The following is a 54,846-nucleotide window of genomic DNA, read 5'->3' on the forward strand; positions in this document are numbered from 1 at the left end:
GCCGAGCGCGAAGTTGACGAGCGCTCCGAGCACATTGCCGGCCGTTGCCGAAAGAAAGAGTGCCGTCCGGCTCGTCTCGGCCGTAAGCGCCGCGGCGGCGACCGCCGCTTCCGACAGGCCGAACAACAGGGTCGCGGAGAGAAAGGCGGCGCCGAAGACGCCCGCAAGCATGCCGAGATCCAGTGTCAGCTCCTGTCGACGTGACCGAGATCGCGCTCGGGCTCGATGACGTCTCGGATCCGCTGCTTCAGTTCCTTCGGACCGGGAAAGCCGCCATCGCGCTTGCGCTCCCAGACGAGTTCGCTATCGACGCGGATCTCGAAATTGCCGCCGGTGCCGGGGATCAGCGCCACTTCTCCAAGCGTGTCGGCAAAGGTTGACAAGAGTTCCTGCGCCATCCAGCCGGCCCGCAGCAGCCAGTTACACTGGGTGCAATAGAGAATCGTGACGCGCGGCTTTTCACTCATACGGCATGTCCTGTTTGCGTTCTGCGGGCACAGTATAGCATCGGCCCGAAAATCGTACCGATTTTCGGAAAGCTCGATGCGCAGAGTGAAAGAGTTACAGCGACCTTTGCGCGTCTGTTAAGACGCGCGGCGCTGTAGCCCCGCGGTCGGTCCGGAACAACCGGCCCCTCACCGCCTCTTCACATAAATGTCAACTGGGGAAGTCATGATTTTGCCGGGCGCCCCTTGCTTTCGGAAGGGTGTGCGGCAAGAGACTTCTCCACTGCAACAACTGCGAGAGAGATTTGATGACCGATACCACTCATACGAACAGCCGCCCGCGCGCGATCCTGCCGGCGCTCGAAAAGCTCTACCTGCCGCTCGACACCTTCGCCGAGACGCTGTTGCGCGTGCTTGCGGGTGCGCTGCTCGTCACCCATGGCTACGGCAAGATCCTCGATCCCTTCGGCGCGGTCGGCATGGTGGAAGGCCTCGGCTTCTATCCGGGCGTCTTCTGGTCGCCGCTGCTTTCCGCCACCGAATTCTTCGGCGGCATCTTCATCGCCATCGGCTTCCTGACGCGGCCGGCCGCCTTCGCGGCCACCATCGTGCTCATCGTCACGGTCTATTTCCATGGGATCGTCCAGGGCCAGGGTCTCGGCGGCGCAGAGAAATCGATACTCTGGGCGGCGATCACCTTCTTCTTCGCGATCCGCGGCGCCAACAGCCATTCGGTCGACGCCAAGCTCGGCAAGCAGTTCTGAGCCTGCCGTTTCGGCATACGGCCCGCTTCGGCCGTATGCCGGTCCGGTTCTAAGCCGCTCTTGCAAGCCGGCGCCGCCCATGGTGATCTCGGTTGACGGAGGTGGACCATGCACGAACCGATCGAAGGCGGCTGTTTCTGCGGACGCATCCGCTACAGGCTGAAGCGCCGGCCAATGTTCGTCCATTGCTGCCACTGTACCGATTGCCAGCGGCAGGTGGGCAGCGCCTTCGCCATCAACGGCCTTGTCGAGGCGGAGAACGTCGAGCTTCTGCAAGGCGAACCCGTTTTGGTGACGCTCACGACCGAAAGCGGCCGCCCGCATGACGTCTACCGTTGCGCCGGGTGCCAGTCGCCGCTCTGGAGTGATTACGGCCGGCGCAAGTGGCTCTCATTCCTGCGCCTTGCCACGCTCGACCGGCCGTCCGAATTCACACCCGATGTGCATATCTACACCCGTTCGAAGCTCGACTGGCTGCCGCTGCCGCCGGGCGCCAGGGCTTTCGAGGCCTATTACAACCTCAAGGCGGAGTGGCCGAAGGAAAGCCTGGAACGGCTCGAAGCGGCGCGGGCCAAGGCAAAGGCAAAGGGATAGGTCCGGTCATGACGTCGAACGAGCGCGATAAGATGATGGCGGGCGAGTGTATCGCGGGGCACACCGACTGCGCAGGGGATAGACGTGAAACGGCGGCATCAGATTGCCGGTATCTGGCCACGGCAGCCGGGTCTTTCGACAAAGCCGTTCTGCATCGGCGACTGACTGGGCGTTCTTCACGCGCAAGGGCCTTTCCTGTTCGGCCCTTTTAGCTTGCGAGATTGCCCTTCAGCTGCATGTGAATGGCTGATCTTAAGATCGCGCGGCTGAGAAAACAGATCGCGCAATCACTCGTCGCCCATCTTCAGCGCCGCGATGAACGCCTCCTGCGGGATCTCCACCTTGCCGAACTGGCGCATGCGCTTCTTGCCTTCCTTCTGCTTTTCCAGAAGCTTGCGCTTGCGGGTGGCGTCGCCGCCGTAGCACTTGGCGGTAACGTCCTTGCGCAGCGCGCGCACCGTCTCGCGGGCGATGATACGGCCGCCGATCGCCGCCTGGATCGGGATCTGGAACATGTGCTGCGGGATCAGGTCCTTGAGCTTCTCGCACATGACGCGGCCGCGCTTTTCCGCCGCCGAGCGGTGGACGAGCATCGACAGCGCATCGACCGGCTCGCCATTGACGAGGATCGACATCTTGACGAGATCGCTCTCGCGATAGTCCGAGAGGTGGTAATCGAAGGAAGCGTAGCCCTTGGAGATCGACTTCAGCCGGTCGTAGAAATCGAAAACGACTTCGTTGAGCGGCAGGTCGTAGGTCAGCATCGCGCGGTTGCCGACATAGGTGAGTTCGGTCTGGATGCCGCGCCGGTCCTGGCAGAGCTTCAGGATGCCGCCGAGATATTCGTCCGGCGTCATGATCGTCGCGCGGATCCACGGCTCGCGGAATTCGGCGATCTTGACGACATCCGGCATATCGGCCGGATTGTGCAGCTCCTTCTCGGTACCGTCGGTCATGGTCAGCTGATAGACGACCGAAGGAGCGGTCGCGATCAGGTCGAGGTCGAACTCGCGCGACAGCCGCTCCTGGATGATTTCGAGATGCAGGAGTCCGAGGAACCCGCAGCGGAAACCGAAGCCGAGCGCGGCGGAGGATTCCATTTCGAAGGAGAAGGAGGCGTCGTTCAAGCGCAGCTTGCCCATGGCGCTGCGCAGCTCCTCGAAATCGGCGGCGTCGACCGGGAAGAGGCCGCAGAAAACTACCGGTTGGGCCGGCTTGAAGCCGGGAAGCGCTTCTGCCGTCGGGCGCTTGTCGTCGGTGATCGTGTCGCCGACGCGGGTGTCGGCCACTTCCTTGATCGAAGCGGTGATGAAGCCGATCTCGCCGGGGCCAAGCGAATCAAACGCCACCATCTTCGGCGTCAGCACGCCGACGCGTTCGATCGTGTACTTGGCGCCGGTGCCCATCATGCGGATGGTCTGGCCCTTGGCCAGGACGCCGTCGATGATGCGCACCAGAACCATGACGCCGAGATAGGTGTCGTACCAGCTGTCGACGAGCAGGGCCTTGAGCGGCGCCTTCTCGCCGCCGGGGCTCTTCGGCGCCGGCAGCCTGTTTACGATCGCTTCGAGCACGTCGGGAATGCCGAGACCGGTCTTGGCCGAGATCATCACGGCATCGGAGGCGTCGATGCCGATCACCTCCTCGATCTGATCCTTGATCCGCTCCGGTTCCGCCGCCGGCAGGTCGATCTTGTTGAGCACGGTCACGAGCTCGTGGTTGTTGTCGATCGCCTGGTAGACATTGGCGAGCGTCTGCGCTTCGACGCCCTGGCTGGCGTCGACGACGAGCAGCGAGCCTTCGCAGGCCGAGAGCGAGCGCGAGACCTCGTAGGCGAAGTCGACATGCCCGGGCGTGTCGATGAGGTTCAGGACATAGGTCTCGCCGTCATTGGCCTTGTAGTGCAGGCGCACGGTCTGCGCCTTGATGGTGATGCCGCGCTCCCGCTCGATATCCATGCTGTCCAGGACCTGCTCGGACATTTCGCGTTCCGCAAGCCCGCCGGTTGACTGGATCAGCCGGTCGGCCAGCGTCGACTTGCCGTGGTCGATATGGGCCACGATCGAGAAGTTGCGGATGTGCGACAGGGGCGTCTTGGAATTTGGTGTGCTCATGGGCCGCATATAGCAGCGCGTTCAGGCGGCGCAAAGCGGGAAATGAAGGCTTCGTTCACTATAAATTCGGCCGTGAGGCGGCTACTCCGGACGCGCTTCCGCCTCGCCCAATGGAGCGTCACTGGGCAACTGGGCGCTCTTCAGTTCAAAGGCCCCGCGAAGCGGCGGCGGGACGTGCTCGCGCGTGCGCAGGCGCAGGAGTACGAAGGCGGCGTAGAGCAGCGCCACCACCACCGTCGCGGGGATGAACAGGCCTGCGCCGAAGGCGGGTGTGAGTGCGGTCACCAGCAGCGGCACGACCGTCGCCGCCGCGGACCAGGCGACGAGGAGGGTGCTTGCAAGCGGCACGAAATCGTCCGGATCGGTGCGGTCGTTGGCATGGGCATTGGCAATCGAGTAGATCGTTTCGACGGCCCCGGCAAAAACCGCGAAGACCAGCATCAGCAGCCAGAGCCTGTCGAAAGAGACGGCGAGGGCTGCAAGCCCGGCCCCCATGATGAGCACCGAGGTGGCGACCAGCACGATGCGGCGATCGATGCGGTCGGAGAACGCTCCCATCGGATACTGGATGAGAAGCAGCCCGAACTGCATGACGAACATCAGAGTCGCCACCTCGCGCTGGCTCATCGCATTGGCGGCGGCATAGATCGGCGTGAAGCCCTGCACCAGCATGGAGAGGCCGCCGGAGGCGAGCACGCCGATGAAGGCAACCGGGGAACTGCGCCACGCCATGGCGATGTCGATGCGGACCCGGGCGGGCGCGGGCGGTGTCGGCAGCCGCGTCAGTCCGATCGGCAGGATCGCGATCGCCGTGAAGAAGATGGTGGCGACCGGCGCGAGATTGCCCTCGAGTGGGACCTGCCCGAAGAGCGAGGCGCCGGTCCCTAGCCCGATCACATAGGCCATGTAGAAGAGCGCCATGGCCTTGCCGCGCCAGTGATTGTCGCTGGCATGGTTCAGCCAGCTCTGGGCGATGATGAAGTTGGTGTTGGCGGCGGCGCCGTAAAGGCCGCGAGCAAGAATCCAGAGTGCGGGGTTGACGCCGAGGCTGATCAATACCGCGGCAAGGATGACGACCGCCATCGAGCACGAAAAGGCTCGGGCATGGCCGACGCGGCGGATCAGCGGACCCGCCAGCACGCAACCGACGAGACCGCCAAAGGCGATCGCCGTCACTGCGGCCCCCGGAACCCAGTCCGCCGCCATGGAGCGGGTCAGGACAAACGGGACATAGGCGAGCATCATGCCGTTGCCGATGGCGACCGCCGTCATCGACGTAACGATGCTGGCGATCGACAAGAGCGCTGAAGGGGACCTGCTCAAGCTGCTCTCCTCACGAAGCCGCCTCAACGCAAGACTAGCGCGGCCGCGGCCGTCGCAGTGTCGTCCGAGCGGCATCGGCAAAGTTTATTTTTCACGGTCCTTGACTCCATTATAGGAGAAATCCATTCTCAAATAATGGATGCAACGACCACTCTCGAACGGACGATCGGCAAGCGGGTGCGCGAACTGCGTGCGGCGGGCTCGCTGACGCTCGATGAACTGGCCATGCGCTCCGGCGTCAGCCGCGCGATGATTTCGCGCATCGAGCGCGGCGAGGCGAGCCCGACGGCCCAACTCCTGGCAAAACTTTGCAGCGCACTCGGCACAACGCTGTCGACCCTTTTTGCTACCGCAGGCAACGACGCCTCGCCAATTGCGCGGCGGGCGGAGCAGCGGCTGTGGCGTGATCCGGAAAGTGGCTATCTCCGCCGCTCGGTTTCGCCGGAAGGTCTCGGTTCACCGGTCGATATCGTCGAGGTCGAATTTCCGCCGGGGGCGCGTGTCGTCTTCGAGCGTCAGCCGGCCGACCGCGGCATCACCCAGCACCTCTGGCTCTTCTCCGGGCGCCTGGAACTGACGATGGAGAACGGCCCGCTGGTGCTCGAGGCGGGCGACTGCCTCTTCATGGGGCTCGAAGAGGCCCATGTCTTTCACAATCCCTATGACGAGACGGCGCATTACGCCGTCATCCTCTGCCGCACCAAGGTGTAACCATGCCCGATGCAATCATCCGCGTCCTGACCGAAGAAGAAACCCGTGCCGCACTGCCGGCGCTTGCCGAGGTGCTTTCCGATTGCGTCGAGGGCGGCGCATCGGTCGGCTTCATGCAGCCCTTTGCCCCGCAGGACGCACGACCCTTCTGGGAAAGCGTTGCGGCCGCAGTTGCCCGGAGCGAAACCGTGCTGATCGTCGCCGAGGTCGATGGCCGGGCGCTCGGCACCGTGCAGATCGGCCTTGCGACGATGCCGAACCAGCCGCACCGCGCCGACATCAAGAAGCTGCTGGTGCATCGGCAGGCGCGCGGGCTCGGCATTGCGCGCCGGCTGATGGAGCAAGCGGAGGCCGAAGCGGTGAAACGGGGAAGGCGGGTACTGGTGCTTGATACCGCCACCGGCGAACCGGCCGAGGCCATTTACGAGCGCTTCGGCTGGCAACGGGTGGGCGTCGTTCCCGATTATGCGCTGATGCCGGACGGCCGCTATTGCGCGACCACACTGTTCTACAAGCATCTTTCCGCCTAAGCAGGTCCCGCAAAAGTGTCGCACGCTTTGCGTGTCGCTTGGCTCAGCACTCCACCAGTCAGGACCCCGAGATGCGCGTAATCTATTCCGAAGACCACAAACTCAGAGACGCCCGCACCGAACTGCATGGCGGCGAACTCGTTGCGCCCTTCGAGGCGCCGTTTCGGGCCGAGTGGATCCTCGCCGCCGTCAAAGAAGCGGGCTTTTCCGATGTCGTCGCGCCGGGGCGTCACGGCATGGAAACGGCACTGAAGCTCCATGCGGCGGACTATCTCGAATTCCTCGAGACAGCCTGGGACCGCTGGGTGGCCGACGGTTATCGGGGCGAGGCCATTCCCGCCTGCTTCCCGGCGCGGCGCATGCGCCAGCATCCGCCGAAGGATATCGACGGCGCGCTCGGCTATTACGCCTTCGCCGCCGAAACGGCGATCACCGATGGCACCTTCGCCGCCGCACGCGCCGCAATGGACTGCGCGCTTTCGGCGGCGGAGCATGTCGCGGCCGGCAATCCTGCCGCCTTCGCGCTTTGCCGCCCGCCGGGCCACCATGCCGCGATCGACCTTTTCGGCGGCTATTCCTTCATCAACAACGCCGCCTGCGCGGCCCAGCGCCTGCGCGATCTCGGCGCGACGAAGGTCGCCGTCCTCGACGTCGATTTTCACCACGGCAATGGCACACAGGACATCTTCTACGAGCGCGGCGACGTCTTCTTCGCCTCGCTGCATGGCGACCCCGCCGATGCCTTTCCGCATTTTCTCGGCTTCGCCGACGAGGAAGGGGCCGGCGTCGGCCGAGGCTCGACGAAGAACTATCCGCTGCCGCGCGGCACGACCTTCGAGACCTGGAGCGCGGCGATGGACGACGCGTTGTCGCGCATCGCCGATTTCGGTGCCGAGGCCCTCGTTCTCTCGCTGGGGGTCGATACGTTCGAGCGCGATCCGATCAGCTTCTTCAAGCTGAAGTCGGAGGATTATCTCCGCATGGGGGAACGCTTGAAGAGTATGGGCTTGCCGACCGTGGTCTGCATGGAGGGCGGCTATGGTGTCCCGGAGATTGGCCTGAACGTCGCCAATGTGCTCATGGGCATCGCCCGCTGATTTTTCTCCATCCGGCTATTGACCTCAACTTTGGTTGAGGTCGTACCAATGACCGCGTTTGTCAGGCCGCGATCGAGCGGCCGGGCTTTTAGCTAAAGGAGAAGTCGATGAGTGAGATTGAGCAGGCCGCGTCGCAGCCCCTGTACCGCGTGAACAAATTCGCTGTGCCGCCGGAAGCGCGAGACGAGTTCCTCGACCTCGTGGCAAAGACCTTTGCCGTCGTCCGCAGCCAGGAGGGTTATGTACGCGATTGGATCCTGGAGCAGAATGCCGGTCCGGGCGTGTTCAATTTCGTCACGATGATCGAGTTTGCGAGCGAGGAGGTCGCGCCCCGGATCGTCTCCGCCCTGGCGGCACTGGACAGGGAACTGCGCCTCGACCGGGAAGCGATGATGGGGCGGCTTAATATCCGCACCGATTTCGGCAGCTACAAGCGCCTGGAGTCGCTTGTCTGACGCCTCAGGAGATGAAGAAGTTCGAAAGGCCCTGACCTGCGGCGAAGGCGGCATAGCCGAGCATGGTGAAATAGATTGTGGTCGCGACGAGAAAGAAATAGCCCGCGGCCACCGTCAGCCCGTCCCGCTGGATAATGCCGAGCGACAGGAGCAGGATGGCGATGGCCGGGAGCGTATTCGACAGCGGTACCAGCCCGAGGGGGAACATCAGCAGTACGCCACCGGCCATGATCATTAGGCCGTTGAAGCGGTTCATAACGGCGCCTTGGGTAAGGCCGTGAAGCCGCGGTCGCACGAACCGGTCGAGTTTCGCCACGAATGCCGCTCCCTTCCTGAGGGTCGGCACCAGCTTCTCGGTGTCGATCTGCCGGTCGAGAATGCGCCGGGGCAACCAGGGGAGACGGTTCAGGGTGATCGCCAGAGAGATGAGGATGATGGCTGCACCGAACACGGTGCTCACCCCGGGGATCGATACCGGAATCAGGAACGGCAGCGTCAGCAGCGCGCAAAGAAGCAGGAATCCCTGCTCGCCGATTTCGACCATCAACTCGCGCAGCGTGATCGTATCGCCGCGGATCGAAGCGATCATTCCGGTGAGCGTGTCGCTGAGACTGCGTTCCGTATCGCCGAACTCGATCGTCATGTCTGGCCCTTCTCCAATCGCTCCGGTCCGCCGGCAATACCCGCTTTGCGAGGGATGCCGGGGGCTCATTTACCTTCAGTAATACAACCTCGTGCCGAATGCGACTCCGCGCGTCGGAGCCGCCTATCCAGAAGAGAAACGCAGGACCGCGGTTGTGCGAGGCTCGGTTAGCGGGCGCTCTGGACAGCAATGTGGCGGAGGTGCGCCGCCACTACAGCGCCGCGCGTCTTATTGAACGCGCAGAGGTCGCTGTAGCACTTTAAATTGCTGCATATCTTTGTCCTTGAATCGAGGTCGATGAAAGGAGACATGCAGGTAGTCCTCGTGCCGGCCGTGGCGCAATCTGCCTCTGTGGAAAGCCGCCGCCGCTCCATCTTCCTGCCGCAATCCATGGTATGAAGCAGCTTCAGCACCAATGGGGATTACTGATTCGATGATCAAGAAATGCGCCATCCTTGCAGTTGCCGCCGTCTATCTCTCCGGATGCACGACCACCGATCCCTATACGGGAGAGCAGAAGATGTCGAACACGGCCGGCGGCGCGCTGATCGGCGCGGGCCTCGGCGCGGCGACCGGTCTCTTGGTCGGCGGCAGCGCTGCCGGGCGCCGTGACGCCGCACTCGTTGGAGCCGGCATCGGCGCACTCGGCGGCGGCCTCGTCGGCAACTACATGGATCAGCAGGAGGCGGAGCTGCGCGCCCAGCTCCAGGGCACCGGTGTCTCTGTGACGCGTGCCGGCGACCGCATCATCCTCAATATGCCGTCGAACATCACCTTTGCGACCGACCGCGACCAGGTGATTCCGGACTTCTATTCGACGCTCGATTCCGTTGCGATCGTGCTGCGCAAGTTCAACAAGACGCTGATCGACGTCGACGGCCATACTGATTCGACCGGCAGCGCCTCCTATAACCAGGGCCTCTCCGAGCGTCGCGCCGCCTCCGTCGCCAACTATCTTGGCAGCCGCGGCATCGATCAGCGGCGCATCTCCACGATGGGCTACGGCCTGCAGCGCCCGATTGCCTCGAATGCCACGGAAGCCGGCCGCGCCCAAAACCGCCGCGTCGAGATTTCGATCGCGCCGATCAAACAGGGCTGAGTCTCGCATCCGCATTCGCAGGGGCCGCCGGGAAACCGTGCGGCCTTTCGCGCTAGAATCGGTAGCGCAGGATCTGGCCCATACGGCAGTGGAGGAAGCCGAGCTGCAGGAACTGCACGGCGATGCGGGTCGACGGTGACAGGCGCGCCAGTTGTGCGCCATTCCACTCGCAATGATCCTCGATGAGTGCGAGACCCGGCACTTGCCGCTCAAGCTCGGTCGCGTCGTCGACGGCCCAGCGGAGCACGGCGCCGGTGGCTCGGATGGCAGGATTGTAGCAGAGCAATCGGGTCGCTATCGCGCTATAGGCGTCGAAGGCAATTTCGCCGCTGGGGAAATAGCCAACAAGACGTCGCAACAATGCAGGCACCTGATCCGGTTCCAGGTAGGGCAGCACGCCCTCGGCAAGGATCATGGCGGGGCCGTCGCTGGGGAGCTTCTCCATCCATTTCTTCCCGACGATGGATCCGGAGATCATCGTGTAGCCTTCGGGGCAAGGATAGACCTTCCGCCTGAGGGCGATGACGTCCGCAAAATCGATGTCGAACCAGCGCACCTGCCGGGGAGGGCAGACGCGAAAGACCCGGCTGTCGAGCCCGCAGCCAAGATGGACGACGATTGCATCGGGATTCCGGTCGATGAAGGCGGCGGTCCAGCGGTCGAGCAGGTGGGCGCGGATTGCAATGCCGACGGCCATGTCGTGGCCGACCCTCAGCCGCTCGAAGTCCTGGCCGATCCGCCGGAGCACTGCGGCGGCGCGGCGATCATTGAGGAGAGAGTCCGGCATGCGGCTTTCATCGGCCTTCGCCTGCAGTGTGATGAGCAGGGTTTCCCTCACTCCCGTGAAGCGGATCTCCGGTTCCATCGCGTTCTCCGGGGCCATACGAAACGGGATGGGGAGTGCCGCAGTCGTGCACCCGCATGCCGCGTTTCAGCCTTTTGGATCGATTTCGAAGATGCTCCCTTGTGCTCGATTTGCTGGAGCCTTGGACAGGTATCGCGGGTTATCAAAGCATCGGCCCGAAAATCGTAACCGAGTTCCGGAAGACCGATGCACAGTTTCAAGGTGTTTCAGCGCATGTTAATTTTATCAGCTTGTCGCGCCGATGATGACCACCCTGCAGTGGAACCTTACTCCTTCGGGGGATAGCTATGCGGGTTTCCCCGGAAATCCGTGATCGTGTAGCTGCCGCCGCCCTCGGATGAAATCGCATTTGCGCTGACGACCGCCTTTCCGTGGCCGCCGGGGATATCGAGGACATAGGCTGGCTGACAGAGGCCGGAAACGCGGCCGCGAAGAGACGCCGCAAGGGCCTGGCCCTCCTCAATCGACAGCCGGAAGTGGCCGGTACCCGGAGCGAGGTCCGGGTGGTGCAGGTAATAGGGCTTTATCCGTGTTTCGACGAAGCCGCGCATGAGGTCGGCGAGCACTTCCGGGTGGTCGTTGACGCCCTTCAAAAGCACGGTCTGGCTGACCATGACGATGCCGGCATCGATCAGCCGGGCGGCGGCGGCGCGCGCTGCGGCCGAGAGTTCCCGAGGGTGATTGGCATGAAGCGCGACATAGGTCGCCTTGCCGCTTGCCTTCAGCGCCGCAGTGAGATCCGCATCGATCCGCTCCGGCTCCACGACCGGCACGCGCGTGTGGAAACGGACGACCTTCACATGTTCGATCGCGCGGAGGCGCTCCAAGATCTCCTGAAGCCGGCGGGGCGACAGCACGAGGGGGTCGCCGCCGGTGAGGATCACCTCCCAGATTTGCCGATGCCCCGCTATATAGTTGATCGCCGCGTCGAGCTCGGCGGCCGTCAATGTGCCCAGCCCCTGTGGGCCGACCATCTCGCGCCGGAAACAGAAGCGGCAATAGACCGGGCAGACATGCACGGCCTTGAGCAGCACCCGGTCCGGGTAGCGATGAACGATGCCGGTCACCGGGCTATGGGGCCCGTCGCCGATCGGGTCGGCCCGCTCTTCGGGTGAAAGCGTCAATTCGGTCGGATCCGGCACGAACTGCCTGGCGATCGGATCGTTCGGATCGTCGCGGTCGATGAGGCCTGCGACCGCCGGGGTGATCGCCACGGCATAGCGAGAGGCAACGCGGGAGATCGCTTCCTCAGCCTTGGCGTCGATGAGACCGGCTCCGGCCAGCTCGCGCGCTGTCCTGATCGGGCGGTCGATGGTCATGCGCTTGCCTCTGCGACCGGCGCCCATAGAACCTGCTCGATGCGGGAGGCTCCCGTCACCAGCATGACCAGCCGGTCGAAGCCGAGCGCGATGCCGCTTGCCTCCGGCATCTTGGCAAGCGCCGCCAGGAAGTCTTCGTCGAGCGGGTAGGTTTCGCCGTAGACCCGCGCCTTCTCGGCCATTTCCAACTCGAAGCGCCGGCGCTGTTCGGCGGCGTCGGTGAGTTCGCCGAAGGCATTGGCCAGTTCGACGCCGCAGGCATAAAGCTCGAAGCGCTCGGCGACGCGGGGGTCGTGGGAGGCAGGTCGGGCGAGCGCCGCCTCGGCGACCGGATAGTGATCGAGGATCGTCGGCCGGCCGAAGCCGAGATGTGGCTCGACCTTCTCGACGAGCACGCGGCTGAACAGATCCGTCCAGTTGTCGTCATGGGCGACGCGCAGGCCAGCCGCGCGCATGGCGGCGGCCAGCCTCTCCCGATCGGTCGAACCGTCCTTCTCGATCGAGTCGATGAGATCGATGCCGGCAAAGCGCTCGAAAGCCTCGGCCAGCGACAGCCGCTCCGGCTCCAGGAAGGGGTCGCAGACACGACCCTGATAGCTGAAGGCCCGTGCGCCGGCCGTCCCGGCGGCGATCGCAAGGATTTCGCCGCAGTCGCGCATCAAGATCTCGTAGCTCTCCCCGGCTCGATACCATTCGAGCATAGTGAATTCCGGATGGTGCAGCGGCCCGCGCTCGCGGTTGCGGTAGACATGGGCGAAGCAGGCGATGCGCCTCTCGCCCGCGGCAAGCAGTTTCTTGCAGGCGAATTCCGGCGAGGTGTGAAGATAGAGCGGCTGGACCGAGCCGTCATGGCCGATCGCTTCAGTTGCAAAGGCGTGCAGATGCGCCTCATTACCGGGCGACACCTGCAGCGTCGCGGTGTCGACTTCAATGAAATCGCGCTCCTCGAAGTACCGGCGCAAGGCTGACTGGATGCGGTTGCGTCCGATCAGGAAAGGGCGCCGGTCGGCATGGACATCCGGGGTCCACCAGGGAGAGGCATGCGGCATGGTCGGTCTGATCCAAGCTTTCTTGCGCGCGGCGTGCCGGCTTAGGCTGGCATTTCGCGCAAATTTGCGGTACTGGCGGCGCGAAACTCCATTCTCGCGTCCTCATGGCCCACCGGGGCGCTCGTGTCGCGTACCTCTGTTACAAGGAAGACTAATGGTCAAGGTCATCGCTTCTTCTGTCCGCAAGGGCAACGTCCTCGATGTCGACGGCAAGCTCTATGTCGTGCTCACCGCGCAGAACTTCCACCCGGGCAAGGGCACGCCGGTCACGCAGGTCGACATGCGCCGCATTTCCGACGGCGTGAAGGTCTCCGAGCGCTACCGCACGACCGAGCAGGTCGAGCGCGCCTTCGTCGAGGACCGCGAGCACACCTTCCTCTACGAGGATGCCGAAGGCTTCCACTTCATGAACCCGGAAACCTACGACCAGCTCGTCATGTCGGCCGAGGATATCGGCGACCAGAAGTCCTACCTCCAGGAAGGCATGGCGGTGATGCTGTCGATCCATGAAGGGATTGCGATCGCCATCGACCTGCCGCGCCACGTGGTCCTCGAGATCACCGAGACCGAACCGGTGGTCAAGGGCCAGACTGCCTCTTCCTCCTACAAGCCGGCCGTACTTTCGAACGGCGTTCGCACCAGCGTGCCGCCGCACATTCAGGCCGGGACCCGCGTCGTCATCGCGACGGAAGACGGCTCCTACGTCGAGCGCGCCAAGGACTGAGGCTTTACCTGCATCGGCACGGGATTGCCCGCGCATCATTCAAAATGCTTCGATGGGGACGGCCTGCTGTCCCCATTGTCGTTCGGCCCGAGCGCAGCCACAACCCGTGGTGCAGCGGCAAAAATCCAGCGTGCATTTTGCCTGGTCGGTGCTAGGGTCACATCCCGCCGCCATTAGAGCGGTACGAGAGCGAGGCACCGCATGTTTCCATTGTCGCATATGATGAAGGCCTTCATCCGCACGGGTTGCCTGACGGTGATCGATGCCGATGGCAAGAGGCACGTCTTTTCCGGCGAGCCCGGCCCGCGCGTGACGATGCGGCTGACGGACAAACGGCTCTATCGCAGCCTCGTCTTCAATGCGGAGCTTGCCGCCGGCGAGGCCTATATGGACGGCACCCTGCGCTTCGAGGAGGGGTCGACGCTGAGGGATTTCCTCACCCTCTTTTCGATCAATCGCCTTTCGCTTGGCTCCTATCCGATCCAGAAGCTCCTGCGGGCGATCAAGATGCGCTTCCGTAAGCGTCAGCAGGCAAACCCGAAGGGCAAGGCTCAGCAGAACGTCGCCCATCACTACGATCTCGGCAATGACTTCTACAGGCTCTTCCTCGACGAGAATATGCTCTATTCCTGCGCCTATTTCCGCGAGCCGGGCGAGACTTTGGAGGCGGCGCAGCGCAACAAGCTGCGGCTGCTCGCCGCCAAGCTCTGTCTGAAGCCCGGCATGAAGGTGCTCGACATCGGCTGCGGCTGGGGCGATCTCGCCCTCTACCTGGCGGCACTGGAAAACGTCGAGGTCTTCGGCGTCACCCTCTCCAAGGAGCAGCAGGCGCTCGCTACCGAGCGGGCCCGCGCGGCGGGACTTGCCGACCGGGTGCGGTTCGAGCTCAAGGACTATCGCGATGTCGAGGGCCCCTTCGACCGCATCGTTTCCGTCGGCATGTTCGAGCATGTCGGTGTTCACCACTATGACGAATTCTTCAAGAAGCTGAACGCGCTGATGCCGGATGACGGGCTTGCCGTCCTGCACTCGATCGGCCATATGAGCCCGCCCGGAATGGCCAGCCCTTGGCTTCGCAAATACATTTTCCCCGGCGCCTATTCGCCGGCCCTCTCGGAAGTCTTCGAGGTCGTCGAGCAGAACAGCCTCTGGGTGACGGATCTCGAATTCCTGCGCCTTCATTATGCGACGACGCTCGCCCACTGGTGCGAACGGTTCGAGAAAAACCGCGACAAGGTGATCGCCATGTATGACGAGCGCTTCGCCCGCATGTGGGAATTCTACCTGATCAGCGCGGAAATGATGTTCCGCACCGGCAGCCAGCTCGTGTTCCACATGCAATTGTCGCGTTCGCGCGACGCGACGCCGATCGTGCGCGATTACATCACCGACCGCCAGCGCACCTATATGGAGCAGGAAAAGGCGCTCGATCTCTCGATCTGAGCCGGGCGCCAAGAGGATTCGCCTTGACGGCCCGGCGGACGGCATCTATCTCTCTTTAGAATTATTCTAAAGATGGATTCTTGCGATGCTTGCCCGCCTTTTCTCCCGCTCCAAGCGGCGGTTTCTCTCGCTCAGCGAACAGGAAGTGCTTGCGCTTGCGATTTCGTCGGAAGAGGACGACGGCCGCATCTATCTCGCCTATGCGGATGCGCTTCGCGACAAATATCCGCACTCGGCAAAGGTCTTCGAGGAAATGGCGGAGGAGGAAAGCCGGCACCGCCAGGCTTTGATCGACCTGCATGTCGCCCGCTTCGGCGACCGCATTCCGCTCATTCGCCGCGAGCATGTGCGCGATTTTCCCGAGCGCAAGCCCGATTGGCTGATCGCCGAAATGCCAATCGAAAAGGCGCGCGAGGAGGCGGAGGCGATGGAGGCGGCGGCGCACCGCTTCTACGTCGAGGCGGCGGCGCGCAGCCGGGACGCGGCGACGCGCAAGCTTCTGGGGGATCTCGCAATTGCCGAGAAGTCGCATGAATCGCTCGCCCGCCGACTTGGAGAAGAGCATACGCCCGAGGACATACGCGACGCGGAGGACCAGACGTCACGCCGGCAGTTCATTCTGACCTATGTGCAGCCGGGACTTGCCGGACTGATGGACGGCTCCGTTTCGACGCTCGCGCCGATCTTCGCCGCCGCCTTCGCCACGCAGGACACATGGCAGACCTTCCTGGTCGGGTTGTCGGCCTCGGTCGGCGCCGGCATTTCCATGGGCTTCACCGAAGCCGCGCATGACGACGGCAGGCTTTCGGGCCGCGGCTCACCGGTCAGGCGCGGCCTGGCTTCCGGTATCATGACGGCTTTGGGCGGCCTCGGCCATGCGCTGCCCTATCTCATTCCGCATTTTTGGACGGCCACGGTCACCGCCATCGTCATTGTCTTCTTCGAACTCTGGGCGATTGCCTTCATTCAGAACCGCTATATGGAGACGCCGTTCCTCAGGGCCGCTTTCCAGGTCGTGCTCGGCGGCGGCCTGGTGCTCGCGGCCGGCGTCGTCATCGGCAACGCCTGACGGATGGCTGGCGCATCGGTCCGAGAATCGGACCCGATTTTCGGATGGTACGATGCTTAGATTCAGTTCAAAGAGTGCAGGGTATGAAAAAGGGCCGGCTAACCGGCCCTTTTTCGACATCCCCCTCGATAATTGTTGCTACTGGCCAACCGAGCCGACGAGCACCTCCGCGCTGTTGTCGATCGTGACCCAATGGCCGCTATTGCGCGTGGCCTGACGCTTGAGAAAACGATAGGGAGTCTGAGTCCAGAGCTTCACGCCATTATCGAGATTGTCGAGAATGAAGTCGCCCTGGGCGGTGCGCACCGTCAAAACGGCGTGTCCTTCGCCATCCGGCTTGCGCACAACGGTCAACAGCAGGTCGCCGGCGGAAAAGCCTTTCTGCATCAGGCGCCTGCGCTTTTCGAGCGCGAAATCCTCACAGTCGCCGCGTCCATTCGGATAAGACCAGACTTCCTCCCTGCCGTAGAGTTCCTGATCGGTGATCGCTGCGACCTCGCGATTGACCGAGGCGTTCACCTGCCGGATGACGGCCCAGCCGCTGGCGGTGACGCGCGGTGCCGCGCCTGTCCTCGAACGGACGCTGCATTCGCCCTTGTGACTCTGGCAGAATTCGTAATGCCCGATCGGCTGCGAGGTCGCCGAACCGGTCTGCATCCAGGGAGAAGCACCCGCCTGCGCGGGAATTGCCATGTTTGCCGAAAGGAAAATTGCGCAGAGTCCAGCTACGCTTCCCTTAACCCCATTCCAAATTGCCATACAAATCCCCTGCAACGCGACCTGCTGTTCCCGCCTTGTCGCGCAATCCTGAGTTGATGACAGCTTTTTTAGGATTTCCCCTGACGCTGTTCTAATCGTTAACAAAGAGTTAATATTGTCTGATCCTCAGAGTCAATCGGCTGAATGGCGGATTAGCCTTTATGGTTAAGCGCCCCAACCAAAAGCGCGCAGGACCCTGCGCCCGCGGGTTTCGCGGGGGTTTTCAACAGCAGGGGAAATTCCTATAGCGGCGTCCGGCGGCTGATCAGGCCTTGGCGATGAGCGCGTCGATCGCCTGTTTCAACCTGGCAATGTCTTCCTCTCGCGACAACCGATGGTCGCCATCGCGAATGAGGGTCATCACCACGTCGTCCGACGGCATATGCTCGATCAGCCTGAGCGCATGCGTGTAGGGGACGTCCGGATCGCACATGCCCTGGAGAATATGCACGGGGCAGCCGGTCTCGATCGGACCCGTCATCACCCGGTTGTCACGGCCGTCCTCGATGAGGGCGCGGGTGAAGATGTTGGGCTCGGGGCTATAGTCCGACGGCTCCTCGAAATAGCCTTGCTCGGCAAGGGACGCCTTTTCGGCTTCGGTGAGATTGGGCTCGATCAGTTCGGCGGTGAAATCCGGCGCAGGGGCGATCAGCACGAGGCCAGCAACCCGCTCGCCCTCGCCGCGGCGCCTGAGTTCCTCGACGAGCCGGAGTGCGATCCAGGCGCCCATGGACGAGCCGATGAGGATCACCCGTCCGCTCGCTGCATGGTCGACGACTGCGAGGCTTTCCTCCAGCCAGCGCGAGATCGTGCCGTCCCTGAACGCGCCGCCGGAGGCGCCGTGGCCGGAATAGTCGAAGCGGATGCAATCGGTTCCGACGGCGCGGGCATGGCGCTCGACTTCGACCGCCTTGGTCCCGGTCATGTCGGAGCGATAGCCGCCGAGCCAGACGAGGGCGGGCAGCATCGAGGCCGGTTTGGCGCGAAAGATACGCAGGGCGATCATCCGCGCCGAGGCGTCCTTGCCCACCTCGATCCGCGAAATTTCGGTTTCGGCCGGCGTCGCTGACATTGCATGTCTCCCTTTGGACCGCGATTCGCCGGGTCGGTCGAGCCCGGCGACGAACCGGAGCGGGACGAAGGCGAAAAATCGCGCTCCCTTCGCTCCATCTCGCCCGAACGCATCCGTTTCGAGCGGATTTTCTTCTAAAACAGATTCGCCAGCGCTTCGACAGGTGGTGATTTTCCCTGCGCACCATGCTATTGACTCTGGAGCCGCAATTCACACATTGCCGTACAGTGACTATTTCAAGCGCATCGTTTGAAATCGCGCTGACCGTTTTTGCACAATTAGTACGCAAACAGCTCGAGGAGAGTACGACCATTCGCAGACCGTTCAAAGCGGACGCCCCGGTAAAAGAAGGGCCTCGCGCAAACAAGGAAATCCGGGTTCCCCGGGTCCAGCTCATCGATGCCGAAGGCCAGAACCTGGGCGACGTGCCGATCGACCAGGCGCTCCGCATGGCGGACGAGGCCGGTCTTGATCTGGTGGAGATCGCACCGAACTCAGACCCGCCGGTGTGCAAGATTCTCGATCTTGGCAAGCTGAAATACGCCAACCAGAAGAAGGCGGCCGAGGCGCGCAAGAAGCAGAAGATCGTCGAGATCAAGGAAATCAAGATGCGCCCGAACATCGACACCCATGACTATGAGGTGAAGATGAAGGCCATGAACCGTTTCTTCGAGGAAGGCGACAAGGTGAAGGTGACGCTGAAGTTCCGCGGGCGCGAAATGGCCCACCAGGAACTCGGTATGAAGCTTCTGATGCAAGTCAAGGACGATACCCAGGCGATCGCCAAGGTCGAGGCCGAGCCGAAGCTCGAAGGCCGGCAGATGATGATGGTGCTGGCGCCGAAGTGATCGCCGCCGCTGCACGTCGCGCGTCTCATCCGACTGCGATCCTTGAACCGAGGTCGATTCAAGGAGACTTGCAGGAGAAGTGATATGATGAAAATGCCGCCTCCGGGCGGCTTTTTCATGGGCTTCGCCACAGCATGTCCTTGTCCTTGAAATCGCGGTCGATTTGCGAGGCGTGCGGTCGCCGGCTTCTTCTGCAGCCGGGTTGCGTTTTTCCGGAGGGGCGGTTATAAGCCCCCGTCCGAACGGTCCGGCAGGGCATGCCGTGGCCGTTCTTAACGCTGGAGATGGGCCACGTCTGCCCGTTTCGACAACGAAGAACAATGGAGTAGCAAAATGCCCAAGATGAAGACGAAATCGTCTGCCAAGAAGCGGTTCAAGATCACCGCCTCGGGCAAGGTGAAGGCGCAGGCTGCCGGCAAGCGCCACGGCATGATCAAACGTACCAACAAGTTCATTCGCGACGCGCGCGGAACCATGGTTCTCGCCGAAGCAGATGGCAAGAAGGTCATCAAGAACTACCTGCCGAACGGTCTCTAAGACGTCAGGCATATTGGATACTAAGGAGATCATGACATGGCACGTGTAAAACGCGGCGTAACCGCCCACGCCAAGCACAAGAAGACGCTGAAGGCTGCCAAAGGATTCTACGGTCGCCGTAAGAACACCATCCGCGCCGCCAAGGCAGCGGTGGACCGTTCCAAGCAGTACGCCTACCGCGACCGCAAGGTCAACAAGCGCAATTTCCGCGCACTCTGGATCCAGCGCATCAACGCTGCCGTACGCGAACACGGGCTGACATATGGCCGCTTCATCGACGGCCTGAACAAGGCCGGCATCGAGATCGACCGCAAGGTTCTCTCCGACATGGCGATCCATGAGTCGGCTGCATTCACGGCGCTCGTCGAAGCTGCCAAGAAGGCGCTTGCCTATCTCAAGGAAGCCGGTACGGCAAACGAGTTTGAAAGCGCTGTCCGTTAAGCCAGCGTTTTCCCAAGACCGTTTCTGAAATTGTTGGGAAACCCGCGCTGGCAGGGCTGGCGCGGGTTTTTCTTATTCGGCGCATCGTCCGCGATCGATGCGATCACATTGCCGAAGAATTGAACCGATACACCGACCATTCCCGCATTGAGGCAGGACAGAATGAGCGAACTGGAAACATTGGAACGGACATTGCTGGCGGAGATCGATGCCGCCGGCGACGAAGGGGCGATCGAGGCGGTGCGCGTCGGCGCGCTCGGCAAGAAAGGCTCGATTTCCGAACTCCTGAAGACGCTCGGCACGATGAGCCCGGAAGAACGCCAGACGCGCGGCGCCCGGATCAATGCGCTGAAGACCACGGTGACTGAGGCGATCTCCGCCCGCAAATCGGCGTTGAAGGATGCCGCGATCGCCGAGCGGCTGGCGCGCGAGACGGTCGATATCACCCTGCCGGTGCGCTCCTCGCCGGCCGAGCGCGGCCGCATCCATCCGATTAGCCATATCGTCGACGAGATCACTGCGATCTTCGGCGACATGGGCTTCTCGATCGCCGAAGGGCCGGACATCGAGACGGATTACTACAATTTCACCGCCTTGAACTTCCCGGAGGGACATCCCGCCCGCGAGATGCACGATACCTTCTTCTTCGATCCGGACGAGAAGGGCGAGCGCAAGGTGCTGCGCACGCACACCTCGCCGGTACAGATACGCACGATGGAGGCTGCGGCGCCGCCGATCCGCATCATCATCCCGGGCAAGACCTACCGGCAGGATTCCGATGCCACGCATTCGCCGATGTTTCATCAGGTCGAGGGGCTCGTGATCGACAAGACCGCCAACGTTGCCAATATGCGCTGGGTGCTGGAAGAATTCTGCAAGGCCTTCTTCGAGGTGGACCAGGTGACGATGCGCTTCCGCCCGTCCTTCTTCCCCTTCACCGAGCCGTCCTTCGAGGTCGACATCCAATGCGACCGTTCCGGCCCGATCGTCAAGTTCGGCGAAGGCAAGGACTGGATGGAGATTCTCGGCTGCGGCATGGTGCATCCGAACGTGCTGAAGGCCGGCGGGCTCGATCCGGACGAGTATCAGGGCTTTGCCTGGGGCATGGGCCTCGACCGCATCGCCATGCTGAAATACGGCATGCCGGACCTGCGCGATTTCTTCAACGCCGATGTCCGCTGGATGTCCCACTACGGCTTTCGCCCGCTCGACGTGCCGACGCTCTTCGGCGGCTTGTCGTCGTGATCGCCCGCGCAAATTCAAAAAGACACAGGTGAAATCATGAAATTCACGCTTTCCTGGCTGAAGGACCATCTGGAAACCGACGCCTCGCTCGAGGAAATCTGCGCGCGCCTGACGATGATCGGTCTCGAAGTGGAGGATGTCGACGACAAGGCCGCCTTCAAGCCTTTCGTCATCGCCAGGGTCATCTCGGCCGAGCAGCACCCGAACGCCGACAAGTTGAAGGTGCTGAAGGTCGACACCGGCTCGGGCGAGCCGGTGCAGGTCGTCTGCGGCGCTCCCAACGCGCGCAAGGGCCTCGTCGGCGCCTTTGCCGCCCCCGGCACCTATGTGCCCGGCATCGACGTGACGCTCTCGGTCGGCAATATCCGCGGCGTCGAAAGCCGCGGGATGATGTGCTCGGAAAAGGAACTCGAGATATCCGAGGATCATACCGGCATCATCGACTTGCCCGAAGACGCGCCGGTCGGCACAAGCTACGCGACCTATGCGGGCCTCGACGATCCGGTGATCGAGATCAACCTGACGCCGAACCGGCCGGATTGCACCAGCGTTCACGGCATCGCCCGTGATCTTGCAGCATCCGGCCTCGGCACCTTGAAGACCAGGCCGGCACCGTCCTTTCCGCTCGAAGGCGAAACGCCGCTCAAGGTCCGGCTCGACCTGGGCGAGGACAGGCATCTCTGCCCCGGCTTCGCGCTTCGCCTCGTGCGCGGCGTCAAGAACGGCCCGAGCCCGGCCTGGATGCGTCGGCGGCTGAGCGCGATCGGGCTCCGGCCGATCAACGCGCTGGTCGACATCACCAATTACCTGACCTTCGACCAGGGTCGCCCGCTGCACGTCTTCGATGCGGCGAAGGTCGCCGGTCACCTGACGGTTCGCCGGGCGAAGGAGGGCGAGAAGATCCTGGCACTCGACGGCCGCGAATACGCGCTCACGCCGGCCAATGTGGTGATCGCCGACGAGAAGGGCGTCGAATCGATCGGCGGCATCATGGGCGGCGAACATTCCGGCTGCGACGAGGCGACCACCGACGTATTGATCGAATCGGCGCTCTGGGACCCGATGAACATCGCCAAGACCGGCCGCACACTCGGCATCATCACCGATGCACGCTATCGCTTCGAGCGCGGCGTCGATCCGGAATACATGGTGCCGGGCCTTGAAAGGGCGACCGAGCTCGTGCTGGAGCTCTGCGGCGGCGCGGCGACGAGCCTGGATGTCGTCGGCTTTGAGGGCCACGCGCCGATGGTCATCGATTTCCCGGTCTCGGAAGTCAAGCGCCTGACCGGTCTCGGAGTGTCCTCCGAGGAGAGCATTTCGATTCTCAAGAAGCTCGGCTTCGGCGTCGAGGGCTCCGGTGAGCGTCTGAGCGTCACCGTCCCCTCCTGGCGGCCGGATATCGACGGCAAGGCGGACCTGGTCGAGGAGGTGATGCGCATCCACGGCGTCGACTACATCGTCGCGGCACCGCTTCCGAGCCACAATGCCGTAAACGGCAGGATCCTGACGCCGCTGCAGATCCGCACCCGCCAGGCCAGGCGCGCGCTGGCAAGCCGCGGCATGCTGGAAGCCGTAACCTGGTCCTTCATCTCGGAAGAGCAGGCGAAGCTCTTCGGCGGCGGCCAGCCGGCGCTCAGGCTTGCCAATCCCATCGCCGCCGACATGTCCGACATGCGGCCGTCGCTGCTGCCGGGACTGTTGACTGCCGCGCAACGCAACGCCGACAAAGGCTATGGTGACGTCGCGATCTTCGAGGTTTCCGGCACCTACGAGGGCGATACGCCCGAGGCGCAGCGCCGCGTCGCGGGCGGCATCCGCCGCGGTACCGCCTCACTCAACGGCGCCGGACGGCTTTGGTCGAATGCGGCGAGGGGCGGCGGCAAGCCGGTCGACGTCTTCGATGCGAAGGCCGATGCCATTGCCGTGCTCGAGGCCTGCGGTGTGCCGATGGCCAATGTCCAGTTCGACGCCGGCGGCCCGTCCTGGTACCATCCGGGCCGTTCCGGCACGATCAAGCTCGGCCCGAAGATCGTGCTCGGCGCCTTCGGCGAGTTCCACCCGAAGACGCTTGACGCCCTTGACGTCTCCGGCCCGCTCTGCGGCTTCGAGATCTATGTCGATGCCATGCCGGAGGCGAAAAGGAAGGCGACGCGTACGAAGCCGGCACTGGAGCTTTCGCCGTTCCAGGCGGTCAAGCGGGACTTCGCCTTCGTCGTCGACAAGGCGGTGGAGGCGGCGGCGATCATCCGCGCCGCATCCGCGGCGGACCGCAAGCTGGTGACAGGTGTCAACGTCTTCGATGTCTTCGAAGGGGCATCGGTCGGTGAAGGCAAGAAGTCGGTGGCGATTGAAGTGACGATCCAGCCGGTCGAGCGGACGCTGACGGATGAGGATTTCGAGTCGCTGACGTCCCGGATCGTCGCCAATGTCGCCAAATCCACCGGCGGCGTGCTCCGCGCGTAAGACAACAAAAGGAGGGGCGGATCCTGTATTCGCCTTCTCCACCTGCCGCGATCTTTCCTGGAATATGGCGGCTAGCTCATGGCAGCACGTGGGCGCCTGTCTTCGGGCTGTCGAGCAGAATGGTCGAGCGAAAGGTCTTGATCTCCGCCACATCCTCGAACTTGCTCCAGAGCAGGCGCTTGTAATCGGCGACGTCGCGAACGGCGATCTTCAGCAGGAAATCGAAATCGCCTGCGACCGTATGGCACTCGACCACCTCCGGCATGCGGGAGACAAGTTCGATGAAGCGTTGACCGACCTTGCTGGCGGTGCGCTCCAGGGTCACTTCGACAAAGGCCTGAAATCCGATCCCGAGCGCCTTCTGGTCGACCACGACCGTCTGGCGGATCACCCCGGACGCATAGAGACGCGCCAGCCGCCGCGAGAGGGGTGCGGGCGAAAGCCCCACCTTTTCCGCCAGCTCGTTATTGCTTCGCGATGCATCCTCGACCAATAGGGCGATGATCCGCCGGTCGGTGGCATCCAGTTCCGTTCGTCCGCGCTCCATCGAAAAGCACTCCGGTCCGTTTGAGCAAATTGCATCAAGTGGAAGTGTCATAATCCGCAAAAACCTTTAAATCCATGCGACATCAGAGGCAATTTCATTGTCGAATTTGCGCCCGGTCGGATCTAGAGAAGGCGGGCAGGCGGCTGGCACCGCTTGCCTTTGCGTCGCCCCGAGAGGACTATTCCATCAAGTCCTTGAGTTTGGAGGGAATACCAACATGTTCGATACACTCGCTCGCCAACCGGACGATCCGTTGCTGGCCCTGATCGGCCTCTTTCGAATGGACGAGCGCCCCGGCAAAGCGGACCTCGGCGTCGGAGTCTATCGGGACGAAACCGGGCGCACGCCGATCTTCCGCGCCGTCAAGGCGGCGGAGAAGCGGCTCTTGGAGACCCAGGATACGAAGGCCTATGTCGGCCCGGAAGGCGACCTCGTCTTTCTCGATCATCTCTGGACGCTCGTCGGCGGCGATGTCGTCGAGCGGAGCCATGTGGCGGGCGTGCAGACCCCCGGCGGCTCGGGAGCGCTTCGGCTGGCGGCGGATCTCATCAAGCGCATGGGGGGCGCAAGGATCTGGCTCGGCCTGCCGAGCTGGCCGAACCACGCGCCGATCTTCAAGGCGGCCGGGCTCGAAATCGCAACCTATGAATTTTTCGACATTCCTTCGCAATCGGTCCTTTTCGACAATGTCGTCCAGACGTTCGAGGGCGCGAGGGCCGGCGACGCGGTGCTCTTGCACGCGAGCTGCCACAACCCGACCGGCGGCGTGCTGAGCCAGCCGCAATGGCTGGAGATTGCCGCCCTGGCCGCCGAGCGCGGCCTGTTGCCGCTCGTCGATCTCGCCTATCAAGGGTTCGGCCGCGGCCTCGATCCGGACGTCGCCGGTCTCAGGCACCTCTTGACCGTCGTTCCCGAAGCGCTCGTCGCCGTCTCCTGCTCGAAATCCTTCGGGCTTTACCGCGAGCGCACCGGCGCGATCTTCGCGCCGACCACCTCGCCGGTGGCCGCCGACGTCGTACGCTCCAATCTTGCCGGCCTTGCCCGCACCAGCTATTCGATGCCGCCGGACCACGGCGCCGCCGTCGTGCGCACGATCCTCTCCGACCCGGCGCTCGCCCGCGACTGGGCAGAGGAATTGGAAGGCATGCGCCAGCGCATGACCGGCATTCGCCGGGCGCTCGCCGAGGGGCTCAGGACCCGCTGGCAAAGCCTGGGCGCGATTGCCGACCAGGAGGGCATGTTCTCCATGCTGCCCTTGACCCAAGCGGAGGTGCTGCGTCTCCGGACGGAACACGGCATCTACATGCCTGGCTCGGGCCGCATCAACATTGCCGGGTTGAAGACGACGGAAGTTGCCGATGTCGTCGGCAAGTTCATGAGCCTCTGAGCGGTGGCGCCGGCATGAGATCCCTGAACATGAGATCCCTGGATAAGACAGCTATCGAGGCCCCGCCGGTGGACCGCCACCGGTTTTACGAGGATGTGCTCGCCATCGTGACCGGGGCGCTCGTCGTGTCGCTCGGGGTGGTGATCTACAGCAAGGCGGTGTTGCTGACCGGCAGCACCGCCGGGCTGGCGCTGCTCCTGCAATACGCCACCGGATCGAGTTTTTGGCTGATGTTCTCGCTCGTCAATCTGCCCTTCTACTTGCTGGCGATCAAGCGGCTCGGCTGGGTCTTCGCCCTCAGAACCTTTGCCGCCGTCAGTCTCGTCTCGCTTTTTTCCCGCCTGACCGCCGGATGGGTGGAGTTCGCCCGGGTCGATCCGGTCTACGCCACCATCGCCGGCGGCGCCCTGATGGGAATGGGCCTGCTCATCCTCTTCCGCCACCGCACCGGTCTCGGCGGCATCAACATCGTGGCGATCTACCTGCAGGAAAGATGCGGCATCCGCGCCGGCTATTTCCAGCTCGGCGTCGACCTGGCGATCCTCACGGCCGCCGCCTTCGTGCTGCCGCCGGCAAATCTCGCGCTCTCGATCATCGGCGCTACCGTGGTGAACCTCATGCTGGCGATCAACCACAAGCCCGGCCGCTATGTCGGCGTGACCTGAGAACGTGATGGCCTTTTCTCTTCGAGCGAGCGCGGCTATGTGTACGGCGCGCTGACACGGGGTTTTGACAATGACGGTTACGATTTTCGGCATTAAGAACTGCGATACGATGAAAAAAGCGCGAAGCTGGCTAGACGGCCGCGGGACTGCCTACCGGTTCCATGACTACAAGGCCGAGAGTATCGACCGCGCCCGCCTGGAACGCTGGTGTGCCGAGCTTGGCTGGGAAGCGGTGCTGAACCGCGCCGGCACGACCTTTCGCAAGCTCGACGACGCCGAGAAGCAGGAACTGACGGCGGAAAAGGCGATCGCGCTGATGCTGAAGCAGCCGTCGATGATCAAGCGGCCGGTGCTAGAGAACGGGAGCAAACTGGTCGTCGGCTTCAAGCCCGAACTCTACGAAGCCGAGTTCGGGGCGTAAGAGGCCATGTCGAAGACGACCCGGGCAACCCAAGCGCTCGCAAAGGCCGGCATCGCCTTCACCACGCACAGCTATGACTACCACCCTGGCGCCGAACGGGTCGGGCTGCAGGCGGCGGAAGCGCTCGGCGAGGATCCGTCGCGCGTCTTGAAGACGCTGATGGCGGAGGTGGACGGGAAGGCGGTCTGCTGTATCGTGCCCTCCGACGAGGAGGTCAGCATGAAGAAGCTCGCGGCCGCCTTCAGGGGCAAATCGGCAAACATGATGAAGCCCGCCGATGCCGAACGCCTCACCGGCTATCACGTTGGCGGCATCAGCCCCTTCGGTCAGCGGAAGATGGTTCCGACTGCGATCGAGGAAGCGGCGCTCGCCGAGCTGCTCGTCTACATCAATGGCGGTCAAAGGGGGTTGCAGGTGAGGCTTTCCCCGAAGGATGCGCAGGCCGTGCTGAAGGCGATTGCCGCTCCGCTGATCGCTTGATCGGCTCATTTGAAGCGCGATAGCAAGGCCGTCAGTTCGCGCGCCTCGTCCTCGCTCAGTCTGGCGCCGACATGTCGTTCGATCGACGGCGCATAGATCTGCCACATGCGCGCCCGCATCGCCCGGCCGTCTTCCGTGATCACGACCCACTGGCCGCGGCCGTCCTGGTCGAATGCTTCGCGACGCACCAATCCCTCTCTCTCCAGCCGGTCGATCAGCCGCGACAGATTGTACTGGGCCAGCAGCGTTCGGGTTTCGATCTCGAAAGGGCGCAAGCGGCCGTCGTCCGCCTTTACCAATTCCCAAAGCACGTCGTACCAGCCAAGCGGCGGCAGGCCGGCCCTCTTGAAATCCTTCTCGATCGCCGTGAGGAGGCGCTGCTGCGCCCGCATGAGGCCGATCCAGGCTTCTGTCGTGGCCATGGTCGGCATGGAAGTTTCTTCGTCCTGCATAGATGCATTTACATACATATTGACGGATCTTACAAGTCGGTTTAGATATATGCAATCGCATGTAAATCGGGAGACCGTTGATGACCGCACAATTGACCCTCATCAGTCACCATCTCTGCCCCTATGTGCAGCGGGCCGCGATCGCGCTGTCGGAGAAGGGCGTGGCTTTCGAGCGCGTCCATATCGATCTTGCCGACAAGCCCGACTGGTTCGTGGCGATCTCGCCACTCGCCAAGGTGCCGCTGCTGCGCGTGTCGCTGGAAAAGGGGGAGGCAGTCCTCTTCGAAAGCTCGGTGATCTGCGAATATCTGGAAGAGACCGCACCCGGAGCGAAACTGCATCCGTCGGACCCTTTGACGAGGGCACGCCATCGGGGCTGGATGGAGTTCGGCTCGTCCATTCTTTCCGATCTCTGGCTCTTTGAGACAACGCACGATACCGCTACGCTCGAAACCAAGCGTAAGGCGCTTCGATCCAAATTCGCGACCGTCGAGGCGGCACTCGGCGACGGGCCCTTTTTTTCTGGCGCCGATTTCAGTCTGGTCGACGCCGTCTTCGCTCCGGTTTTCCGCTACTTCGACGTGTTCGACCGCATCTCGGAGCATGGCATCTTCGACGGGCTGTCGCGCGTGCACTGCTGGCGTCGGGCGTTGTCCGCCCGGCCGAGCGTGGTAGCGGCGGTCACCGAGGATTACCCCGAACGACTGATGGCATTCCTGAAAAGGCACGATGCAGCCTTGCTCAAGACAGGAAAGATCGCCGCCTGAGTTCATGGGTGAAGGCAAAAGCTTCTGTTTTACGCGGAAGCGGTCTGATACCAAGTCTCGACGATAGGAACCGATAGGACCGGCTCGATCGGGCTGTCTGCCACTGCATGTCTTTGTCCTTAAATCGACCTCGATTAGAGGACAAAGACTTGCAGCAATTCAAAGTGCTACAGCCACCTTCGCGCGTCTTATAGCGTCTTATAAGACGCGCTGCGCTGTAGGAGAGGCTCGCAGGACGATGCTTCTGCATCCTCGGGTTAACCCGTGGATCAAGGGGTCTCGACGACGCCAGACAGCCCGGGAAGCCGGCCGCAGGTGGCCTATCGATTCCTATCACCGAGACTTGGTACAAGCGGCGGCAGGCGCCTCTTGACCGGCGTCGACTTGACAATCGAAGTATTGGTCTGCGCCTTTTCGGCGATGCGGTCGAGGATGGTGTCGAGGTCCCTCATATCGCGCACGAAGAGCTTGGCAATGAAGCAATCGTCCCCGGTGATCTTGTCGCATTCGACGATTTCCGGGGTTTCCTGGATCAGCCGCTCGACGATATGCAGCATGCCCGGCATCGGACGCACCCGCACGACCGCCTGCAAGGGATAGCCGAGGCGGGACGGATTCACGTTGACGGTAAAACCGTTGATCACGCCCCGCTCCTCGAGCTTGCGAAGCCTCTCGGCCGCGCTTGGCGATGAAAGCCCCGCATCCTGCGCGAGTTCCTTCAGTGAGACGCGGGCATTTTCGGCAAGAATCTCGAGAATGCGGCGGTCCAGATCGTCGAGCATGTTCACACCATTAGGAAGAGATACAGATTAACCTTACATTGTAAGGGGTTGTCGCATGTTCTCCTTCCATATTCCATATAGAATTCCCCAAGAGCTCATTATGCTCTCCCTCAATTCTGAAAAGGAGCCGGCATGATGGACAGGGACACGAGGCGCGGAAGCGTGGAAATGACGGCGGCGATGCTGATTTCGGGAACGATCGGTTGGTTCGTGCTGATGTCGGGTCAGCCGGTGGCTGGCGTCGTCTTCTGGCGCTGCGTCTTCGGGACAGCGACGCTCGCGGGGCTTGCGGTCGCGTTCGGCCTCGTCGACCTCCGCTATTTGCGGCTGCGGGTGATCGCCCTCTCCGTTGCCGGCGGCGTGGCGATCGTGGTGAACTGGTTGCTGCTCTTTGCGGCCTACCCCCGCGCTTCGATCTCGATCGCGACGATGGTCTACAACACGCAGCCTTTCATGCTGCTCGGGCTCGGCGCCCTCTTTCTTGGTGAAAGAATCACCGCGATGAAGCTTTTCTGGCTTTCAGTGTCCTTCGCCGGGATGATGGCGATCGTCTCCGCCAAGCCGGCGGGTTATTTCGAGCCCGCCAGCTATCTCGCCGGCATCGGACTCGCGCTTGCAGCCGCCTTTTTCTATGCCATTGCGGCGGTCGTCACCAAACTCCTCAAGGGCACACCGCCACAACTGATCGCATTGATCCAGGTGATCACGGGCGCCGTGATGCTGGCGCCCTTCGCGCTTGCCAACCCGCTGCCGCAAGACGCAATGCAGTGGACGCTGCTGATCGCCATCGGCGTCGTCCACACCGGCCTCATGTACATCCTGCTTTACGGGGCCATCCAGAAACTGCCGACGCATATGACCGGCGCCCTCTCCTTCATCTACCCGATCGCGGCGATTCTGGTCGATCGAGTGGCGTTCGGGCACGCATTGCAGCCCGTCCAGTTTGCTGGATCGGCGGCGATTCTCGTTGCTGCCGCGGGTACAAATCTCGGATGGAATTTCCGGTCCATCCCGCCTATCAGACTCGTACGCAAACGGAGCACTTCATGATCACCTGCTACCTGAAATACATCATCGATCCCTACAAGCTTGCCGACTTCGAACATTACGCCAAGCTCTGGATTCCACTGGTCAATCGGCTCGGCGGCACCCATCACGGCTACTTCCTCCCGCATGAGGGCGCGAACAACATCGCCCTTGCGCTCTTCAGCTTTCCCTCGCTTGCCGCATACGAGGCCTATCGCGAGAAGATGGCGGCGGATCCGGAATGCCAGGCGGCCTTCGTCTATGCCGAAGAGACCCGCTGCATCGTGCGCTACGAGCGCAGCTTCATGCGCCCTGTTTTCGCGTAGGCGTCGTTCTATCGACGAGCCTCGGCGGCCATGCTGACGGCCAAACCCGCAAGCACGGTGCTCATCAGCCAACGCTGCGCCAGCAGAAAGGAGGGGCGCCCGGCGAGGAAGGTGGCAATCGACCCGACCGCCACCGCGATCAAGGCGTTGACGGTGACGCTGATCACGATCTGCAGGCTGCCGAAGACGAGAGATTGCATGAGCACGTTGCCCGCGTCCGGGTGAATGAATTGCGGCAGCAGCGAAAGATAAAGCACTGCCACCTTCGGGTTGAGCAGGTTGGTGACGAACCCCATCACGAAAAGCCTGAGCGGCCCGTCCTCCGGCAGGTAGCGCAGTTGAAATGGCGAGCGGCCACCAGGCCTGACGACCTGCCATGCGAGATAGAGAAGATAGAGGGCGCCCGCGAAGCGCAGGGCATCATAGGCGAAAGGCACCGCCAGCAGCAGGGCGGTGATGCCGAGCGCGGCGAAGACCATGTAGAAGACGAAGCCAAGCGCGACGCCACCAAGCGAGACGAGGCCCGCCGCAGCTCCCTGGCAGATCGAACGAGAGATCAAGTAGATCATGTTCGGCCCTGGCGTCAGCACCATAACGAACGCGATCAAGGCAAAACCGACAAGGTTCTGGATTTCAGGCATGAGGCGGCCCTTCCACAATTTCCCGGAAGGTGTACGCCTGCCCAGGTCCGGGCAAGCTTGTTCTTGTCACCCGATCAATTAATTGCGAGAACGCTGCCCCCGCATTCAACCCGGATTTTCCTTCTCACTGCCTTGCGCTAGAAAGGCTGCCTGTCCGAAGAAACGCATATGACGCTCGCGACCCTTCTCGCCTACAGCGGCGCTCTCTTTTTCGCTGCGGCCATTCCCGGGCCCGGTGTGACGGCCATCGTGGCGCGGGCGCTCGGATCCGGTATTCGCGAAACATTTTTCATCGGCCTCGGCCTGATCCCCTGCGACATGTTCTACCTTACGGCCGTGGTACTCGGGCTCGCCTTCATCGCCCCGACCTTCACAACCGCTTTCCTCGTCGTCAAGATCGCCGGCGCGCGCTATCTCGTTCATATCGCCTGGAAACTCTTGACCGCCGGTCTTCTGCCCCGGAGGCAGAGGCGCGCAAATCGGCGAAAGCGGTCACATACTTTCTGTCGAGCCTGATGGTCACGCTCACCTGCGCCACCTGAAAAAAGATTTCTCAACCAGCGGCTCTATAACCGTTTTTTCCTTCGGCGGCGCGCATCCGAGGCGTTCCCGCTCTCGCATGACGCGCCCATTGTTCCTATTCTCGCATCAACCAATTTTTAACCCATGGGAGAACCGAAATGCCCGAACCGCGCAAGCCCGGCCGCGGCCGCATCTATTCCTCGATCACCGAAACGATCGGCGACACGCCGATCGTGCGGTTGGACAAGCTTGCTAGGGAGAAGGGGGTCAAGGCGAACCTGCTCGCAAAGCTTGAATTCTTCAACCCGATCGCCTCGGTCAAGGACCGGATCGGCGTCGCCATGGTGGAATCGCTGGAAGCCCAGGGCAAGATCGCGCCCGGCCGCACGACGCTCGTGGAGCCGACCTCAGGTAATACAGGCATCGCGCTTGCCTTCGTCGCCGCTGCCAAGGGCTACAGACTGATCCTGACCATGCCGGAGACGATGTCCATCGAGCGGCGCAAGATGTTGTCGCTGCTCGGCGCCGAGCTGGTGCTGACGGAAGGCGCCAAGGGCATGAAGGGCGCGATTGCGAAGGCACAGGAACTAGTCGAGACGCTGCCCGATGCCATCATACCGCAGCAGTTCGAGAACCCAGCCAATCCGGATATTCACCGCAAGACGACGGCCGAGGAAATCTGGAACGACACCGAGGGCGCGGTCGATATCCTGGTCTCCGGCATCGGCACCGGCGGCACCATCACCGGCGCCGGTCAGGTGTTGAAAGCACGCAAACCTTCAGTCCAGGTGATCGCGGTCGAGCCCGAAGAATCGCCGGTCCTTTCCGGCGGCGCGCCCGGACCGCACAAGATCCAGGGCATCGGCGCCGGCTTCGCGCCGGCGATCCTCGACACATCAATCTATGACGAGGTGATCACCGTCAACGCGGGCGAAGCCGTCGATGCCGCGCGCCTCGTCGCGAGTCTCGAAGGCGTGCCCGTCGGCATCTCCGCCGGTGCGGCGCTGCAGGCGGCGATCGAAGTCGGGCGGCGCGAAGGGAACGCCGGCAAGACAATCGTCGTCATCATCCCGTCCTTCGCCGAACGTTATCTCTCGACGGTGCTGTTCGACGGGTTAGGGGCGTAGGTCGAGCCCGCTTTCCATTGTTTTGTTTCCGATGACTTGAAAGGGCGCCGCCCGGCGCCCTTCTTACATCCGCCGCAACCATCAATCGCAATCTCGCCGGGCAATGGTCATTCGATGAAGGCCGCGGTTTGCGAGCGGTCAATTTAGGCTTTTTACGCACTCGTGGCTGTCGAAGCACCAAGCGTCGCTGCACCGCAGACTTGCTTGGCTTCTGCCCAAGCTTTCCTGCTTGTTTGCCGCAGATGCTCATCGGAAGCCGTGCGGCACCTTCTTCGAAACTTGCTTAGGCCGCGACCGGCAACCGCTCGCCGACAACGCGGTAGGAGATCGCCTCGGCGAGGTGGATGCGGCCTACCCTTGGCGCCCCGTCGAGATCGGCAAGCGTGCGTGCGACCTTCAGGACGCGATGGTAGCCGCGCGCCGAAAACTTCATCTTTTCCGCCGCATCCCGCAGGAGCTGCAAGCCCCCCGCATCCGGCTCGGCGATCTTCTCGATCATCGCCGTCGATGCACGGGCATTGCTCGTCAGCTGCGGATGGCCGAGGGCCATGAAGCGGTCCCTCTGCAGTTCACGGGCGCGGGCAACGCGCCTGGCGACGTCCGCGCTCGCCTCGGCCGTCACCGGGCGGATGAGGTCGGCAGCGCTGACGGCGGGCACGTCGATGCGGATGTCGATGCGGTCCATCAGCGGTCCGGATATCCGTGCCTGGTAATCGGCCATGCAGCGCGGACCGCGGGCGCAACTATGTCCGGACTCGCCGGCCATGCCGCAGCGGCAGGGATTCATGGCGGCGACAAGCTGGATCGCCGCCGGATAGCTGACGCGGTGGTTGGCGCGGGCGATCACGCATTCGGCCGTTTCGAGCGGCTGGCGTAGCGCGTCGAGCACCTGCGGTGGAAACTCCGGAAATTCGTCGAGGAAGAGCACGCCGTGATGGGCGAGCGACGCCTCGCCGGGCTTTGCCTTGATCCCGCCGCCGATCAACGCCGCCATGGTGGCCGAATGGTGCGGCGCGCGGAACGGCCTCCGGTCGGAGAGCTTTCCGCCCGCCAGTTGCCCGGCGATCGAGTGAACCATCGAGACTTCGAGCAGTTCGGCCGGCGACAGCGGCGGCAGGATGGAGGGAAGGCGTGCCGCCAGCATCGACTTGCCGGAGCCGGGCGGGCCGACCATCAGGAGATTATGGTTGCCGGCGGCCGCCACCTCCAGCGCCCGCTTCGCGCTTTCCTGGCCTTTGATGTCGGCGAGGTCCGGCAGGTTGGCGGCGGTCGCCCGCACAGAGGGTTCCGGACGGGAGATAACCTGCGTGCCCCGGAAATGGTTGGCGATGGCGATCAGGCTGCGCGGCGCGAGGATGTCGATCTCCGATCCCGCCCAGGCGGCCTCCGGTCCACTTTCGGCGGGGCAGATCAGCCCCTTGCCGAGCGCATTGGCCCCGATCGCCGCCGGCAGCGCTCCCGCTACGGGCGCGATCGTGCCGTCGAGGTTGAGTTCGCCGATGACGACATAGCCGGAAAGCGCATCCGCCGGGACCGCTCCGAGCGCCGCCATCAGCCCGAGCGCGATGGCGAGGTCGAAGTGACTGCCCTCCTTCGGCAGGTCGGCCGGCGCCAGATTCACCGTGACCCGCTTGGCCGGCAGCGCCAGGCCGGATGCGTGAAGCGCCGCCTGCACGCGCTCGCGGCTTTCGGCAACGGCCTTGTCAGGCAGGCCGACGATCTGCATGCCGACCTTGCCCGGCGCGACCATCACCTGAACGTCGACCGGAACGCCCTCGATTCCTTGAAATGCCACCGTGCTGACGCGCGCGACCATGATGCCCCCTTCGCCCGGCGCGCTTCCACCGCTACAACCGGCGCCGGTACCAGCATCAATCTTGCACGGCACGCGCTCAAAAACAAGAACAATAATAGAACATATCTATGGAGAGCCCTCCTGCATGTCTCCTTTAATCGACCGCGATTAGAGGCAAGACATGCAGCAATTCAAAGTGCTACAGCGACCCTTTGAGCGTCTAAGACGCGCGGCGCTGTAGGAGCAGGCCCGAGCGACACGCCCCGCTCGGCGGAGCGATCAGCGGCGCTTCTTCTCGATCGCGTCCCAGAGCAGGCTTGCGACGTCGGCCCCTCCGAAGCGCTTGACCTCACGGATCCCCGTCGGCGACGTGACGTTGATCTCGGTCATGTAGTCGCCGATCACGTCGATGCCGACGAAGAGGAAGCCGCGCTGTTTGAGCGCCGGTCCGATACGGGCGCAGATTTCCCGCTCGCGTGCCGTAAGCTCCGTCGCCTCGGCGCGGCCGCCGACATGCATGTTCGAACGGGCATCGTGCTCGGCCGGGACGCGGTTGATGGCACCGACCGGTTCGCCATCGACGAGCAGGATGCGCTTGTCGCCCTTTCTTACGGACGGCAGGTATTCCTGGGCGATGAAGGGCTCACGGAACATCTGCCCGAACATTTCGAGCAGCGAGGAGAGATTGCGATCGTCGCGCGCGGAATGGAAGACGCCGGCACCACCATTGCCGTAGAGGGGCTTCAGGATGATGTCGCCCATTTCCTGGCGAAAGCGGGCGATCTCTCCCGGGTCGCGGGTGATCAGCGTCTTCGGCATCAGATCGGGAAATTCGGTAACGAAGATCTTCTCCGGCGAATTGCGCACCCAGGCCGGATCGTTGACGACGAGCGTCTTCGGATGCAGCCGTTCGAGCAGATGCGTCGAGGTGATATAGGCCATGTCGAAGGGCGGATCCTGGCGAAGCAGGATGACGTCCATGTCCGAAAGATCGATCCGCTCCGGCTCGCCGAGCGTGAAGTGATCGCCCTTCACGTCGCGCAGCGTCATCTGCTGCGCCGTCGCATAGACTTCGCCGTCGCGCAGCGACAGCCGGTCGGGCGTATAGTGGAACAGTCGATAGCCGCGGGCCTGCGCCTCGAGGCTCATGGCAAAGGTCGAATCGCCCGCAATGGTGATGCCCGAAACATGGTCCATCTGGACCCCGACATTGACGATTCTTGCCATCTTACCGTTCCTGGTTGGACCTGACCGCATCGATCCCACTACGAGATCGCTGCGGGCGAAATCATTCAGCGATTCAAAGTGCTGCGGCGACCTTGCTCCCCGTGCGCCACAGAGCCCGCAACATGTAGAATGCGCAAGGCGCCCAGGCAAGGAGGCGAAAGATTATTCGAACCCCTCGACGACGCAGGTGATGAGGTCGTGGTCGGACAGCGGACGACCGGATGCATCCAGCGAGGGAATGATGCGGCTTTCGCCGATCCTCAGACCCCGGGCAAGAAACCAATCGAGCTTCATGGCGCGCTTCGGCCAGCGCGTGATCAGGCTCCGCCGCGTCGTCATCTGGTCGATAGGGCCGCCATGGCGGCTGAAGCCGCGCGCGGCGCTCATTGCGAAAAGCCCTTCGGCCTCGAAATCGCCGCCGATATGATTGCCGGTGTTGAGGTCGCCGCCGATCAGGACGGGGAGCGCCGGAAAGGCCGCATCCAGCTGATCGATCAGGTCCTTCACCTGCCGCTCGCGGTAGGCGGCGGTCGTCGCGCTTTCGAGATGGGTGGAGACGGCGACGAAGAGGCCTGCCTCGGTCTCGATGACGGCGCCGACGGCCATACGCTCGCCGAGGCGCGGCTGCTCGCCGCCATCCATGTACCAGAGGCGCTCACCCCAGAGTCGAATCATGAAGGGCCGGCGAAGCTGAATCGACGTCAGCAGCGCGTTGCCGTGAAAACCCTTCTCATTGAAATCGTCCTGGCAGAATTCGCGCTCGCTGTCGGCCCCGAGGTCAAGTTCGACGAACTCGACCCCATAGGCATATTGCATGCCGAGCGTCGCCGCGACCTCGGCCGTCGTGTGGCACTGGCCCGTGCGGGCCATACCGTTGTCCATTTCGGAAAGCATCACCAGCGATGCGCCGGTCGCGCCAAGCTGTTCGGCGCTTTCTTGCGGAAAGAGACAGCGCTCGAGGTTCCAGGCCGCGACGGAGAAGGGAAAGGCCAGCCGCCCGTCCAACGCAGCGCCGCTGATTTCGATCCTGTTCATCGCTTCGATGCCCGCCATGGCCGCATCATGGGCGGCTATGCTGTGCTCCATGCGGAGAACATCGTCGCGGCTCTGCTGCGATGGGATGGCGAGCGTCGATACGGTCTCTTCGATCACAATGCGGGCTCCAGATTGACGGTTTCCTGGCGAGCGGGCGCAACACCCGTGACCGGCTGGCGAGGGAGCCGCTTGCCGGTCTCCGCCGAGAAAAAATGCAGGCGTTCGCTGGATATGGTGATTGTGAGCTCATCTGCAAGCGGCGCTTCCGGCGCGAGTGCCGCGGTCAGTGCCTGCGCCCCGATCTTGCCGTGGACAAGCCGCTGCGCTCCCAGTTCCTCGACATAGTCGACGCGGAAGACAAACGCCTGCTCGCCGAGCGCTGCCGGGCGCAGATCCTCGGCCCTGAGGCCGACGGTGACCGCACCCTCGGCCGGCGCCGCATGGCCGAGTTCGAGCACATGCGTGCCGAGACGTAATCGGCCGCCCTCCAGCACAGCCTGGACGAGGTTCATGGCAGGCGAGCCGATGAAGCTCGCGACGAAGGTGGAGGCGGGCGCGTGATAGACGTCGAGCGGCCGGCCGATCTGCTCGATCCGGCCGCCGTTCAGCACGACCAGCCGGTCGGCGAGCGTCATCGCCTCCAGTTGATCATGGGTGACGTAGAGCGAGGTCGTGCCGAGCCGCTTCTGCAGCCGCTTGATCTCGCCGCGCATGGAGACGCGCAGTTTGGCGTCGAGATTCGACAGCGGCTCGTCGAAAAGGAAGGCGGCGGGCTTGCGGACGATCGCCCGGCCCATAGCGACGCGCTGGCGCTGGCCGCCGGAAAGGGCGCGCGGCTTGCGGTCAAGATAGGGCTCGATTTCCAGCATGCGCGCTGCCTCTGCGACACGCGCATCGATCTCCGCCCTCGGCGTCTTGCGGTTCCTCAGGCCGTAGGCAAGGTTCTCGTAGACGGTCATGTGCGGATAAAGCGCATAGTTCTGAAAGACCATGGCAATGTCCCGCTCGGCGGGATCTATGTCGTTGACGACCCGCGCGCCGATTTTCACCGCGCCCTTCGAGATCGTCTCCAGCCCCGCGACCATGCGCAGAAGCGTGGACTTGCCGCAGCCCGATGGACCAACGAAGACGATGAACTCACCGTCCTCGATGTCGATCGAAACGGACTTCACGGCTTCGACGCCGCCCGCGTAGATTTTCGAGACCTCTGCGATGTCGATCGCCGCCATAGGCTGCCTCCGTTGATGCGTTTGGGAATGCGGAGCGCGCCCGCGCCCCGCTTCGTTTGCTATTTGTCGCTCTCGGTCAGCCCCTTTACGAACCAGCGCTGGAAGATCACCACGACCATCACCGGCGGCAGCATGGCGAGGATCGCCAGCGCAAGAGCCTCGTTATAGTCGGGGATCTGGGAGCCGACCCAGACGAGCAGGATCTGCTTGATGCCCCGCACCAGCGTGAAGAAGCCCTCGTCCGTCGTCATCAGTGTCGGCCAGAGATACTGGTTCCAGCCATAGACGAACATGATGATGAAGATCGCCGCCATCATGGTGCGAGAGAGCGGCACCAGCACGTCGATGAAGAATTTAAACGGTCCGGCGCCGTCGATGCGCGCCGCCTCGAGGAGTTCGTCCGGCACCGACTTGAAGAACTGGCGGAAATAGAAGGTGCCTGTCGCGGATGCCAGGAGCGGCACGACCAGCCCCGTATAGGTGTTGGTCAGCTTCAGCATGTTCATCACCTCGTAGGAGGGCAGGATTCGAACCTCGAGCGGCAGAAGCAATGTCGTGAAGATCACCCAGAAGAAAAACGTCGCAAGCGGGAAACGAAAATAGACGATCGCGTAGGCAGCGAGCATCGAGAGCACGATCTTGCCGACCGCGAAGCCGAGACCGAGGATCATCGAGTTCATCACCATGTTGAAGCCGGTGATCTTGCCGGTGAAGCCGCCTTGGCGGGTCAGCACCGTCCCGTAGGTCTCGGCGAAATGGCCGCCCCAGTTGAGGCTCAGCCCGTTGCGATGGATCTCCGCCGCCTCGTGGGTCGAGGTCATGAAGGCGACCACGACAGGAGCCACCATGATGAAGACGCCGATCAGCAGAATGACGTGGTCGAGAATCCGGGTGCGATGCATCGGCGCCACCTCAATTGTAATGCACGCGCCGCTCGATGAAGCGGAACTGGAAAATGGTGAGTACGAAGACGATCACCATGAGGATCACCGACTGTGCCGACGAGCCGCCGAGGTCGTTGCCGCGGAAACCGTCCATATAGACCTTATAGACGAGGGTGATCGGGTTGTTGGCGGCCTTGTCCTTCACCATGACGTCGATGACGCCGAAGGTGTCGAAGAGCGCATAGGTGATGTTGATGATCAGCAGGAAGAAGGCGGTCGGCGCCAAAAGCGGCAGGATGATCGTCCAGAACCGGCGCAGCCCCGAACGGCAATCGATCGCCGCCGCCTCGCGCACGGAAACCGGAATCCCCTGCAGACCTGAGAGAAAGAAGATGAAGTTGTAGGGAATCTGCTTCCAGACCGAGACGACGATCATCGCAAAGGCGGTATCGCCGAAGTCGAGCCCGACCTTGATATCCCAGCCGAACCAGCAGGCGATTTCGACGATGGGGCCTATATGCTGGTCGAAGAACATCATGCCGATCAGGCCTGCGACCGGCGGCGCGATCGCATAGACCCAGATCAGCAGCGTCTTGTAGGCGGCATTGCCGCGGATGACGCCATCGGCCTTGACGGCGAGCAAGAGCCCGACCGATAGCGCAAAGAAGGTGACGAGCGCGGTGAAGATGGCGGTGAACCGCGCGATCCCGCGGTATTCGACGGACTTCAGCACGTCCGTGTAATTCGAGAGGCCGACGAAGGTGGAGCTGAAGCCGAAGGGATCCTCGAGGTAGAAGGACGATTGAATCGCCTGCACCGAAGGCCAATAGAAGAAGATGAAGATGATCGCGAGCTGCGGCGCCAGGAAGAGATAGGGCAGGCAGCGCGATGTGAATCGTACGCGCTTGGCGGACGTCTCGCCCCTTTCCGCCTTGCCGCCAAAGAGCCGGAGGGCACCGAAACGATGCCCTCCAATGCCGGCCCCTCCGCGCGACGCGGAGAGGCCTTCGGTTTCAGCCGCCATCGAAATCAGCCTGCCGTCTTGGCGAAACGGGCGAGCAGTTCGTTGCCTTCGCGCTCGATCGTCTCAAGCGCATCCTTGACGGTCGTTTCGCCCGCGAAGATGCGACCATATTCGCGCTCCATGATCTCGCGGATCTGCGGGTAGAAGCCGAGGCGGTAGCCCTTGGACCATTCGCCGGCCGGCAGCAGGAGCTGCTTGATGCCGACTTCGGCGACCGGCGTCTGCTGATAGTAGCCGTCCTTTTCGGCAAGCTCGTACGCAGCCTTGGTGATGGCGACGTAGCCGGTAGACTTGTGATAGAAATACTGGATCTCCGGCGAAGTCAGGAACTGGAAGAAATCCGCCACGCACTTGTTCTCTTCATCCGACTTGCCGGACATGGCAAAGAGTGCCGCGCCGCCAATGAAGGAGTTGGTGCCGGCGCCCTCGATCGAACCCCAATAGGGCAGGAAGGTCGCGGAGAAGGGCGTGGTGGCCGTCTTCTGCAGACCGCCGAAGGAACCGGAAGAGCCGATCCAGAAGGCGGCCTTGCCCTCTTCGAAGACCTTCTGGTTGTCGGCCCAACCGGCGCCGTAGAAGGCGAAGTAGCCCTCATCCTTCCAGGCCTTCAGTTTCTCGAACATCATCTGGAGCTTTGGGTCCGTCACCTTCAGCTTGGTATCGACGACGCTGTCATAGCCATTGTGGTTGCTGGCGAACTGGATGTTATTGCGCGAGAAGAAGTTCTCGGTGAACTGCCAGGTAAGCTGCGACTGGATGAGGGGGATGTAGCCGGCTTCCTTCAGCTTCGGAGCGATGGCCTCGAATTCTTCCCAGGTCTTCGGCGCTTCGACGCCGGCCTTCTTCAGGGCCTCATCGTTGATATACATGATCGGGGCCGAGGAGTTGAACGGCATGCCCACGAACTTGCCGTCGCTGTCGGCGTAGAAATAGCGAACGCCGTCGATGAAGGCGTCGCGGTCGAAGCCGTAGCCGGCCTTGGTGATCAGATCTTCCGCCGGGATGATGGCGCCCTTGGCGTTGATGATGGTCGCGGCACCCGCATCGAAGACCTGCAGGATGTTCGGCTGCTCGCCGGAACGGAACGCCGCGATGCCGGAAGCGAGCGCCTCTTCATAGGTGCCCTTGCTGACCGGGGTCAGCATGCAGGCGCTCTGGGACGCGTTGAACTTCTGGGCGACTTCGTTGATCACCTCGCCATTGCGTCCGGCCATGCCGTGCCACCAGGTGATGTTGGTCGCGGCCAGCGACGTCGTTGCGGAAAATGTGAAGGTTACGGCTGCAAGCAAAGCTTTCCTGATCATGTCCCCTGTCCTCTCCACCGTGGTTGTGGTTTGCAGTGGACTAGTGGCCTTCTATGACAGGCCGGTAATGCTTCTGTGACGGAACGATTACATTTTCCCAATCGGTCAAAAACGTCCGTCAAAAGGCATCGGGCAGATGCCGCGGCCAGCGCCATGGCAAGACGGCGATGATATCGTAGCGTACCGACAGGCGGTGGAAATCGGGCTGGCTCGAAAGCCAGAGATCGCTTGCAGCCCTGATGCGCCGTTGAGACGAAGCGGAGACGGCGAAGACCGCGCCGTCGAACGTCGTCCTCGCCTTCACCTCGACAATAGCCACGAGTTCGCCGCGCCGGGCGATGATGTCGATCTCGCCGAGCCTGGTGCGGTGACGCATGGCCACGATGCGGTAGCCCTTCAGCATCAGGCAGAGCGCGGCGCGATATTCGGCAAGAAGCCCACGCTTCAGCGCCTTCAACTTCCGGGCGTCCGGCCGCTCAGCCTTCATTGCTTTCCTTGAGGCTCAGGAGCCGGTCGTAGAGCCCCTTGCGCGGCAGGCCCGTTCGGCGGGCGGCTTCCGTCGCGGCCTTGCCCATCGGCATGGCACGGGCGAGTTCGCGCAAGAGTGCATCGACGTCCGGCTCTTGCGGAGCAGGCTTGTCATCGGGCGGTCCGATGACCAGCACGATCTCGCCCTTCACCCCCGCCGTCTGGTCATAGAAGACCTTGAGTTCGCCGAGGGTGCCGCGGCGAAACTCCTCGAAGACCTTGGTCAGTTCGCGGCAGACCGCCGCCTTTCTCTCCGCCCCAAGCACTTCGGCAGCCGCGGCGACCGTCGCGGCGATACGGTGCGGCGATTCGAAGAAGATGAGCGTCGCCGGTGCTTCGCCAAGTTCCGCCAGCCGCTCGCGGCGGGCCTTGTCTTTCACGGGCAGGAACCCGGCGAAGAGAAAGGCGGCGCTTGGTAGGCCGGAGCCGACTAGCGCGGCGAGAGGTGCGGAGGGTCCCGGGATCGGAACGACACGGTGACCGGCTTCGATCGCAAGCTGCGCCAGCCGGTAGCCGGGATCGGAAACGAGCGGCGTGCCGGCATCGGAGACGAGCGCCACCGACTTGCCTGCGGCGAGCGCCGAAAGGAGCCGCGGCCCGGCCTCTGCTGCGTTGTGCTCATGGTACGGCATCGGCCGGTTGACGATGCCGTAGCGGTCGAGCAGCACCCGCGTAACCCGCGTATCCTCGCAGGCGAGCAGGTCAGCCCCGGCGATCGTCTCCAGCGCCCGAACCGTGATGTCGGCGAGATTGCCGATCGGCGTCGCCACCAGATAAAGCGCCGGTTCCAGCGGGCGCGCCGGAACGGTCGCGTTCATCAGGCGAAAGCTGCGCTGCCTCTCCCTCTCCGCCGTCTCGTCTGCTTGCTGCTTTTCCAATGGCCGCTTCCCGATCCTGCCGGCCCGATTATTCCCGATCGCCGGTTCGCACCCTTTATGAGTGAGCGCAATGCACAGGGCAAGGCCGCAGGGTGGCGGCGGTCGCATGCACTGGGATGCACTGGGGAAACTGCCCGCGAAACCCCTTGCTTTCGTGGTTCTTTTTCTGCCATTTTGCCCCTCCACATCATTCCGGCCGGCCGGCCGGGGCACGCAGTTGACGCCGCGGCGGGCGCCTCGTCCGTCCGGCAATGGTTGAAAGCGGTAGCATCCATGCGCATTACTCTCGAGCGGTCCAATCTTCTGAAATCGCTGAACCATGTCCACCGCGTGGTCGAACGGCGAAACACGATCCCGATCCTCTCGAACGTCCTGTTGCGCTCGGATGGTGCGAGCCTCGAAATGAAGGCCACCGACCTCGACCTGGAAATCACCGAGGCGACGCCTGCCCAGGTGGAGCAGCCGGGCGCCACCACGGTTCCGGCCCACCTGCTCTACGATATCGTCCGCAAGCTGCCGGATGGATCGGAAGTGCTCTTGGCAACCAACGCCGAGGGTACGGCGATGACGGTCGCCTCCGGCCGCTCGAAGTTCTCGCTGCAATGCCTGCCGCAATCGGACTTTCCGGACCTGACCGCCGGCAGCTTCTCGCATTCCTTCCGCCTGAAGGCGACCGACCTCAAGATGCTGATCGACCGGACGCAGTTCGCGATCTCGACCGAGGAGACCCGTTATTACTTGAACGGCATCTTCATTCACACGGTCGAGAACAAAGGCGAGCTGAAGCTGCGCGCGGTTGCCACCGACGGGCATCGCCTCGCCCGCGCCGACGTTGAAGCGCCGGCGGGCTCGGAGGGCATGCCCGGTATCATCATTCCGCGCAAGACGGTCAGCGAATTGCAGAAGCTGCTCGACAATCCCGACGTGGTGGTGACGGTCGAAGTCTCTGATGCGAAAATCCGGCTGACGATCGCCTCGATCATCATGACGTCGAAGCTGATCGATGGGACCTTCCCCGACTATCAGCGCGTCATCCCGGCGAACAACGACAAGGAGCTGCGTGTCGATTGCCAGTCCTTCGCCCAGGCCGTCGACCGCGTGTCGACGATCTCCTCGGAGCGCGGCCGCGCCGTGAAACTGGCGCTCAATGATGGCCAGATGACGCTGACCGTCAACAATCCAGACTCGGGCAGCGCCACAGAAGAATTGCCTGTCGGCTATGAAGGCGATCCTCTCGAGATCGGATTCAACGCAAAATATCTGCTCGACATTACGTCCCAGCTCACCGGCAACGACGCGGTGTTCATGCTGGCAGATCCTGGTTCGCCGACGCTGGTGCGCGATCTTGCCGGCGACGACGCACTCTATGTGCTGATGCCAATGCGAGTTTGAAAACTAAGGAAGCCCCGCAATGGAGCCCGCCCTGCTTTCGCACGGCGGGTTTTTTCATGTCCCTTCGTCGCGCTGCTGCCGATTCTCATGCATTACGGCGCTGCGCGTCATTTTAGACGCGTGAAGGTCGCAAGCAGCACTTCGAAGCGTCGCGTCTTTCCTCCCTAAATGGAAAGGATCTGGGGAAACATGCAGCAGGCGCAGACAGACTTGTTTTCGCCGCATATAGGAGCACATTATGAACGAACACGCACTCACGCTCGGCGAATCAGCCAGCAGGGGGAGAGCTGACATCGAGGAGGTCGAGGGAATTCTATGAGCTTGCGCTTGAAGGTTAAGGAACGGTTCGGCCGGAAGTTCGACGAGGAAATCCGCTTCTTCAAGGGCTGGATGAGCAATAGCCGCGCTGTCGGCGCGATCCTGCCCACGTCTTCGTTCACCGCGCGCCGCATGGCGAGCGTCGTCAACCCGCGTTCGGGCCTGCCGGTTCTCGAGCTCGGCCCGGGGACGGGTGTCATCACCAAGGCGATTCTGGAGCGCGGCGTGGCGCCTGAAAAACTGGTTTCGGTGGAATATTCCACCGACTTCTTCAATCAGTTGAGGGCGGAATTCCCCGATGTCAACTTCATCAACGGCGATGCCTTCGATCTCTCGCACACGCTGGGAGCCTTCACGGACCAGCAGTTCGACAGCGTCATCTCAGCCGTGCCGCTGCTGAATTTTCCGATGCACCGCCGTGTGACGCTGATCGAGGATCTGCTTTCACGCATTCCCGTGGGGCGGCCGGTGGTGCAGATCTCCTATGGACCGCTCTCGCCGGTCGTCGCCGTGCCGGATCGCTATCGCATCCAGCATTTCGACTTCGTCGTCCGAAATATTCCGCCGGCGCAACTCTGGGTCTATAGCCGCACCCATTGACCCGGCGCGCAGCCGATGTTCGGCGTCTATCTCACCCATCCGCAGGTCCGGATCGATCCTGAAGTTCCCGTGCCGCAATGGGGTCTTTCCGATCTCGGGCGGGAGCGCACGCGCATGACGGCCGGGCAGCCCTGGGTCCGGCTGCTCGGCCGCATCGTCTCCAGCACGGAAAGGAAGGCGCTCCAAACCGCGGCAATATTGGCGGACGCCGCGGGCATTCCCGTCGAAACCGATGAGGAGACGGGCGAAAACGATCGTTCCTCTACCGGCTTTCTTCCGCCGGACGAGTTCGAGAAGGCGGCGGACCGCTTCTTTGCCCATCCCGAAGAGAGCTTCAGGGGCTGGGAGCGGGCACTCGACGCCCAGACGCGCATTTCGAGGGCCGTCTTCTACATCCTCGAGCGGCACGACCCGACAGTGCCGATCGCCTTTGTCGGCCACGGCGGCGTCGGCACCCTCCTGAAATGCCGGATGACGGGCACTGCGATCGCGCGCAGCGCCGATCAGCTGCCGGGCGGCGGCAATCTCTTTGCTTTCCGCCTTGCGGATCGCGCCGTCACGTGCGACTGGACCGCGATGGAATTCTGGCAGGGGTAGTCTCGACATGAGCATGAATGCGCGTGACCGATTGATTGTCGGCCTTGACCTTCCGACCGTGGCGGAAGCGGAGAAGATCGTCGCGACCCTCGGCGAGGAGGTCGTCTTCTACAAGATCGGCTATCAACTCGTCTTTGCCGGCGGGCTAGAATTCGCGCGCGATCTCGCTGCCGCCGGCAAGAGGGTCTTCCTCGACATGAAGCTGCTCGACATCGACAATACGGTGGCGAAGGGCGTGGAGAACATCGTCAAAATGGGCATGTCGATGCTGACGCTCCATGCCTATCCGAAGGCGATGAAGGCGGCCGTGGAGGCGGCCAGGGGATCCGATCTCTGCCTTCTCGGCGTCACTGTGCTCACCTCGATGGACGAGCAGGATGTGATCGACGCCGGATATGAATACGACCCGCACACGCTGGTGCTGCGCCGCGCCGAGCAGGCCCGTTCCGCCGGCATGGGCGGCATCGTCTGTTCGGCGGAAGAGGCCGGCGCCGTCCGCCGGATCATCGGCCCTGACATGGCGCTCGTGACACCCGGTATCCGCCCCGCCGGTGCGGAGAAAGGCGACCAGAAGCGAGTGATGACACCGGGCGACGCCATCCGGGCCGGATCCAGTCATCTCGTGGTCGGACGGCCGATAGTCAAGGCGCCCGATCCGCTTGCCGCGAGCCGCGCAATCCTCGCCGAGATGGCGGTCGCGCTTCCCGGTTGAGCCGCACCGAAAAAACAACAGTTCAGCGAAGCCGGCGCTTGACGTTGTCCCCAATTTGCCGAAAGTAGCCACCTCCTGCATGTTCACTTTGCCGGGCCCAGGCAAAAAACATGCAGCAATTCAAGGTGCTGCAGCGGCCATCGCGCGCTTCAAAAGACGCGCGCGCCGTCATGCGCTTCGCAGAGCGACGAGGAGTTCGCAATGGCCAAGGGATACTGGATTGCTCGGGTCGATGTACGAGACCGCGACCGTTACAAGGACTACGTAGCAGCAGCGAAACCCGCCTTCGAGAAATACGGCGCGACCTTTCTCGCCCGCGGCGGTCAGTTCCATCGCCTCGAGGGTGCTGTGCGAAACCGCAACGTGGTGATCGAGTTTCCTTCGTTTCAGGCCGCCATCGACTGCTACAACTCGCCGGAATACCAGCTCGCCGCAGCCATCCGCCAGGAGGTCGCCGATGCGGAAATGGTGGTCGTGGAGGGCGTCTGAGGCACGCTACTCCGGCCTTGCTAGGGCGTGAAAATGGACGGGCAGGTGTGTGCGGATTGGCCTTCACCTCGCCCGCCGCTTGCGATATGTAGCAAGCAATCTTGCCCATGAAATCAGGAGTGCGTTTCCCATGACCTTGTCCAACCTTCCGCCGCTGGTGACGATTTTCGGCGGATCCGGATTTGTCGGCCGTCATGTGGTGCGCGCGCTCGCCCGCCGGGGCTACCGCATCCGCGTTGCGGTTCGTAGGCCCGATCTCGCCGGCCATCTCCAGCCGCTCGGCAATGTCGGTCAGATCGTCTGCGTCCAGGCCAATCTGCGCTACCGCAAATCGGTGGACCGTGCCGTCGAGGGCGCCGACCACGTGATCAATTGCGTCGGCGTCCTTTTTGAAAGCGGGCGCAACAGCTTCGACGCCGTGCAGGAATTCGGTGCCCGTGCGGTCGCCGAAGCGGCTCGTGCGGCCGGCGCGACGCTGACCCATATATCGGCGATCGGTGCCGATCCGAAATCCCAATCCGACTACGCCCGCACCAAGGGCCGCGCCGAACTGGCGGTCCTCGATACCGTGCCCGAGGCGATTATCCTCCGCCCGTCTATCATCTTCGGCCCGGAGGACGGTTTCTTCAACAAGTTCGCAGAGATGGCGCGCTTCTCGCCTGTCCTGCCGCTGATCGGCGGCGGTCGCACCAGGTTCCAGCCGGTCTATGTAGGCGACGTGGCCGAGGCTGTCGCCCGCGCCGTAGAAGGGAAGCTTTCGGGCGGCACGATCTACGAGCTCGGCGGGCCGCAAGTGCTGTCCTTCCGCGACTGTCTCGAATTGATGCTGAAGACGATCGACCGAAAGCGCTCCTTCCTGTCTCTCCCCTTCGGCGTCGCCTCGCTTCTTGGACGCATCGCCTCGCTGGTGCCCTTCATCGCGCCGCCGATCACCGCCGACCAGGTGGTGTTGCTGAAATCCGACAATGTGGTCTCCGACAAGGCGGAGGTTGAAGGACGGACGCTCGACGGCATCGGCATCGCACCCACGATGCTCGAAGCGATCCTGCCCACCTATCTGGTTCGCTATCGTCCGCAGGGACAGTATACGCGCGGCGGCCGTGCCGCCTGATCGAACCGCAGCAACAGGTGAACGCATCGAAGCCGCCGAAGATGTGTCGGCGGCTTTTCTGTTGCCGGACAGCAACACCGTTGCAGTTCTGCCGCAGTCGCAAGCGCGTATGTCATTTACCCTGGATTCAGCACGTCCTGATATTGATCATGACACGGCCGGCGAATAAACAGCGCTCGCATCACGCGGCCCGGCAAACACAGCCGGCGCCAACATCACACTCGAAAGGCATACCGTCCCATGGGCAAGTCGATCGCAATCTTTTTTGCGTCTGCGGCAATGATCATTCTGGCTGGCTCGTTCATGGCACCGAGTACCGTTGCAAGCAGCAGGCAGGGCTGCACGCCCGCTTACGGCGTAGACCCGTGCACGACGGCGTCGGTTGCCTCTTCCGGCAATTGAGCCGACGTTGTCCCGACCCGCTACAGCAGGGGCGACTGAGGACAGAGACATTTCTTTTTTGGCGGGGGCCAGGGGCCGCATGCGTTTCGAAAGGGACGCATGCGGCTTTATTTTTGCGCGATCATCCAAACACCCACAGGCCGATCAGCCCGGCAATACCGACGAGAATGCGCCAGATGGCGAACGGCGTGAAGCCGCGATGCGAGACGAAATCGAGCAGCGAGCGCACGACGAATATCCCGGCAACGAACGCTGCAACGAAGCCGACAGCAATCAGGCCGATATCGTCGAAGGAAAGCGCGTCGCGGTTCGTGTAGAGATCGAGGGTGAAGGCGCCGAGCATTGTCGGCATGGCGAGAAAGAAGGAAAATTCCGCCGCCGAGCGCTTGTCCGTTCCCATCAACAGGGCGCCGGCGATCGTCGCACCGGAGCGCGAGGTTCCCGGGATCATAGCCAGGCACTGGAAAAGGCCGATCTTGAAGGCGAGTGACGGCGGATAGAGGAAGATGTCGGTGTAGCGCGGCCTCAGCGGAAGATGATCGATGACGTAGAGAATGATGCCGCCGATGATCAGCACGACGCAAATCAGCATCGGCGTCTCGAACAGGACCGATTTGATGAAGCCATGCGCTGCCGCACCGATGACGGCCGCCGGCAGGAAGGCCAGCAGAACCGAGAGAACGAAACGGCGCGCTTGCGCACTTGCTGGCAGTGCACGCACGATCGACAGGAGTTTCTGGAAATAGACGAGCAGGATCGCGAGAATCGCGCCGAGCTGAATGAGAACAGCAAATGTATTCCCGGGCGACTTGAAACCGAGAAAATGGCCGGCAAGCAGGACATGCGCGGTGGACGAGACGGGAATGAACTCCGTGAGCCCCTCGATGAGCCCGAGAACAAGCGCGCTGATGATGGATTGATCCGCCATGTATGAGATATTCCTGATGTAGTGGGATTTGGGAAGAGAATTGCGATTCTCTTGTGTTTGCCACCTGAACTACCTATAGCTCCTTACAACGAGCCGTGGCCAGATGCATATGCCGCGATGCTGACATTCCCAAGACAGCTCACTCAAGACAGCTCAAAATCTTTGAACGATGCCGACACTTTATCATCACCCCATGTCTTCCGCCTCGCGGTTCGTACGCCTTATTCTCTCTGAATATGGCTATCAGACGGAACTTTGCGAAGAGCAGCCCTGGGAGAACCGTCGGGACTTCCTTGTGCTCAACCCGGCCGGCACGCTGCCGGTCTATGTCGACAACAGCATGCGCGCGCTGTGTGGCGCGACGATCATTTCGGAATATCTGGACGAAACCAGCGGGATCATGAAGCGGGACCGCCGGTTGCTGGCTGAGGATCCGTTCCAGAGGGCGGAAATCCGGCGTCTCACGGAGTGGTTCCTGCAGAAGATGGAAGCGGACGTGACGCGACCGCTCGTGCGCGAGCGCATTTTCAAGCTGCAGATGAGGCCGGACCAGGGCGGCGGCGCACCGGATTCGAAGATCCTCCGAACCTCGCGCAACAACATCCGCCAGCACATGAAGTATCTTTCCTGGCTTGCCGGGTCGCGCCCCTGGCTGGGCGGCGACCGCATCTCCTACGCCGATCTTGCGGCGGCTGCCGCCACTTCGGTGCTCGACTATCTCGGCGAAATCGACTGGTCCGATTCGCCGTCCGCCAAGGAATGGTACCAGAGGCTCAAATCGCGGCCTTCCTTCCGGCCGCTGCTTGGCGAAAGGGTGCGCGGCGTCACCCCCGTCTCGCATTATGCGGATCTCGATTTTTAAGGGCTTATGACCATGCCTGGCAACGCTCAAAGGGCGGAAAACCAGGACAGGAAGCGACGGACGCTCACCGCCTTCCTGAAGGAGGAAGCTGCGGCCAAGGGTTTCGACATCTGCCGCATCACGCGGCCGGATGCCATACCGCGTGCGCCGGAGCGACTGAAGGCCTTCCTTTCCGCCGGCCGTCACGGGACCATGGAATGGCTGGCAGAGACGGCGGAACGGCGCTCCGATCCGCGTGTACTCTGGGGCGAGGTCCGGTCGATCGCCCTTCTTGGCATGAACTATGGGCCCAACGCCGATCCGCGCGACATTCTTGGAAAGCGCGACCGCGGCGCCATCTCCGTCTATGCACAGAACCGCGACTACCACGACGTCGTGAAGGGGCGGCTCAAGGAGATCGCGACGCGCTTTGCCGCCCGCTGCAGCGAGGACGTGAAGGTTTTCGTCGACACGGCCCCGGTCATGGAAAAACCTCTGGCGGAAAAGGCCGGCCTCGGCTGGCAGGGCAAGCACACCAATCTCGTTAGCCGCGACTTCGGCTCCTGGCTCTTCCTCGGCAGCCTGTTCACGACCGCCGATCTCGAGATCGACGCGCCCGAACACGACCATTGCGGTTCCTGCCGCGCCTGCCTCGACGCCTGCCCGACCGGTGCCTTTCCGGCCCCCTACCAGATCGATGCGCGACGCTGCATCTCCTACTTGACGATCGAGTACAAGGGTCGGATCGAACCGGAGCTGCGTCCGCTGATCGGCAACCGCATCTATGGCTGCGACGATTGTCTTGCCGCCTGTCCATGGAACAAGTTCGCCCGCGAGGCCTGCGAGATGAAGCTCAAGGCACGCGAAGATCTCAAGCAGCCGGAGCTCGCCTTCCTGCTGACTCTAGACGATGCCGCCTTTCGCGCCTTCTTTTCAGGCTCTCCGGTCAAACGCATCGGGCGCGACCGCTTCGTCAGGAATGTCTTGATCGCCGCCGGCAATTCCGGCGAAGAAGACCTGGTTTCCGCCTGCAAGGGCCTGGCAAGCGACGCCTCGCCGACAGTCCGGGCCATGGCGGTCTGGGCGCTTTCCCGGCTGATGCCGAAAGGAGAATTCATCGCTTTCGCGGGCAAATGTCCGCCGGAGACGGACGAAGAGGTTGTTTCGGAATGGAAAATGGCAGGAGTGAGCCGATGCATGTCCTGATCCTTGGTGCCGGCTATTCCGGCACGGCGATCGCCAAAGCCATTGCACCCGAAGCGCAATCGGTGACCGGGACGACCCGCTCGCCAGACAAGCTGCAGCCTCTGCGGGCCGACGGCATCGATCCGCTCCTCTTCGACGGAAACGCAATCTCCGCCGCGCTGGCGCAAGCGATGAAAAGGGCGACGCACCTCGTCCAGTCCATCGCGCCGGGGCAGGACGGCGACCCGATGTTCCGCGCCAAAACACCACCGCTTGCCGGGCTCCTGCCGAATCTTCGCTGGGCCGGTTATCTCTCCACTGTCGGGGTCTATGGCGATCATGGCGGCGCCTGGGTTGCGGAAGACACGGTGATCAGGCCGGTCTCGCTACGCTCGATGGAGCGCGTCGAGGCGGAGAACGCCTGGCTCGACTTCGGTGCCCGGCAGGAAATCCCTGTCGCCGTGCTCAGGCTTGCCGGCATCTACGGTCCGGGCCGCAACGCTTTCCGCAACCTTGCCGCAGGGACCGCCCACCGGATCATAAAGCCGAACCAGGTCTTCAATCGCATCCGCGTCGAGGATATCGGCGCGGCGACAGTCTTCCTTGCCGCGCACGGCCTTGGCGGGATCTACAACATCGCCGACGACGAACCGGCGCCGCCACAGGATGTCGTATTGGAGGCCGCCCGGCTGATGGGCGTCGACCCGCCGCCGGAAATTCCCTTCGAAACCGCCGATCTCTCCCCGATGGCGCGCTCCTTCTACGGCGAAAACAAGCGTGTTTCCAATGCAAGGCTGCGAGAGGCCGGCTTCGAGCCCGCTTTCCCCAACTATCGCGTTTCACTTGCACAGTTGTGGGCATCCGGGACCTGGCGGGGATAGTCGTTTCCCGCCGGCGCATCCCTGCGACAGTATATCCCACCTGACATAGGCGCGGCCTATCAGTTCATCCGAAAGTATAGGATTCCACCCTCGCAACTTGACTGACCTACACTGCCAACTTTCCGCCTATACTTGGGCAGCGACCACAACCATAGCGGTAGCTGGTCAAATACAACCTTCGCCGCCTGCAGCATCTCCTCGGAATCGAAATTTTAAATTAAACGTTTTCATCGAAACAGCGGCTGACGCCGACTCAAGGCCGTCAAAGACGTTTAGGCGTTGATTTCCAAGACCTTCTCCAATTCAACTAAAACAATTCAAACGATCTTCGATTTTTAATTTTTGCCGCTTCGCAATAATTCCTAATGGAAAGTTAAAGGTTGAAGCACGGTTTTGCCATTTTTTGCCCCAATTAGCTCGAACTGCAAGGGAAACAAATTCAGCATTCAAACCGAAGGGGGCGTCGCTTGAAGCCGGCGAACATCAGAACTGCTGCCGCTGCAGCGTTATTCACCGTCGGGATGGGATTGATCCCGACATCCGAAACTCAGGCGGCGGGAGCGGGCTGCGGCGGCGCATCGTGGTACGCCCTCACCTCGAAAACGGCCTCCGGCGAGAGAATGAACCCCTCACGTCTGACGGCCGCCCATCGCAGCCTCAAGTTCGGCACAAAGGTCCAGGTCACCAACAAACGCAACGGCAAGTCGGTGGTCGTCCGGATCAACGACCGCGGTCCCTTCATTCGTGGCCGCGTGATCGACCTCTCCAAGGCGGCGGCATCGCAGATCGGCATGGTCCGCTCCGGTACGGCCAGCGTCTGTTATCAGGTCATCAACTCCTAACGGCCTGACTGCCGGCGTGCCCACGTGTATTCTGCGGCTTCCGTCTTGCTCTTCGATGCCTTCGCCGCTACCACGGCGAAAAAGGAGTTGATCGAAGATGCGATTGGGCGGGCGGCTCTCGGGAGCCATTGAAGTTCTTGACGACATAGAGAGGCGCAAGCGCCCCGTCGCCGACGCGCTCAAGGATTGGGGCCTCTCTCATCGCTTTGCCGGCTCCGGCGACCGCGCAGCCGTCGGCAACATCGTTTATGATGCCCTGCGCATGAAACTCTCACATGCCCATCTTATGGACAGCGACAGCGCCGTCGCACTTGCCCATGCGGTCATGTACCGCCAATGGGGCTTTAACCCGGAGAGCCTCGCGGCAGCACTTGCCGACGACAAGTTCGCGCCGGAAGCGCCGTCTTCGGAAATGATGAAGGCCTTCGCAGAGCGCCGAATCGAAAACGCGCCGCTCAATGTGCAGGGCGACATTCCGGAATGGACGCAAGCCTCGTTCGAAGAGAACTTCTCCGACGACTGGCTCGAGGAAGCCAGGGCGCTCGCGGGCCGGCCGACCCTCGACCTGCGCGTCAACACGCTCAAGGCGACGCGCGCCAAAGTGCTGAAGGCGCTGGAGCGCAGCGGCGCCGATTCGGCGGCGATCGCCCGCCATGGTATTCGCATCACCGCCGGCGAGGGCGCATCGCGCCTGCCGAACGTGACGGCCGAGATCGCCTTTCAAAAGGGTTGGTTCGAGGTGCAGGACGAAGGATCGCAGATCGTCGCCGACCTCGCCTTTCCGCAGGAGGGCGAGCAGGTGCTCGACTATTGTGCCGGCGGCGGCGGCAAGACGCTCGCCATGGCGGCGGCGATGAACAACAAGGGCCAGGTCCACGCCTATGATACCGACCGCAAGAGGCTGGCGCCGATCATCGAGCGGCTGAAGCGGGCAGGGACCCGCAATGTGCAGGTCCATGAAACCGCCGACTCCCTGGCATCGCTTGCCGGGCGTTGCGATCGCGTGCTCGTCGATGCCCCCTGCACCGGCACCGGCACTTGGCGCCGCAGGCCGGACACCAAATGGCGGCTGACACAGAAGAATCTCGAGGAGAGGCTTGCGCAGCAGGAGGAGGCGCTTGCCAGCGCTGCACAGTTTGTCCGCCCCGGCGGATGCCTGATCTACGTCACCTGCTCCGTCCTGCCGGAGGAAAACGAATCGCAGGTCTACGGCTTCTGCGAGGACAATCCGGAATTCGAGATCCTCTCGGCCGCCGATACCTGGGCGACGCTCTTCGGTACCGACAAGCCGCAGCCCTGGTCCGCCGACATGAAGACGGTGACACTGACGCCGGCGTCGACCGGCACCGACGGCTTCTTCTTCTGCCTGATGGGTAGAAAGGCCTGAGGGAACCCTATTGCATGTCTCCTTTAATCGACCTCGATTTAAGGACAAAGACATGCAGCAATTCAAAGTGCTACAGCGACCTTTGCGCGTCCAACGCGTCCAACAAGACGCGTGGCGCTGTAGAGTCGCAAGTTCCGCGCGACCACATGCCAAGGTCGCAAATTGAAAGGCTTCTAAACTATACGCTTTGACACAAGTTTGCTTTTGGTCCATGACACCCGGGCTTTTGCCGGGGCTCAAGCCGTCTTGCGGCCGTCCCGCGACAAGTGAAGGAGAGGTCATGACCAAGAAATTCATCCGTTGCGCCGCGCTGGCGCTCCTGGCGGCCGCGTCCGGCCTGGCGCTGCAGCCGGCCCTGGCAGCGACCGACGCCGCAGCCGTCGTCAAGCATTATGCGACGATCGCCCATGCCAAGTACGAGGACGCGCTGACGACGGCCGAAACGCTCGAGAAGGCGGTCGACGCGCTGATTGCACATCCGAGCGAGGAAACGCTGAAGGCAGC

59 protein-coding genes and 1 pseudogene (2 of these 60 only partly in view) are annotated in these 54,846 nt (G+C 62.7%); 36 read left to right on the forward strand and 24 right to left on the reverse strand.

The window, feature by feature from the left end:
• Positions 1–171: the 5' end (the start) of a YqaA family protein gene (locus tag EKH55_RS17080; protein WP_083265384.1), read on the reverse strand. It extends 243 nt beyond the left edge of the window; only the first 171 of its 414 coding nucleotides appear in the window; it begins with the start codon at positions 169–171; its stop codon lies off the left edge, out of view.
• A gap of 14 nt (positions 172–185) precedes the next feature.
• Positions 186–467 (reverse strand): Rdx family protein, encoded by a 282-nt coding sequence (locus EKH55_RS17085; protein WP_069459847.1) that lies wholly within the window; start codon positions 465–467, stop codon positions 186–188.
• Between the two features lie 287 nt (positions 468–754).
• Here EKH55_RS17085 and EKH55_RS17090 point away from each other — a divergent pair, with 287 nt between their 5' ends.
• The gene (locus tag EKH55_RS17090) at positions 755–1,210 is read left to right on the forward strand and encodes a DoxX family protein (RefSeq protein ID WP_069459846.1); all 456 of its coding nucleotides are present in this window, start codon (positions 755–757) and stop codon (positions 1,208–1,210) included.
• Between the two features lie 108 nt (positions 1,211–1,318).
• Positions 1,319–1,804, forward strand: a complete 486-nt coding sequence (locus EKH55_RS17095) for a GFA family protein (protein WP_151611887.1) — start codon at positions 1,319–1,321, stop codon at positions 1,802–1,804.
• A 287-nt stretch (positions 1,805–2,091) separates the two neighbouring features.
• On the opposite strand, the gene lepA is transcribed toward EKH55_RS17095, so the two are convergent.
• Positions 2,092–3,927 (reverse strand): translation elongation factor 4, encoded by a 1,836-nt coding sequence (gene lepA / locus EKH55_RS17105; protein ID WP_069459844.1) that lies wholly within the window; start codon positions 3,925–3,927, stop codon positions 2,092–2,094.
• Between the two features lie 72 nt (positions 3,928–3,999).
• Positions 4,000–5,241: an MFS transporter gene (locus EKH55_RS17110; protein WP_151611888.1), complete on the reverse strand. Its 1,242-nt coding sequence runs from the start codon at positions 5,239–5,241 to the stop codon at positions 4,000–4,002.
• A gap of 135 nt (positions 5,242–5,376) precedes the next feature.
• Here EKH55_RS17110 and EKH55_RS17115 point away from each other — a divergent pair, with 135 nt between their 5' ends.
• The 4 genes from EKH55_RS17115 (at position 5,377) to EKH55_RS17130 (ending at position 8,034) form a co-directional block, all read left to right on the forward strand.
• A complete protein-coding gene (locus tag EKH55_RS17115) occupies positions 5,377–5,952 on the forward strand; it encodes a helix-turn-helix domain-containing protein (RefSeq protein ID WP_192803728.1) in 576 nt (191 codons plus the stop codon).
• Between the two features lie 2 nt (positions 5,953–5,954).
• Positions 5,955–6,482, forward strand: a complete 528-nt coding sequence (locus EKH55_RS17120) for a GNAT family N-acetyltransferase (RefSeq protein ID WP_151611889.1) — start codon at positions 5,955–5,957, stop codon at positions 6,480–6,482.
• Between the two features lie 71 nt (positions 6,483–6,553).
• Positions 6,554–7,579, forward strand: coding sequence for a histone deacetylase family protein (locus tag EKH55_RS17125; protein WP_151611890.1), 1,026 nt, complete (start codon positions 6,554–6,556; stop codon positions 7,577–7,579).
• A 107-nt stretch (positions 7,580–7,686) separates the two neighbouring features.
• Positions 7,687–8,034, forward strand: a complete 348-nt coding sequence (locus EKH55_RS17130; protein ID WP_151611891.1) for an antibiotic biosynthesis monooxygenase family protein — start codon at positions 7,687–7,689, stop codon at positions 8,032–8,034.
• Between the two features lie 4 nt (positions 8,035–8,038).
• On the opposite strand, the gene EKH55_RS17135 is transcribed toward EKH55_RS17130, so the two are convergent.
• On the reverse strand, positions 8,039–8,677 hold the full coding sequence (locus tag EKH55_RS17135; RefSeq protein WP_069459838.1) for an exopolysaccharide biosynthesis protein: 639 nt from the start codon (positions 8,675–8,677) through the stop codon (positions 8,039–8,041).
• 433 nt (positions 8,678–9,110) lie between these two features.
• On the opposite strand from EKH55_RS17135, the gene EKH55_RS17140 reads away from it, so the two are divergent.
• A complete protein-coding gene (locus EKH55_RS17140) occupies positions 9,111–9,776 on the forward strand; it encodes a YiaD family glycine zipper/OmpA-like lipoprotein (protein ID WP_069460028.1) in 666 nt (221 codons plus the stop codon).
• A gap of 52 nt (positions 9,777–9,828) precedes the next feature.
• On the opposite strand, the gene EKH55_RS17145 is transcribed toward EKH55_RS17140, so the two are convergent.
• From EKH55_RS17145 to epmA, 3 genes are all read right to left on the reverse strand, one after another.
• Complete coding sequence (locus EKH55_RS17145; RefSeq protein WP_069459836.1) at positions 9,829–10,641, reverse strand: class I SAM-dependent methyltransferase; 813 nt, start codon at positions 10,639–10,641, stop codon at positions 9,829–9,831.
• Between the two features lie 266 nt (positions 10,642–10,907).
• The gene (locus tag EKH55_RS17150; protein ID WP_151611892.1) at positions 10,908–11,960 is read right to left on the reverse strand and encodes a lysine-2,3-aminomutase-like protein; all 1,053 of its coding nucleotides are present in this window, start codon (positions 11,958–11,960) and stop codon (positions 10,908–10,910) included.
• Positions 11,957–13,009, reverse strand: a complete 1,053-nt coding sequence (gene epmA, locus EKH55_RS17155; RefSeq protein WP_151611893.1) for an EF-P lysine aminoacylase EpmA — start codon at positions 13,007–13,009, stop codon at positions 11,957–11,959. Before epmA ends, EKH55_RS17150 begins: the two co-directional genes overlap by 4 nt.
• A gap of 154 nt (positions 13,010–13,163) precedes the next feature.
• Between epmA and efp the strand changes: the two genes are divergently transcribed.
• The 3 genes from efp to mbfA all read left to right on the forward strand — a co-directional run bounded on the left by efp (position 13,164) and on the right by mbfA (position 16,245).
• Positions 13,164–13,733 (forward strand): elongation factor P, encoded by a 570-nt coding sequence (gene efp / locus EKH55_RS17160; protein WP_069459834.1) that lies wholly within the window; start codon positions 13,164–13,166, stop codon positions 13,731–13,733.
• Positions 13,734–13,934: 201 nt separating this feature from the next.
• Positions 13,935–15,176 carry an SAM-dependent methyltransferase gene (locus EKH55_RS17165; protein WP_151611894.1) on the forward strand — a complete coding sequence of 414 codons (1,242 nt, stop codon included), beginning with the start codon at positions 13,935–13,937 and terminating at the stop codon, positions 15,174–15,176.
• A gap of 85 nt (positions 15,177–15,261) precedes the next feature.
• Positions 15,262–16,245, forward strand: coding sequence for an iron exporter MbfA (mbfA, locus tag EKH55_RS17170; protein ID WP_069459832.1), 984 nt, complete (start codon positions 15,262–15,264; stop codon positions 16,243–16,245).
• A gap of 138 nt (positions 16,246–16,383) precedes the next feature.
• Here mbfA and EKH55_RS17175 read toward each other — a convergent pair whose 3' ends face one another.
• On the reverse strand, positions 16,384–17,004 hold the full coding sequence (locus EKH55_RS17175) for a transglutaminase-like cysteine peptidase (RefSeq protein WP_069459831.1): 621 nt from the start codon (positions 17,002–17,004) through the stop codon (positions 16,384–16,386).
• Positions 17,005–17,269: 265 nt separating this feature from the next.
• A complete protein-coding gene (locus EKH55_RS17180; RefSeq protein WP_069459830.1) occupies positions 17,270–18,076 on the reverse strand; it encodes an alpha/beta hydrolase in 807 nt (268 codons plus the stop codon).
• 311 nt (positions 18,077–18,387) lie between these two features.
• Here EKH55_RS17180 and infC point away from each other — a divergent pair, with 311 nt between their 5' ends.
• The 5 genes from infC (at position 18,388) to pheT (ending at position 23,610) form a co-directional block, all read left to right on the forward strand.
• Entirely contained in the window at positions 18,388–18,924 is a 537-nt protein-coding gene (gene infC, locus EKH55_RS17185) for a translation initiation factor IF-3 (protein WP_083265394.1), read from the forward strand.
• Positions 18,925–19,257: 333 nt separating this feature from the next.
• A complete protein-coding gene (gene rpmI / locus EKH55_RS17190; protein WP_034853570.1) occupies positions 19,258–19,461 on the forward strand; it encodes a 50S ribosomal protein L35 in 204 nt (67 codons plus the stop codon).
• A gap of 36 nt (positions 19,462–19,497) precedes the next feature.
• Positions 19,498–19,902: a 50S ribosomal protein L20 gene (gene rplT / locus EKH55_RS17195; RefSeq protein WP_069459829.1), complete on the forward strand. Its 405-nt coding sequence runs from the start codon at positions 19,498–19,500 to the stop codon at positions 19,900–19,902.
• A gap of 162 nt (positions 19,903–20,064) precedes the next feature.
• Positions 20,065–21,147, forward strand: coding sequence for a phenylalanine--tRNA ligase subunit alpha (gene pheS, locus EKH55_RS17200; protein WP_151611895.1), 1,083 nt, complete (start codon positions 20,065–20,067; stop codon positions 21,145–21,147).
• 36 nt (positions 21,148–21,183) lie between these two features.
• Positions 21,184–23,610 carry a phenylalanine--tRNA ligase subunit beta gene (gene pheT / locus EKH55_RS17205; protein WP_069459827.1) on the forward strand — a complete coding sequence of 809 codons (2,427 nt, stop codon included), beginning with the start codon at positions 21,184–21,186 and terminating at the stop codon, positions 23,608–23,610.
• Positions 23,611–23,686: 76 nt separating this feature from the next.
• On the opposite strand, the gene EKH55_RS17210 is transcribed toward pheT, so the two are convergent.
• A complete protein-coding gene (locus tag EKH55_RS17210; RefSeq protein ID WP_069459826.1) occupies positions 23,687–24,157 on the reverse strand; it encodes an Lrp/AsnC family transcriptional regulator in 471 nt (156 codons plus the stop codon).
• 217 nt (positions 24,158–24,374) lie between these two features.
• Here EKH55_RS17210 and tatA point away from each other — a divergent pair, with 217 nt between their 5' ends.
• The 4 genes from tatA (at position 24,375) to ybaK (ending at position 27,110) form a co-directional block, all read left to right on the forward strand.
• Positions 24,375–25,544: a tyrosine aminotransferase gene (gene tatA / locus EKH55_RS17215; protein WP_151611896.1), complete on the forward strand. Its 1,170-nt coding sequence runs from the start codon at positions 24,375–24,377 to the stop codon at positions 25,542–25,544.
• 29 nt (positions 25,545–25,573) lie between these two features.
• The gene (locus EKH55_RS17220; RefSeq protein WP_069459824.1) at positions 25,574–26,209 is read left to right on the forward strand and encodes a YitT family protein; all 636 of its coding nucleotides are present in this window, start codon (positions 25,574–25,576) and stop codon (positions 26,207–26,209) included.
• Between the two features lie 70 nt (positions 26,210–26,279).
• The gene (locus tag EKH55_RS17225; RefSeq protein WP_069459823.1) at positions 26,280–26,630 is read left to right on the forward strand and encodes an ArsC family reductase; all 351 of its coding nucleotides are present in this window, start codon (positions 26,280–26,282) and stop codon (positions 26,628–26,630) included.
• A gap of 6 nt (positions 26,631–26,636) precedes the next feature.
• Positions 26,637–27,110 (forward strand): Cys-tRNA(Pro) deacylase, encoded by a 474-nt coding sequence (gene ybaK, locus EKH55_RS17230; RefSeq protein ID WP_069459822.1) that lies wholly within the window; start codon positions 26,637–26,639, stop codon positions 27,108–27,110.
• Positions 27,111–27,115: 5 nt separating this feature from the next.
• Here the strand turns inward: ybaK and EKH55_RS17235 are convergent, their stop codons facing one another.
• Positions 27,116–27,562, reverse strand: coding sequence for a MarR family winged helix-turn-helix transcriptional regulator (locus EKH55_RS17235; RefSeq protein ID WP_069459821.1), 447 nt, complete (start codon positions 27,560–27,562; stop codon positions 27,116–27,118).
• Between the two features lie 80 nt (positions 27,563–27,642).
• Here EKH55_RS17235 and EKH55_RS17240 point away from each other — a divergent pair, with 80 nt between their 5' ends.
• Positions 27,643–28,329, forward strand: coding sequence for a glutathione S-transferase family protein (locus EKH55_RS17240; protein WP_069459820.1), 687 nt, complete (start codon positions 27,643–27,645; stop codon positions 28,327–28,329).
• 320 nt (positions 28,330–28,649) lie between these two features.
• Here the strand turns inward: EKH55_RS17240 and EKH55_RS17245 are convergent, their stop codons facing one another.
• Positions 28,650–29,111, reverse strand: coding sequence for an Lrp/AsnC family transcriptional regulator (locus EKH55_RS17245; RefSeq protein WP_069459819.1), 462 nt, complete (start codon positions 29,109–29,111; stop codon positions 28,650–28,652).
• Positions 29,112–29,246: 135 nt separating this feature from the next.
• Between EKH55_RS17245 and EKH55_RS17250 the strand changes: the two genes are divergently transcribed.
• Entirely contained in the window at positions 29,247–30,161 is a 915-nt protein-coding gene (locus EKH55_RS17250; protein ID WP_069459818.1) for a DMT family transporter, read from the forward strand.
• The gene (locus EKH55_RS17255; RefSeq protein ID WP_069459817.1) at positions 30,158–30,463 is read left to right on the forward strand and encodes an NIPSNAP family protein; all 306 of its coding nucleotides are present in this window, start codon (positions 30,158–30,160) and stop codon (positions 30,461–30,463) included. The genes EKH55_RS17250 and EKH55_RS17255 overlap by 4 nt, the downstream gene beginning before the upstream one ends.
• A gap of 8 nt (positions 30,464–30,471) precedes the next feature.
• On the opposite strand, the gene EKH55_RS17260 is transcribed toward EKH55_RS17255, so the two are convergent.
• The gene (locus EKH55_RS17260; RefSeq protein ID WP_151611897.1) at positions 30,472–31,104 is read right to left on the reverse strand and encodes a LysE family translocator; all 633 of its coding nucleotides are present in this window, start codon (positions 31,102–31,104) and stop codon (positions 30,472–30,474) included.
• A 168-nt stretch (positions 31,105–31,272) separates the two neighbouring features.
• Here EKH55_RS17260 and EKH55_RS17265 point away from each other — a divergent pair.
• Positions 31,273–31,631, forward strand: a pseudogene (locus tag EKH55_RS17265) (LysE family translocator); the annotation flags it as partial.
• Between the two features lie 153 nt (positions 31,632–31,784).
• On the forward strand, positions 31,785–32,753 hold the full coding sequence (cysK, locus tag EKH55_RS17270) for a cysteine synthase A (RefSeq protein ID WP_069459815.1): 969 nt from the start codon (positions 31,785–31,787) through the stop codon (positions 32,751–32,753).
• A 283-nt stretch (positions 32,754–33,036) separates the two neighbouring features.
• Here cysK and EKH55_RS17275 read toward each other — a convergent pair whose 3' ends face one another.
• The 9 genes from EKH55_RS17275 to rsmI all read right to left on the reverse strand — a co-directional run bounded on the left by EKH55_RS17275 (position 33,037) and on the right by rsmI (position 42,597).
• Positions 33,037–34,569, reverse strand: a complete 1,533-nt coding sequence (locus EKH55_RS17275; protein WP_069459814.1) for a YifB family Mg chelatase-like AAA ATPase — start codon at positions 34,567–34,569, stop codon at positions 33,037–33,039.
• Between the two features lie 258 nt (positions 34,570–34,827).
• Positions 34,828–35,775: a glutathione synthase gene (gshB, locus tag EKH55_RS17280; protein WP_069459813.1), complete on the reverse strand. Its 948-nt coding sequence runs from the start codon at positions 35,773–35,775 to the stop codon at positions 34,828–34,830.
• A gap of 162 nt (positions 35,776–35,937) precedes the next feature.
• A complete protein-coding gene (locus EKH55_RS17285; RefSeq protein ID WP_069459812.1) occupies positions 35,938–36,927 on the reverse strand; it encodes an endonuclease/exonuclease/phosphatase family protein in 990 nt (329 codons plus the stop codon).
• Positions 36,924–38,039 carry a sn-glycerol-3-phosphate ABC transporter ATP-binding protein UgpC gene (ugpC, locus tag EKH55_RS17290; protein WP_151611898.1) on the reverse strand — a complete coding sequence of 372 codons (1,116 nt, stop codon included), beginning with the start codon at positions 38,037–38,039 and terminating at the stop codon, positions 36,924–36,926. The genes EKH55_RS17285 and ugpC overlap by 4 nt, the downstream gene beginning before the upstream one ends.
• 59 nt (positions 38,040–38,098) lie before the next feature.
• Complete coding sequence (gene ugpE, locus EKH55_RS17295; protein WP_151611899.1) at positions 38,099–38,941, reverse strand: sn-glycerol-3-phosphate ABC transporter permease UgpE; 843 nt, start codon at positions 38,939–38,941, stop codon at positions 38,099–38,101.
• A gap of 10 nt (positions 38,942–38,951) precedes the next feature.
• Complete coding sequence (locus EKH55_RS17300; RefSeq protein ID WP_083265383.1) at positions 38,952–39,947, reverse strand: ABC transporter permease subunit; 996 nt, start codon at positions 39,945–39,947, stop codon at positions 38,952–38,954.
• 5 nt (positions 39,948–39,952) lie between these two features.
• Positions 39,953–41,251, reverse strand: coding sequence for an extracellular solute-binding protein (locus EKH55_RS17305; protein WP_069459809.1), 1,299 nt, complete (start codon positions 41,249–41,251; stop codon positions 39,953–39,955).
• A gap of 118 nt (positions 41,252–41,369) precedes the next feature.
• Complete coding sequence (locus tag EKH55_RS17310) at positions 41,370–41,738, reverse strand: YraN family protein (protein ID WP_069459808.1); 369 nt, start codon at positions 41,736–41,738, stop codon at positions 41,370–41,372.
• Positions 41,728–42,597, reverse strand: coding sequence for a 16S rRNA (cytidine(1402)-2'-O)-methyltransferase (gene rsmI / locus EKH55_RS17315; RefSeq protein ID WP_245314691.1), 870 nt, complete (start codon positions 42,595–42,597; stop codon positions 41,728–41,730). The genes EKH55_RS17310 and rsmI overlap by 11 nt, the downstream gene beginning before the upstream one ends.
• Before the next feature lie 333 nt (positions 42,598–42,930).
• Here rsmI and dnaN point away from each other — a divergent pair, with 333 nt between their 5' ends.
• The 6 genes from dnaN to EKH55_RS17345 all read left to right on the forward strand — a co-directional run bounded on the left by dnaN (position 42,931) and on the right by EKH55_RS17345 (position 47,876).
• Positions 42,931–44,049 (forward strand): DNA polymerase III subunit beta, encoded by a 1,119-nt coding sequence (gene dnaN, locus EKH55_RS17320; protein WP_069459806.1) that lies wholly within the window; start codon positions 42,931–42,933, stop codon positions 44,047–44,049.
• A 315-nt stretch (positions 44,050–44,364) separates the two neighbouring features.
• Positions 44,365–44,967, forward strand: coding sequence for a phospholipid N-methyltransferase PmtA (gene pmtA / locus EKH55_RS17325; RefSeq protein ID WP_069459805.1), 603 nt, complete (start codon positions 44,365–44,367; stop codon positions 44,965–44,967).
• A gap of 15 nt (positions 44,968–44,982) precedes the next feature.
• Positions 44,983–45,564 carry a histidine phosphatase family protein gene (locus tag EKH55_RS17330; protein WP_069459804.1) on the forward strand — a complete coding sequence of 194 codons (582 nt, stop codon included), beginning with the start codon at positions 44,983–44,985 and terminating at the stop codon, positions 45,562–45,564.
• Between the two features lie 7 nt (positions 45,565–45,571).
• Positions 45,572–46,276, forward strand: a complete 705-nt coding sequence (gene pyrF / locus EKH55_RS17335) for an orotidine-5'-phosphate decarboxylase (RefSeq protein WP_106407889.1) — start codon at positions 45,572–45,574, stop codon at positions 46,274–46,276.
• Positions 46,277–46,477: 201 nt separating this feature from the next.
• Positions 46,478–46,765: a DUF1330 domain-containing protein gene (locus EKH55_RS17340; protein WP_151611900.1), complete on the forward strand. Its 288-nt coding sequence runs from the start codon at positions 46,478–46,480 to the stop codon at positions 46,763–46,765.
• 130 nt (positions 46,766–46,895) lie between these two features.
• Positions 46,896–47,876 carry a complex I NDUFA9 subunit family protein gene (locus EKH55_RS17345; protein WP_069459802.1) on the forward strand — a complete coding sequence of 327 codons (981 nt, stop codon included), beginning with the start codon at positions 46,896–46,898 and terminating at the stop codon, positions 47,874–47,876.
• A 523-nt stretch (positions 47,877–48,399) separates the two neighbouring features.
• Here the strand turns inward: EKH55_RS17345 and EKH55_RS17355 are convergent.
• Positions 48,400–49,206 carry an undecaprenyl-diphosphate phosphatase gene (locus tag EKH55_RS17355; RefSeq protein ID WP_069459801.1) on the reverse strand — a complete coding sequence of 269 codons (807 nt, stop codon included), beginning with the start codon at positions 49,204–49,206 and terminating at the stop codon, positions 48,400–48,402.
• A 169-nt stretch (positions 49,207–49,375) separates the two neighbouring features.
• Between EKH55_RS17355 and EKH55_RS17360 the strand changes: the two genes are divergently transcribed.
• The 6 genes from EKH55_RS17360 to EKH55_RS17385 form a co-directional block, all read left to right on the forward strand.
• Positions 49,376–50,068, forward strand: a complete 693-nt coding sequence (locus EKH55_RS17360) for a glutathione S-transferase family protein (protein ID WP_069459800.1) — start codon at positions 49,376–49,378, stop codon at positions 50,066–50,068.
• 12 nt (positions 50,069–50,080) lie between these two features.
• Positions 50,081–51,253, forward strand: a complete 1,173-nt coding sequence (gene queG, locus EKH55_RS17365; RefSeq protein WP_151611901.1) for a tRNA epoxyqueuosine(34) reductase QueG — start codon at positions 50,081–50,083, stop codon at positions 51,251–51,253.
• A complete protein-coding gene (locus EKH55_RS17370; protein ID WP_069459799.1) occupies positions 51,241–52,113 on the forward strand; it encodes an SDR family oxidoreductase in 873 nt (290 codons plus the stop codon). The genes queG and EKH55_RS17370 overlap by 13 nt, the downstream gene beginning before the upstream one ends.
• Before the next feature lie 467 nt (positions 52,114–52,580).
• Positions 52,581–52,955, forward strand: coding sequence for a septal ring lytic transglycosylase RlpA family protein (locus tag EKH55_RS17375; protein WP_083265381.1), 375 nt, complete (start codon positions 52,581–52,583; stop codon positions 52,953–52,955).
• A gap of 97 nt (positions 52,956–53,052) precedes the next feature.
• The gene (locus EKH55_RS17380; protein ID WP_069459797.1) at positions 53,053–54,342 is read left to right on the forward strand and encodes an RsmB/NOP family class I SAM-dependent RNA methyltransferase; all 1,290 of its coding nucleotides are present in this window, start codon (positions 53,053–53,055) and stop codon (positions 54,340–54,342) included.
• Positions 54,343–54,622: 280 nt separating this feature from the next.
• Positions 54,623–54,846 carry the start of an imelysin family protein gene (locus EKH55_RS17385; protein WP_069459796.1) on the forward strand. Its footprint extends 1,057 nt past the window's final position, so only the first 224 of its 1,281 coding nucleotides appear in the window; its start codon is at positions 54,623–54,625; its stop codon lies beyond the right edge, outside the window.

Source organism: Sinorhizobium alkalisoli, from assembly GCF_008932245.1.
Lineage (GTDB): Bacteria > Pseudomonadota > Alphaproteobacteria > Rhizobiales > Rhizobiaceae > Sinorhizobium > Sinorhizobium alkalisoli.

Coding starts and splice junctions, on each gene's coding strand:
- EKH55_RS17085 (WP_069459847.1), bottom strand. CDS start 467: ATGAGTGAAAAGCCGCGCGTCACGATTCTCTATTGCACCCAGTGTAAC.
- EKH55_RS17090 (WP_069459846.1), top strand. CDS start 755: ATGACCGATACCACTCATACGAACAGCCGCCCGCGCGCGATCCTGCCG.
- EKH55_RS17095 (WP_151611887.1), top strand. CDS start 1,319: ATGCACGAACCGATCGAAGGCGGCTGTTTCTGCGGACGCATCCGCTAC.
- lepA (WP_069459844.1), bottom strand. CDS start 3,927: ATGCGGCCCATGAGCACACCAAATTCCAAGACGCCCCTGTCGCACATC.
- EKH55_RS17115 (WP_192803728.1), top strand. CDS start 5,377: ATGGATGCAACGACCACTCTCGAACGGACGATCGGCAAGCGGGTGCGC.
- EKH55_RS17120 (WP_151611889.1), top strand. CDS start 5,955: ATGCCCGATGCAATCATCCGCGTCCTGACCGAAGAAGAAACCCGTGCC.
- EKH55_RS17125 (WP_151611890.1), top strand. CDS start 6,554: ATGCGCGTAATCTATTCCGAAGACCACAAACTCAGAGACGCCCGCACC.
- EKH55_RS17130 (WP_151611891.1), top strand. CDS start 7,687: ATGAGTGAGATTGAGCAGGCCGCGTCGCAGCCCCTGTACCGCGTGAAC.
- EKH55_RS17135 (WP_069459838.1), bottom strand. CDS start 8,677: ATGACGATCGAGTTCGGCGATACGGAACGCAGTCTCAGCGACACGCTC.
- EKH55_RS17140 (WP_069460028.1), top strand. CDS start 9,111: ATGATCAAGAAATGCGCCATCCTTGCAGTTGCCGCCGTCTATCTCTCC.
- EKH55_RS17145 (WP_069459836.1), bottom strand. CDS start 10,641: ATGGAACCGGAGATCCGCTTCACGGGAGTGAGGGAAACCCTGCTCATC.
- EKH55_RS17150 (WP_151611892.1), bottom strand. CDS start 11,960: ATGACCATCGACCGCCCGATCAGGACAGCGCGCGAGCTGGCCGGAGCC.
- epmA (WP_151611893.1), bottom strand. CDS start 13,009: ATGCCGCATGCCTCTCCCTGGTGGACCCCGGATGTCCATGCCGACCGG.
- efp (WP_069459834.1), top strand. CDS start 13,164: ATGGTCAAGGTCATCGCTTCTTCTGTCCGCAAGGGCAACGTCCTCGAT.
- EKH55_RS17165 (WP_151611894.1), top strand. CDS start 13,935: ATGTTTCCATTGTCGCATATGATGAAGGCCTTCATCCGCACGGGTTGC.
- mbfA (WP_069459832.1), top strand. CDS start 15,262: ATGCTTGCCCGCCTTTTCTCCCGCTCCAAGCGGCGGTTTCTCTCGCTC.
- EKH55_RS17175 (WP_069459831.1), bottom strand. CDS start 17,004: ATGGCAATTTGGAATGGGGTTAAGGGAAGCGTAGCTGGACTCTGCGCA.
- EKH55_RS17180 (WP_069459830.1), bottom strand. CDS start 18,076: ATGTCAGCGACGCCGGCCGAAACCGAAATTTCGCGGATCGAGGTGGGC.
- rpmI (WP_034853570.1), top strand. CDS start 19,258: ATGCCCAAGATGAAGACGAAATCGTCTGCCAAGAAGCGGTTCAAGATC.
- rplT (WP_069459829.1), top strand. CDS start 19,498: ATGGCACGTGTAAAACGCGGCGTAACCGCCCACGCCAAGCACAAGAAG.
- pheS (WP_151611895.1), top strand. CDS start 20,065: ATGAGCGAACTGGAAACATTGGAACGGACATTGCTGGCGGAGATCGAT.
- pheT (WP_069459827.1), top strand. CDS start 21,184: ATGAAATTCACGCTTTCCTGGCTGAAGGACCATCTGGAAACCGACGCC.
- EKH55_RS17210 (WP_069459826.1), bottom strand. CDS start 24,157: ATGGAGCGCGGACGAACGGAACTGGATGCCACCGACCGGCGGATCATC.
- tatA (WP_151611896.1), top strand. CDS start 24,375: ATGTTCGATACACTCGCTCGCCAACCGGACGATCCGTTGCTGGCCCTG.
- EKH55_RS17220 (WP_069459824.1), top strand. CDS start 25,574: ATGAGATCCCTGGATAAGACAGCTATCGAGGCCCCGCCGGTGGACCGC.
- EKH55_RS17225 (WP_069459823.1), top strand. CDS start 26,280: ATGACGGTTACGATTTTCGGCATTAAGAACTGCGATACGATGAAAAAA.
- ybaK (WP_069459822.1), top strand. CDS start 26,637: ATGTCGAAGACGACCCGGGCAACCCAAGCGCTCGCAAAGGCCGGCATC.
- EKH55_RS17235 (WP_069459821.1), bottom strand. CDS start 27,562: ATGCAGGACGAAGAAACTTCCATGCCGACCATGGCCACGACAGAAGCC.
- EKH55_RS17240 (WP_069459820.1), top strand. CDS start 27,643: ATGACCGCACAATTGACCCTCATCAGTCACCATCTCTGCCCCTATGTG.
- EKH55_RS17245 (WP_069459819.1), bottom strand. CDS start 29,111: ATGCTCGACGATCTGGACCGCCGCATTCTCGAGATTCTTGCCGAAAAT.
- EKH55_RS17250 (WP_069459818.1), top strand. CDS start 29,247: ATGGACAGGGACACGAGGCGCGGAAGCGTGGAAATGACGGCGGCGATG.
- EKH55_RS17255 (WP_069459817.1), top strand. CDS start 30,158: ATGATCACCTGCTACCTGAAATACATCATCGATCCCTACAAGCTTGCC.
- EKH55_RS17260 (WP_151611897.1), bottom strand. CDS start 31,104: ATGCCTGAAATCCAGAACCTTGTCGGTTTTGCCTTGATCGCGTTCGTT.
- cysK (WP_069459815.1), top strand. CDS start 31,785: ATGCCCGAACCGCGCAAGCCCGGCCGCGGCCGCATCTATTCCTCGATC.
- EKH55_RS17275 (WP_069459814.1), bottom strand. CDS start 34,569: ATGGTCGCGCGCGTCAGCACGGTGGCATTTCAAGGAATCGAGGGCGTT.
- gshB (WP_069459813.1), bottom strand. CDS start 35,775: ATGGCAAGAATCGTCAATGTCGGGGTCCAGATGGACCATGTTTCGGGC.
- ugpC (WP_151611898.1), bottom strand. CDS start 38,039: ATGGCGGCGATCGACATCGCAGAGGTCTCGAAAATCTACGCGGGCGGC.
- ugpE (WP_151611899.1), bottom strand. CDS start 38,941: ATGCATCGCACCCGGATTCTCGACCACGTCATTCTGCTGATCGGCGTC.
- EKH55_RS17300 (WP_083265383.1), bottom strand. CDS start 39,947: ATGGCGGCTGAAACCGAAGGCCTCTCCGCGTCGCGCGGAGGGGCCGGC.
- EKH55_RS17305 (WP_069459809.1), bottom strand. CDS start 41,251: ATGATCAGGAAAGCTTTGCTTGCAGCCGTAACCTTCACATTTTCCGCA.
- EKH55_RS17310 (WP_069459808.1), bottom strand. CDS start 41,738: ATGAAGGCTGAGCGGCCGGACGCCCGGAAGTTGAAGGCGCTGAAGCGT.
- rsmI (WP_245314691.1), bottom strand. CDS start 42,597: ATGAACGCGACCGTTCCGGCGCGCCCGCTGGAACCGGCGCTTTATCTG.
- dnaN (WP_069459806.1), top strand. CDS start 42,931: ATGCGCATTACTCTCGAGCGGTCCAATCTTCTGAAATCGCTGAACCAT.
- pmtA (WP_069459805.1), top strand. CDS start 44,365: ATGAGCTTGCGCTTGAAGGTTAAGGAACGGTTCGGCCGGAAGTTCGAC.
- EKH55_RS17330 (WP_069459804.1), top strand. CDS start 44,983: ATGTTCGGCGTCTATCTCACCCATCCGCAGGTCCGGATCGATCCTGAA.
- pyrF (WP_106407889.1), top strand. CDS start 45,572: ATGAGCATGAATGCGCGTGACCGATTGATTGTCGGCCTTGACCTTCCG.
- EKH55_RS17340 (WP_151611900.1), top strand. CDS start 46,478: ATGGCCAAGGGATACTGGATTGCTCGGGTCGATGTACGAGACCGCGAC.
- EKH55_RS17345 (WP_069459802.1), top strand. CDS start 46,896: ATGACCTTGTCCAACCTTCCGCCGCTGGTGACGATTTTCGGCGGATCC.
- EKH55_RS17355 (WP_069459801.1), bottom strand. CDS start 49,206: ATGGCGGATCAATCCATCATCAGCGCGCTTGTTCTCGGGCTCATCGAG.
- EKH55_RS17360 (WP_069459800.1), top strand. CDS start 49,376: ATGCCGACACTTTATCATCACCCCATGTCTTCCGCCTCGCGGTTCGTA.
- queG (WP_151611901.1), top strand. CDS start 50,081: ATGCCTGGCAACGCTCAAAGGGCGGAAAACCAGGACAGGAAGCGACGG.
- EKH55_RS17370 (WP_069459799.1), top strand. CDS start 51,241: ATGCATGTCCTGATCCTTGGTGCCGGCTATTCCGGCACGGCGATCGCC.
- EKH55_RS17380 (WP_069459797.1), top strand. CDS start 53,053: ATGCGATTGGGCGGGCGGCTCTCGGGAGCCATTGAAGTTCTTGACGAC.